53 protein-coding genes and 9 tRNA genes (1 of these 62 only partly in view) are annotated in these 54,381 nt (G+C 69.0%); 44 read left to right on the top strand and 18 right to left on the bottom strand.

The features are described from left to right. From hisG to hisIE, 8 genes are all read left to right on the top strand, one after another. A protein-coding gene (hisG, locus tag WAT24_RS15565; protein ID WP_336808815.1) for an ATP phosphoribosyltransferase crosses the window boundary here: on the top strand, positions 1-603 show its 3' portion. Its footprint begins 294 nt before the window's first position; the window shows 603 of its 897 coding nt (coding positions 295-897); its start codon lies off the left edge, out of view; the stop codon is at positions 601-603. Further along, positions 600-1,919 (top strand): histidinol dehydrogenase, encoded by a 1,320-nt coding sequence (hisD, locus tag WAT24_RS15560; protein ID WP_336808814.1) that lies wholly within the window; start codon positions 600-602, stop codon positions 1,917-1,919. Before hisG ends, hisD begins: the two co-directional genes overlap by 4 nt. After that, positions 1,916-2,974, top strand: a complete 1,059-nt coding sequence (gene hisC, locus WAT24_RS15555; protein WP_336808813.1) for a histidinol-phosphate transaminase — start codon at positions 1,916-1,918, stop codon at positions 2,972-2,974. The genes hisD and hisC overlap by 4 nt, the downstream gene beginning before the upstream one ends. A 145-nt stretch (positions 2,975-3,119) precedes the next feature. Next, entirely contained in the window at positions 3,120-4,184 is a 1,065-nt protein-coding gene (gene hisB / locus WAT24_RS15550) for a bifunctional histidinol-phosphatase/imidazoleglycerol-phosphate dehydratase HisB (protein WP_336808812.1), read from the top strand. Between the two features lie 65 nt (positions 4,185-4,249). Then, positions 4,250-4,834, top strand: a complete 585-nt coding sequence (hisH, locus tag WAT24_RS15545) for an imidazole glycerol phosphate synthase subunit HisH (RefSeq protein ID WP_336808826.1) — start codon at positions 4,250-4,252, stop codon at positions 4,832-4,834. Continuing rightward, complete coding sequence (locus WAT24_RS15540; protein WP_336808811.1) at positions 4,831-5,559, top strand: 1-(5-phosphoribosyl)-5-[(5-phosphoribosylamino)methylideneamino]imidazole-4-carboxamide isomerase; 729 nt, start codon at positions 4,831-4,833, stop codon at positions 5,557-5,559. The genes hisH and WAT24_RS15540 overlap by 4 nt, the downstream gene beginning before the upstream one ends. Positions 5,560-5,629: 70 nt before the next feature. Continuing rightward, a complete protein-coding gene (hisF, locus tag WAT24_RS15535; RefSeq protein ID WP_336808810.1) occupies positions 5,630-6,400 on the top strand; it encodes an imidazole glycerol phosphate synthase subunit HisF in 771 nt (256 codons plus the stop codon). 144 nt (positions 6,401-6,544) lie between these two features. Continuing rightward, a complete protein-coding gene (gene hisIE, locus WAT24_RS15530) occupies positions 6,545-7,168 on the top strand; it encodes a bifunctional phosphoribosyl-AMP cyclohydrolase/phosphoribosyl-ATP diphosphatase HisIE (protein WP_336808809.1) in 624 nt (207 codons plus the stop codon). Positions 7,169-7,183: 15 nt separating this feature from the next. Here the strand turns inward: hisIE and WAT24_RS15525 are convergent, their stop codons facing one another. From WAT24_RS15525 to WAT24_RS15510, 4 genes are all read right to left on the bottom strand, one after another. Next, positions 7,184-8,179 carry a C13 family peptidase gene (locus WAT24_RS15525; RefSeq protein WP_336808808.1) on the bottom strand — a complete coding sequence of 332 codons (996 nt, stop codon included), beginning with the start codon at positions 8,177-8,179 and terminating at the stop codon, positions 7,184-7,186. An 8-nt stretch (positions 8,180-8,187) separates the two neighbouring features. Then, a complete protein-coding gene (gene mtnC, locus WAT24_RS15520; RefSeq protein ID WP_336808807.1) occupies positions 8,188-8,874 on the bottom strand; it encodes an acireductone synthase in 687 nt (228 codons plus the stop codon). A gap of 159 nt (positions 8,875-9,033) precedes the next feature. Beyond that, positions 9,034-9,588: a 1,2-dihydroxy-3-keto-5-methylthiopentene dioxygenase gene (locus WAT24_RS15515; protein WP_336808806.1), complete on the bottom strand. Its 555-nt coding sequence runs from the start codon at positions 9,586-9,588 to the stop codon at positions 9,034-9,036. Further along, positions 9,585-10,229: a methylthioribulose 1-phosphate dehydratase gene (locus WAT24_RS15510; protein ID WP_336808805.1), complete on the bottom strand. Its 645-nt coding sequence runs from the start codon at positions 10,227-10,229 to the stop codon at positions 9,585-9,587. The genes WAT24_RS15515 and WAT24_RS15510 overlap by 4 nt, the downstream gene beginning before the upstream one ends. Positions 10,230-10,393: 164 nt before the next feature. Between WAT24_RS15510 and WAT24_RS15505 the strand changes: the two genes are divergently transcribed. Next, complete coding sequence (locus WAT24_RS15505) at positions 10,394-10,726, top strand: high-potential iron-sulfur protein (RefSeq protein ID WP_336808804.1); 333 nt, start codon at positions 10,394-10,396, stop codon at positions 10,724-10,726. 342 nt (positions 10,727-11,068) lie between these two features. On the opposite strand, the gene WAT24_RS15500 is transcribed toward WAT24_RS15505, so the two are convergent. Both WAT24_RS15500 and WAT24_RS15495 read right to left on the bottom strand, forming a co-directional pair. Next, complete coding sequence (locus WAT24_RS15500; protein WP_336808803.1) at positions 11,069-12,523, bottom strand: amino acid permease; 1,455 nt, start codon at positions 12,521-12,523, stop codon at positions 11,069-11,071. 73 nt (positions 12,524-12,596) lie between these two features. Next, positions 12,597-14,081: an amino acid permease gene (locus WAT24_RS15495; protein WP_336808802.1), complete on the bottom strand. Its 1,485-nt coding sequence runs from the start codon at positions 14,079-14,081 to the stop codon at positions 12,597-12,599. A gap of 162 nt (positions 14,082-14,243) precedes the next feature. Here WAT24_RS15495 and WAT24_RS15490 point away from each other — a divergent pair, with 162 nt between their 5' ends. Continuing rightward, positions 14,244-14,795: an NUDIX hydrolase gene (locus WAT24_RS15490; RefSeq protein WP_336808801.1), complete on the top strand. Its 552-nt coding sequence runs from the start codon at positions 14,244-14,246 to the stop codon at positions 14,793-14,795. Positions 14,796-14,810: 15 nt separating this feature from the next. Here WAT24_RS15490 and WAT24_RS15485 read toward each other — a convergent pair whose 3' ends face one another. The 3 genes from WAT24_RS15485 to WAT24_RS15475 all read right to left on the bottom strand — a co-directional run bounded on the left by WAT24_RS15485 (position 14,811) and on the right by WAT24_RS15475 (position 19,359). After that, on the bottom strand, positions 14,811-15,350 hold the full coding sequence (locus WAT24_RS15485) for a 3-hydroxyanthranilate 3,4-dioxygenase (protein ID WP_336808800.1): 540 nt from the start codon (positions 15,348-15,350) through the stop codon (positions 14,811-14,813). A gap of 137 nt (positions 15,351-15,487) precedes the next feature. After that, positions 15,488-17,377 (bottom strand): DNA topoisomerase IV subunit B, encoded by a 1,890-nt coding sequence (gene parE / locus WAT24_RS15480; RefSeq protein WP_336808799.1) that lies wholly within the window; start codon positions 17,375-17,377, stop codon positions 15,488-15,490. Between the two features lie 182 nt (positions 17,378-17,559). Beyond that, a complete protein-coding gene (locus tag WAT24_RS15475) occupies positions 17,560-19,359 on the bottom strand; it encodes an aminopeptidase P family protein (RefSeq protein WP_336808798.1) in 1,800 nt (599 codons plus the stop codon). A 329-nt stretch (positions 19,360-19,688) separates the two neighbouring features. On the opposite strand from WAT24_RS15475, the gene pyrG reads away from it, so the two are divergent. The 8 genes from pyrG to truD all read left to right on the top strand — a co-directional run bounded on the left by pyrG (position 19,689) and on the right by truD (position 27,682). Further along, the gene (pyrG, locus tag WAT24_RS15470; RefSeq protein WP_336808797.1) at positions 19,689-21,362 is read left to right on the top strand and encodes a CTP synthase; all 1,674 of its coding nucleotides are present in this window, start codon (positions 19,689-19,691) and stop codon (positions 21,360-21,362) included. 130 nt (positions 21,363-21,492) lie between these two features. Further along, the gene (gene kdsA, locus WAT24_RS15465) at positions 21,493-22,326 is read left to right on the top strand and encodes a 3-deoxy-8-phosphooctulonate synthase (protein ID WP_336808796.1); all 834 of its coding nucleotides are present in this window, start codon (positions 21,493-21,495) and stop codon (positions 22,324-22,326) included. Between the two features lie 122 nt (positions 22,327-22,448). After that, positions 22,449-23,747: a phosphopyruvate hydratase gene (gene eno / locus WAT24_RS15460; RefSeq protein WP_336808795.1), complete on the top strand. Its 1,299-nt coding sequence runs from the start codon at positions 22,449-22,451 to the stop codon at positions 23,745-23,747. A gap of 19 nt (positions 23,748-23,766) precedes the next feature. Next, complete coding sequence (gene ftsB, locus WAT24_RS15455) at positions 23,767-24,087, top strand: cell division protein FtsB (RefSeq protein WP_336808794.1); 321 nt, start codon at positions 23,767-23,769, stop codon at positions 24,085-24,087. Position 24,088: 1 nt separating this feature from the next. Continuing rightward, the gene (ispD, locus tag WAT24_RS15450) at positions 24,089-24,778 is read left to right on the top strand and encodes a 2-C-methyl-D-erythritol 4-phosphate cytidylyltransferase (protein WP_336808793.1); all 690 of its coding nucleotides are present in this window, start codon (positions 24,089-24,091) and stop codon (positions 24,776-24,778) included. Then, positions 24,778-25,251, top strand: a complete 474-nt coding sequence (ispF, locus tag WAT24_RS15445) for a 2-C-methyl-D-erythritol 2,4-cyclodiphosphate synthase (protein ID WP_336808792.1) — start codon at positions 24,778-24,780, stop codon at positions 25,249-25,251. Before ispD ends, ispF begins: the two co-directional genes overlap by 1 nt. Continuing rightward, positions 25,248-26,636 (top strand): magnesium transporter, encoded by a 1,389-nt coding sequence (gene mgtE / locus WAT24_RS15440; protein ID WP_336808791.1) that lies wholly within the window; start codon positions 25,248-25,250, stop codon positions 26,634-26,636. Before ispF ends, mgtE begins: the two co-directional genes overlap by 4 nt. Positions 26,637-26,644: 8 nt before the next feature. Further along, on the top strand, positions 26,645-27,682 hold the full coding sequence (gene truD, locus WAT24_RS15435) for a tRNA pseudouridine(13) synthase TruD (RefSeq protein ID WP_336808790.1): 1,038 nt from the start codon (positions 26,645-26,647) through the stop codon (positions 27,680-27,682). A 6-nt stretch (positions 27,683-27,688) separates the two neighbouring features. Here truD and WAT24_RS15430 read toward each other — a convergent pair whose 3' ends face one another. Then, complete coding sequence (locus WAT24_RS15430; protein WP_336808789.1) at positions 27,689-28,312, bottom strand: hypothetical protein; 624 nt, start codon at positions 28,310-28,312, stop codon at positions 27,689-27,691. A gap of 35 nt (positions 28,313-28,347) precedes the next feature. Next, positions 28,348-28,896, bottom strand: a complete 549-nt coding sequence (locus tag WAT24_RS15425; RefSeq protein WP_336808788.1) for a Smr/MutS family protein — start codon at positions 28,894-28,896, stop codon at positions 28,348-28,350. 170 nt (positions 28,897-29,066) lie between these two features. Between WAT24_RS15425 and surE the strand changes: the two genes are divergently transcribed. From surE to WAT24_RS15405, 4 genes are read left to right on the top strand one after another with little or no spacing between them, the layout of a single operon-like run. Next, entirely contained in the window at positions 29,067-29,846 is a 780-nt protein-coding gene (gene surE, locus WAT24_RS15420; protein ID WP_336808787.1) for a 5'/3'-nucleotidase SurE, read from the top strand. After that, positions 29,846-30,535, top strand: coding sequence for a protein-L-isoaspartate(D-aspartate) O-methyltransferase (locus WAT24_RS15415; RefSeq protein ID WP_336808786.1), 690 nt, complete (start codon positions 29,846-29,848; stop codon positions 30,533-30,535). Before surE ends, WAT24_RS15415 begins: the two co-directional genes overlap by 1 nt. Before the next feature lie 31 nt (positions 30,536-30,566). Then, the gene (locus WAT24_RS15410) at positions 30,567-31,175 is read left to right on the top strand and encodes a YqaA family protein (protein ID WP_336808785.1); all 609 of its coding nucleotides are present in this window, start codon (positions 30,567-30,569) and stop codon (positions 31,173-31,175) included. Positions 31,176-31,225: 50 nt separating this feature from the next. Then, entirely contained in the window at positions 31,226-32,098 is an 873-nt protein-coding gene (locus WAT24_RS15405; protein ID WP_425605313.1) for a peptidoglycan DD-metalloendopeptidase family protein, read from the top strand. A gap of 45 nt (positions 32,099-32,143) precedes the next feature. On the opposite strand, the gene WAT24_RS15400 is transcribed toward WAT24_RS15405, so the two are convergent. Next, a complete protein-coding gene (locus WAT24_RS15400; RefSeq protein ID WP_336808783.1) occupies positions 32,144-32,524 on the bottom strand; it encodes an Mth938-like domain-containing protein in 381 nt (126 codons plus the stop codon). Continuing rightward, positions 32,524-32,820, bottom strand: coding sequence for a ribosome assembly RNA-binding protein YhbY (gene yhbY / locus WAT24_RS15395; protein ID WP_336808782.1), 297 nt, complete (start codon positions 32,818-32,820; stop codon positions 32,524-32,526). Before yhbY ends, WAT24_RS15400 begins: the two co-directional genes overlap by 1 nt. Positions 32,821-32,899: 79 nt before the next feature. On the opposite strand from yhbY, the gene rlmE reads away from it, so the two are divergent. From rlmE to WAT24_RS15315, 16 genes are all read left to right on the top strand, one after another. Continuing rightward, positions 32,900-33,550 (top strand): 23S rRNA (uridine(2552)-2'-O)-methyltransferase RlmE, encoded by a 651-nt coding sequence (gene rlmE, locus WAT24_RS15390; protein WP_336808825.1) that lies wholly within the window; start codon positions 32,900-32,902, stop codon positions 33,548-33,550. Beyond that, positions 33,547-35,496 carry an ATP-dependent zinc metalloprotease FtsH gene (ftsH, locus tag WAT24_RS15385; protein ID WP_336808781.1) on the top strand — a complete coding sequence of 650 codons (1,950 nt, stop codon included), beginning with the start codon at positions 33,547-33,549 and terminating at the stop codon, positions 35,494-35,496. The genes rlmE and ftsH overlap by 4 nt, the downstream gene beginning before the upstream one ends. Positions 35,497-35,729: 233 nt before the next feature. Then, a tRNA-Arg gene (locus tag WAT24_RS15380) sits at positions 35,730-35,806 on the top strand. A 166-nt stretch (positions 35,807-35,972) separates the two neighbouring features. Continuing rightward, positions 35,973-36,049: transfer RNA gene (locus WAT24_RS15375), tRNA-Pro, on the top strand. 23 nt (positions 36,050-36,072) lie between these two features. Next, positions 36,073-36,149: transfer RNA gene (locus tag WAT24_RS15370), tRNA-Arg, on the top strand. Positions 36,150-36,167: 18 nt separating this feature from the next. Continuing rightward, positions 36,168-36,244: transfer RNA gene (locus WAT24_RS15365), tRNA-His, on the top strand. A gap of 15 nt (positions 36,245-36,259) precedes the next feature. Further along, positions 36,260-36,335 (top strand) — tRNA-Lys (locus tag WAT24_RS15360). Between the two features lie 333 nt (positions 36,336-36,668). Further along, positions 36,669-36,754, top strand: a tRNA-Leu gene (locus WAT24_RS15355). Positions 36,755-36,818: 64 nt separating this feature from the next. Next, the gene (gene tig / locus WAT24_RS15350) at positions 36,819-38,111 is read left to right on the top strand and encodes a trigger factor (protein WP_336808780.1); all 1,293 of its coding nucleotides are present in this window, start codon (positions 36,819-36,821) and stop codon (positions 38,109-38,111) included. A gap of 65 nt (positions 38,112-38,176) precedes the next feature. After that, the gene (gene clpP, locus WAT24_RS15345) at positions 38,177-38,806 is read left to right on the top strand and encodes an ATP-dependent Clp endopeptidase proteolytic subunit ClpP (RefSeq protein ID WP_336808779.1); all 630 of its coding nucleotides are present in this window, start codon (positions 38,177-38,179) and stop codon (positions 38,804-38,806) included. Positions 38,807-38,909: 103 nt separating this feature from the next. Further along, complete coding sequence (clpX, locus tag WAT24_RS15340) at positions 38,910-40,205, top strand: ATP-dependent Clp protease ATP-binding subunit ClpX (RefSeq protein WP_336808778.1); 1,296 nt, start codon at positions 38,910-38,912, stop codon at positions 40,203-40,205. 298 nt (positions 40,206-40,503) lie between these two features. After that, positions 40,504-42,996, top strand: coding sequence for an endopeptidase La (lon, locus tag WAT24_RS15335; RefSeq protein ID WP_336808777.1), 2,493 nt, complete (start codon positions 40,504-40,506; stop codon positions 42,994-42,996). A gap of 330 nt (positions 42,997-43,326) precedes the next feature. After that, positions 43,327-43,599 carry an HU family DNA-binding protein gene (locus tag WAT24_RS15330; RefSeq protein WP_091336270.1) on the top strand — a complete coding sequence of 91 codons (273 nt, stop codon included), beginning with the start codon at positions 43,327-43,329 and terminating at the stop codon, positions 43,597-43,599. 20 nt (positions 43,600-43,619) lie between these two features. After that, positions 43,620-43,694, top strand: a tRNA-Val gene (locus WAT24_RS15325). A gap of 7 nt (positions 43,695-43,701) precedes the next feature. After that, positions 43,702-43,778 (top strand) — tRNA-Asp (locus WAT24_RS15320). Between the two features lie 80 nt (positions 43,779-43,858). Further along, complete coding sequence (locus WAT24_RS15315; protein ID WP_336808776.1) at positions 43,859-45,763, top strand: SurA N-terminal domain-containing protein; 1,905 nt, start codon at positions 43,859-43,861, stop codon at positions 45,761-45,763. A gap of 160 nt (positions 45,764-45,923) precedes the next feature. On the opposite strand, the gene WAT24_RS15310 is transcribed toward WAT24_RS15315, so the two are convergent. The 3 genes from WAT24_RS15310 to gloB form a co-directional block, all read right to left on the bottom strand. Continuing rightward, complete coding sequence (locus WAT24_RS15310) at positions 45,924-46,706, bottom strand: enoyl-ACP reductase FabI (protein ID WP_336808775.1); 783 nt, start codon at positions 46,704-46,706, stop codon at positions 45,924-45,926. 98 nt (positions 46,707-46,804) lie between these two features. Next, positions 46,805-48,019 carry a LysM peptidoglycan-binding domain-containing protein gene (locus tag WAT24_RS15305; protein WP_336808774.1) on the bottom strand — a complete coding sequence of 405 codons (1,215 nt, stop codon included), beginning with the start codon at positions 48,017-48,019 and terminating at the stop codon, positions 46,805-46,807. Then, positions 48,016-48,777 carry a hydroxyacylglutathione hydrolase gene (gene gloB, locus WAT24_RS15300; protein WP_336808773.1) on the bottom strand — a complete coding sequence of 254 codons (762 nt, stop codon included), beginning with the start codon at positions 48,775-48,777 and terminating at the stop codon, positions 48,016-48,018. The genes WAT24_RS15305 and gloB overlap by 4 nt, the downstream gene beginning before the upstream one ends. A gap of 207 nt (positions 48,778-48,984) precedes the next feature. On the opposite strand from gloB, the gene WAT24_RS15295 reads away from it, so the two are divergent. The 3 genes from WAT24_RS15295 to dnaQ are packed head-to-tail and all read left to right on the top strand — an operon-like array spanning position 48,985 to position 50,848. Next, positions 48,985-49,659 carry a methyltransferase domain-containing protein gene (locus WAT24_RS15295; protein ID WP_336808772.1) on the top strand — a complete coding sequence of 225 codons (675 nt, stop codon included), beginning with the start codon at positions 48,985-48,987 and terminating at the stop codon, positions 49,657-49,659. Between the two features lie 14 nt (positions 49,660-49,673). After that, positions 49,674-50,117: a ribonuclease HI gene (gene rnhA, locus WAT24_RS15290; protein ID WP_336808771.1), complete on the top strand. Its 444-nt coding sequence runs from the start codon at positions 49,674-49,676 to the stop codon at positions 50,115-50,117. Further along, positions 50,114-50,848 carry a DNA polymerase III subunit epsilon gene (dnaQ, locus tag WAT24_RS15285; RefSeq protein WP_336808770.1) on the top strand — a complete coding sequence of 245 codons (735 nt, stop codon included), beginning with the start codon at positions 50,114-50,116 and terminating at the stop codon, positions 50,846-50,848. Before rnhA ends, dnaQ begins: the two co-directional genes overlap by 4 nt. 36 nt (positions 50,849-50,884) lie before the next feature. Here dnaQ and WAT24_RS15280 read toward each other — a convergent pair whose 3' ends face one another. Beyond that, on the bottom strand, positions 50,885-51,589 hold the full coding sequence (locus WAT24_RS15280; protein ID WP_336808769.1) for a PP2C family protein-serine/threonine phosphatase: 705 nt from the start codon (positions 51,587-51,589) through the stop codon (positions 50,885-50,887). A 111-nt stretch (positions 51,590-51,700) separates the two neighbouring features. On the opposite strand from WAT24_RS15280, the gene WAT24_RS15275 reads away from it, so the two are divergent. Further along, positions 51,701-51,790 (top strand) — tRNA-Ser (locus WAT24_RS15275). 154 nt (positions 51,791-51,944) lie between these two features. Beyond that, on the top strand, positions 51,945-52,508 hold the full coding sequence (locus WAT24_RS15270; protein WP_336808768.1) for a DUF6680 family protein: 564 nt from the start codon (positions 51,945-51,947) through the stop codon (positions 52,506-52,508). Positions 52,509-52,615: 107 nt separating this feature from the next. Here WAT24_RS15270 and WAT24_RS15265 read toward each other — a convergent pair whose 3' ends face one another. Further along, positions 52,616-52,789, bottom strand: coding sequence for a YodC family protein (locus WAT24_RS15265; RefSeq protein ID WP_336808767.1), 174 nt, complete (start codon positions 52,787-52,789; stop codon positions 52,616-52,618). Between the two features lie 297 nt (positions 52,790-53,086). Here WAT24_RS15265 and WAT24_RS15260 point away from each other — a divergent pair, with 297 nt between their 5' ends. Then, positions 53,087-53,317 carry a hypothetical protein gene (locus WAT24_RS15260; protein ID WP_336808766.1) on the top strand — a complete coding sequence of 77 codons (231 nt, stop codon included), beginning with the start codon at positions 53,087-53,089 and terminating at the stop codon, positions 53,315-53,317. Positions 53,318-54,381 lie beyond the last annotated feature (1,064 nt).

The raw sequence follows: 54,381 nt of genomic DNA, 5'->3' as shown, positions 1-54,381 counted from the left end.
GGCTTCGGCCGCTGCCGGCTGTCGCTGGCGGTGCCACAGGAGATGGATTACGCCGGGCCCGTCTGCATGGCCGGCAAGCGCATCGCGACTTCGTATCCGGGATTGCTCGGCCGTTGGCTGCGCGAGCGCGGCATCGATGCGGGTGTGGTGACCCTGGCCGGTTCGGTGGAGATCGCACCGCGGCTCGGTACCGCCGACGCGATCTGCGACCTGGTGCAGAGCGGTGGCACGTTGGCCGCCAACCAGCTGCGCGAGACCGACGTGCTGCTGGAAAGCGAAGCCCTGCTGGTCGGGCCGCAGGTGCTGCCGGCCGATGAGCGCGGCGACCTGGTCGGGCTGCTGCTCAAGCGCATCGACGGGGTGATCCAGGTGCGCGAGTCGCGCCTGCTGCTGCTGCAGGCCTCGCGTGGCTCGCTGGAGGCGATCACCCGCCTGCTGCCGGGCGGGCCGCAGCCCACGCTGCTGCCGCTGGCCGGCCAGCCGGACCAGGTGATGCTGCAGGCGCTGTGCGCGGGCGAGGTGAGCTGGCGCCAGCTGGAAGAGATCAAGAAGGCCGGCGCGCGCGAGATGTTCGTGCTGCCGGTGGAGAGGATGCTGGCATGAAGCGGCTGGACTGGAACCGCCTGGACGAGGCCGGCCGTGCCGAGGCGCTGGCGCGGCCGGCGCAGGCGCGCGGCGACGAACTGCGCGAGGGCGTGGCGCGGATCATCGCGGCGGTGCGCAGCCACGGCGACGATGCGCTGTACCGCTTCAGCGAGGCCTACGAGGGTCGTCGCCTGGACCGCCTCGAGGCGACGCCCACGGAGATGGACGAAGCCGAGGCCGCGCTGGATCCGGCGTTGAAGGCCGCGATCGGTGAGGCGGCTGCACGGATCGAGGCGTTCCACCGCGCATCCGCGCCGCAGCCGGTCGGCTTGGACACCGCGCCGGGCGTGCGCGTGGAGCGCGTGCTGCGGCCAGTCGCGCGGGTCGGGCTGTACGTGCCGGCCGGCAGCGCGCCGCTACCTTCCACTGCGCTGATGCTGGGCCTGCCGGCGCGCATCGCCGGCTGCGGCGAGATCGTGCTGTGCTCGCCCGCGCAGCCGGACGGGCGCTGCGACCCGGCCGTGCTGTTCGCGGCGCGGGTGGTCGGTGCACACCGAGTGTTCAAGCTGGGCGGCGCGCAGGCGATCGCCGCGATGGCCTACGGCACCGCCAGCGTGCCCCGCTGCGACAAGCTGTTCGGCCCGGGCAACGCCTGGGTCACCGAGGCCAAGCTGCAGGTATCGATCGACCCGCAGGGCGCCGCCATCGACATGCCCGCCGGCCCGTCCGAGGTGCTGGTGATCGCCGATGCGGCTGCCGACGCCTCCTTCGTCGCGGCGGACCTGCTGTCGCAGGCCGAGCACGGTCCCGATTCGCAGGTGCTGCTGGTCAGCCCGTCCGCTTCGTTGCTGGACCGGGTGGAGGCGGAGATCGCGCGCCAGTGCGGGAGCCTGCCGCGCGCGGACATCGCGCGCCAGGCGCTGGCGCGCAGCCGCCTGATCGAGGTGAGCTCGCTCGAGCAGGCGCTGGCGGTGAGCAACCGTTACGCGCCGGAGCACCTGATCCTGCAGGTGGCGGCGCCGCGGGCGCTGCTCGCCGGCGTGGAAAGCGCAGGCTCGGTGTTCCTGGGCGCCTGGACACCGGAATCGGTGGGCGATTACTCCAGCGGCAGCAACCACGTGCTGCCGACCTACGGCTACGCGCGCAGCTACAGCGGCGTGTCGGTGGTGAGCTTCCAGAAGCAGATCACCGTGCAGGAGCTCACCGCCGACGGCCTGCGGGCGATCGGCCCGTGTACCGCGACGCTGGCCGCGGCGGAGCAGCTCGAAGCGCACCGTCGCGCGGTGACGCTGCGGCTGGCCGCGCTCGAGTCGCCGGCGGAGGCGCAAGCATGAGCGTGCTGGATCTGGCGCGCGCGGAGATCCGCGCGCTGGTGCCGTATTCCTCGGCGCGCATGGAGGCCGCCGGCGGGCAGGTGCTGCTCAACGCCAACGAATCGGCCTGGGCGCCCTACGGCGACCAGGGGCTGGGTTGCCATCGCTACCCCGACCCGCAGCCGGCCGCGCTGATCCAGGCGCTGTCCGCGCTCTACGGCGTGGCGGCCGCGCAGGTGCTGGTCGGGCGCGGCAGCGACGAGGCGATCGACCTGCTCGTGCGCGCGTTCTGTCGCGCGGGCGAGGACGCGGTCCTGGTCCAGCCGCCGACCTTCGGCATGTATGCCGTCTGCGCGCGGGTGCAGGGGGCGGGACTCGTGGAGGTGCCGCTGGCCGGCGACTTCACGCTGGACGTGGATGCGGTGCTGGCGGCACTGACCCCGGCGGTGAAGCTGGTGTTCGTCTGCTCGCCCAACAACCCTGCCGGCCAGCCGGTGCCGGCAATGGCGATCCGGCGGTTGGCACGGGCGCTCGCCGGGCGCGCGCTGCTGGTGGTGGACGAGGCCTACGTGGAGTTTTCCGATGCAGGCAGCGTGGCCGGCCTGATCGACCATCACGAGAACCTCGCCGTGCTGCGAACGCTGTCCAAGGCCTGGGCCCTGGCCGGCGCGCGCGTGGGCTGCCTGCTGGCGCAGGCGGACGTCATCGCGCTGCTGCGCCGGATCATGCCTCCCTATCCGCTGCCGTCGCCCTGCGTGGCGGCGGCGCTGGCCGCGCTCTCGGCGCCGGGGCAGGCCGCCGCGCGCGAGCGGATCGCCGCCGTGTGCGCGGAACGCGAGCGCATGGGCGCGACCCTGCGCCGGCTGCCCGGCGTGCGTGACGTGCTGCCTTCGCAGGCCAACTTCCTGGCCGTCCGCTTCGACGATGCGGGCGCCGCGTACCGGCGCCTGTTCGAGGCCGGCATCGTGGTGCGCGACCTGCGCCGCTATCCGGGACTGGGCGATGCGCTGCGCATCACGCTGGGCACCCCGGCGGAGAACGACCGCGTGCTGGCGACGCTGGGGGCACGGCCATGATCGATGCATATCGCCCGGGTCCGCGGGGCCGGAGCGAGCCCGCCCGCGATGCCCTCGTTCCGACCCTGGACGCACGTCGGAAAGCGTCGCGGGCGAACTCGGCCCTGCCGTCACGGAACGGTGGCGTAGGCGTCAGGGGGCGCCCATGAGCCGCAAGCTCCTTTTCGTCGACCGTGACGGCTGCCTGATCGTGGAGCCGCCGAACGAGCAGATCGACAGCTACGCCAAGCTCGACCTGCTGCCGGGCGTGATCGGCGCACTGCAGCGCTGCGTGGCCGCCGGCTACGAGCTGGTCATGGTCACCAACCAGGATGGCCTGGGCACGCCCAGCTTCCCCGAGGAGGACTTTCGTGGTCCGCAGGCGCTGCTGCTGCGCATCCTCGCCTCGCAGGGCATCACGTTCCGCGAGGTGCTCGTCGATCGCAGCTTTCCGCACGAGGGCCTGGACACCCGCAAGCCGGGCGTCGGCCTGCTGCGCCACTACCTGGCGGACGACCGCTGGAGCCGGGCCGCGTCGGCGGTGGTCGGCGACCGCGAGAGCGACCTGCAACTGGCCGCCAACCTGGGTGTGCGCGGCTTCCGCGTCGGACCGCTCGGGCTGGCCTGGGACGAGGTCGCGCACCGGCTGCTGGATGCGCCGCGCATCGCGACCGTCGCGCGCCGTACGCGCGAGACCTCGATCGAGGTGAGCGTGGATCTGGACCGGGCGGCCGAGCCGGTGGCGCATACCGGACTGGGTTTCTTCGACCACATGCTGGAGCAGATCGGCAAGCACGGCGGCTTCGCGCTGACGCTCGCCTGCACGGGCGACACGCGGGTGGACGAACACCACACCGTGGAAGACTGCGCACTCGCGCTGGGCCAGGCACTGCGCCAGGCGCTGGGCGACAAACGCGGCATCGGCCGCTACGGCTTCACCCTGCCGATGGACGAGTCGCTCGCCAGCGCCGCGCTGGATCTTTCCGGGCGAGCGTACTTCGTGTTCGAGGGCGGCTTCCCGCGCGAGCGGGTCGGCGAACTGCCGACCGAGCTGGTACCGCACTTCTTCCGCTCGCTGTGCGAGGCGCTGGGCGCCAACCTGCACCTCTCGGTACGTGGCGACAACGCGCACCACATGGTCGAGGCCTGCTTCAAGGCGGTGGCGCGCACGCTGCGCCAGGCGGTGCGCCGCGACGGCAGCGACCTGCCCAGCACCAAGGGGGCCCTGTGAACGCGACGACCGCCGCCGTGTCCGCGGCCCTGCCGGGGGAAAGCAGGAGACCGGGCTCCCCGCCGGTGGTGCTGGTGGATGCCGGTGGCACCAACATCGGCTCGGTGCGCTACGCCCTGCAGCGGCTGGGCGTGGAGGCGCCGCTCACCGCCGACCCGCAGCTCATCCGCTCGGCCGGCAAGGTGATCCTGCCGGGAGTGGGCGCCGCCGGCCCGGCGATGGCGCGGCTGCGCGCGCTCGGCCTCGTCGAGCTGCTGCGCGGACTGATCCAGCCCGTGCTGGGCGTGTGCCTGGGCATGCAGTTGCTGTGCGCGCACTCGGAGGAGGGCGACACCGACTGCCTCGGGCTGTTCCCGGCGACGGTGCGCCGGCTGGCGCCGTCGCCCGGCCTGCGCGTGCCGCACATGGGCTGGAACCGGTTGTGCGCGGTCCGTCCGCATCCGCTGCTGCACGGGCTGGCGGACGACGCGCAGGCCTATTTCGTACACAGCTACGCGGTGCCGGTGGGCGACGACACGCTGGCCAGCGCCGAGCACGGCCAGGCGTTCTCCGCGGTGATCGGCCGCGGCAACTTCTTCGGCATGCAGTTCCACCCCGAGCGTTCCGCCGCGGTGGGCGCCCGCCTGCTGCGCAACTTCCTCTCGCTATGAACTTCGACGTCATCCCCGCCATCGACCTGCGTGGAGGCCAGGTCGTACGCCTGGCCCAGGGCGACTACGCACGCCAGACCGTCTATGCGCAGGAGCCGCTCGCGCTGGCGCATGCCTACGCCGCGGCCGGCGCACGCTGGCTGCACCTGGTCGACCTGGACGGGGCGCGCGAGGGCGGCCTGGCGAACCTCGCGGTGATCGAGGCCGTCGCCCGCAGTGGGCTCAAGATCCAGGCCGGCGGTGGCGTACGCAAGGTGGCCGACGTGCATCGCCTGTTCGATGCCGGCGTCTCGCGGGTGGTGCTGGGCAGCGTGGCGATCCGCGAGCCACAACGCGTCGCCGACTGGATCGCGCGCCACGGCGGCGAGCGCTTCACCATCGCGCTGGACACGCGCTGGTCGGAGGACCGCTGGATGCTGCCCAGCGCCGGCTGGACCCGGGCCGAGGCGCGCACGCTCGACGATCTCGCGCCCTGGTACGCGGCACACGGCGCGCGCCATCTGCTGTGCACCGACATCGACCGCGACGGCATGCTGGCCGGCTTCAACCTGGCGCTCTACCGCCACCTGGCGCAGATCGCCCCCGCCCTGGAGGTGCAGGCTTCCGGGGGCGTGCGCTCAGTGCAGGACATCCGCGCCGCACGGGAGGCCGGTGCGCGCGGGGTGATCCTCGGCCGGGCCTTGCTCGAGGGTTGCTTCACCCTGGCGGGGGCACTGGCCACATGAAGGCATGCCGATTCGTCGCGTACGCATCCCGAGCCTCGCGCGCGGGGGAGACAGCTGCCGGGGACCGTCCATGCTGAGCCGGCGCATCATCCCCTGCCTGGACGTGCGCGACGGCCAGGTGGTCAAGGGCGTGCGCTTCCGCGATCACGCGGTGGTCGGCGGCATCGTCGAGCTGGCACTGCGCTACCGCGATGCGGGCGCCGACGAGCTGGTGTTCTACGACATCACCGCGAGTCCGGAAGGCCGCGCGGTGGACCGGGCCTGGGTCGAGCGCGTGGCGAAGGTCATCGACATCCCGTTCTGCGTCGCCGGCGGTATCCGCAGCATCGAAGACGCGCGCACGGTGCTGCATGCGGGGGCGGACAAGGTCTCGATCAACTCGCCCGCGCTGGAGCGACCGGCGCTGATCGGCGAGCTGGCCGAGGCGTTCGGCGTGCAGTGCGTCGTGGTGGGCGTCGACTCGCTGCGCGATGCCGACGGCGAGTGGCGGGTACGCCAGTACACCGGCGACCCCGGCCGCACGCAGGCGCTGCCGCGACGCACGCTGGACTGGATCGTCGAGGCGCAGCACCTGGGTGCCGGCGAGATCGTGCTCAACTGCATGGGCAGCGACGGCGTACGCGGCGGCTACGACGTGGAACAGCTGGCGCAGGCGCGCGCCGTCTGCACGGTGCCGCTGGTCGCCTCCGGCGGCGCCGGGGCTGAGGCGCATTTCCTCGACGTCTTCGAGCGCGCCGACGTGGACGGTGCGCTGGCCGCGAGCGTGTTCCACTCGGGCGTCATCGAGGTGCCGGCGCTGAAGCGGTGGCTGGCCGGCCAGGGCGTGGCGGTGCGCGTCTAGCGACGCGGGGTCCACGACCATGCCGGAGCGGGCTTGCCAGACGCTTCTGCTTCGTGCGCGGGGAGAAACCGCGAGCAAGCTCCCTACTACAGAACCAAGCAGCCGGAACCAGCCGATGAGCCGGTCGACCAACGAGGTGGCGTGATGAATGAGGGGCTCGAAGGGCTCGATTTCGGCAAGGGCGGGGGCCTGGTGCCCGCCATCGTGCAGCACTGGTTGACCGGCGAAGTGCTGATGCTCGGCTACATGGATGCCGAGGCGCTGGCGGCCACGCGCGCCAGCGGCCTGGTGAGCTTCCACAGCCGCAGCAAGGGGCGGTTGTGGACCAAGGGCGAAAGCTCCGGAAACGTGCTGCATGTCAGGGCGTTGCGGGCCGACTGCGACGCGGACACGCTGCTGGTGCTGGCCGAGCCGGCCGGTCCGACCTGCCATCGTGGCACGCGCAGTTGCTTCGGCGACGGCGCGCAGCCGCCGCTCGCGTTCCTGGCCGAGCTGGATGCGCTGGTTGCACAGCGCGCGGCCGAACGCCCGGCCGGCAGCTACACGACGCGGCTGCTGGAGGGCGGCGTGCGACGCATCGCCCAGAAGGTGGGCGAGGAGGGGGTGGAAACCGCACTCGCCGCGGTGGCGCAGGACGACGAGGCCCTGCTGGGCGAAGCGGCCGACCTCGTGTTCCATCTCGCCGTGCTGCTGCGCGCGCGCGGGCTTGGTCTGGCCGACCTCGCGCAGGTGCTCGCCGGCCGGCACGCACCGGTCCAGGCAGGCTGAGCGAGGGGTACGCGCTCAGCGCGTGTCCGGACGGAACGCTACCGGCGCGCCCGGCTTCACCCCCGCGCGCCATTTCGCCAGCTGCGCGGCGATGCCGTCCCCGGCCGAGATCTGCGGCTCCGAGGGCAGCAGGCCATCCTGCTTCTCCCAGCGGGCGACCTCGCTGGAGGCCTGCCGGAACGCCTGCGTGAAATCGTCGGTGTGGTTCAGCGCATCGACCAGCCAGGCGCGTCCGAAATAGGTTGCCGCCGAATCGTTGCCGCAGCCGAACGAGCTGCGATCGCTGCGCGCGGCGGTCAGCACCAGCGTGCCGGCCCCCTGCAGCGGCGGCACGAAGCCGCCCGAATAGCAGGCGTTGACCACCACCACCTTCCACTTGAACGGACGCGCCTTGAGGATCGCGGCCAGATCCTCGGCGCCGATCTGGTCCAGCGGCAGCGGGTCCATGTCGACCAGCAGGCTGTGGTCTTCGCTGCCGTGGGTGGTGAGGTAGAGCAGCAGGATGTCCTGCCGTGGATCCATCACGCGGGCCAGGCCGTCGAGCGCGCTTTCCAGGTTGCTCCAGGTCGCCAGCGGGTGGGTGGCCAGCGTATCGGGATGGTTCTCCAGCACCAGCGCATGCGCGGTAGGCCCGAAGCGGCGGGTGAACAGGCGCGCGGCGTACTCGGCCTCGTTGTGGAAGACATCCTCGCTGCCGTCGCCGGCGAAGGCGAGCAGGTACAGGTTCGGCGTGCCGGGGACGCGCGGGCCGAGCTTGGCGAGCGCCGTGTCCAGCAGGCGCGGCTGGGCATAGAGCACTTGCTCGGGCGTGGGCGCCTGCTCCGGCCAGTCGTCCTCGGGCGCAGCCGGCGCTTCGGCGGTATCCAGCAGCGCGCTGGCCGCCGGCGCGGGTTGCACCACGGGAGCGTGTGGACTGGCGGCAGGGTGGGGCCGGGGCGACCACCCCTGTACCGCCAGCATCGTGAGCACGCCGGCGGCGAATGACAGCAGGGCGATCAGACCGGCGCGCATCGTGCGTCTCAGACCTCGATCGCGTCGAAGTCGGCGTAGGCACGATGGCGCGCCTGCGGCGGGACCGTCGCAGGCGCGCGCAGCAGCCAGCCCGTCTGCAGCCCGGCCGTCCGCGCCGCGTCCAGTTCTTCGGCGACGTCGGAAAGGAACAGGATGTGTTCCGGCCGCTCGCCGATCGCTTCGGCGATCTTCGCGTAGGACGCCGCTTCGCGCTTGGGGCCGGTTTCTGTATCGAAGTAACCGGCGAACAGCGGCGTCAGGTCGCCGGCCTCGCTGTAGCGGAAGAACAGGCGCTGGGCCTGCACCGAACCGGAGGAATACACGTACAGGTGCAGCCCGTCCGCGCGCCACGCATGCAGCCGCGCGGCCACTTCCGGATAGACGTGGGCGCGGTAGTCGCCGGCCTCGTAGCCTTCCTGCCAGATCATGCCCTGCAGGGCCTTGAGCGCGGTGGACTTGCGGTCCTGGTCGATCCAGGCGAGCAGCAGTTCGATGATCTCCTGGCGGCTCGCCTCGACGATGCCGGCCTCCTTCGCCGCCTCGTGCAGCCAGTGCTGCACTTCGGGCTGATCGACGTGCGTCTCGATGAAGGCGGGCAGGCGCTTGCGCGCGTAGGGAAACAGCACGTCCTTGACGAAGCGGATCGAGCTGGTGGTTCCCTCGATGTCGGTGACGATGGCGCGGATGATGGTCATGGGCGGCAGGTGAAGGGAGCGGCCGTCAAGCATAACGCCGGCCGCACCAGCCATGGCCGAGGCGGGTAGGAGCGAGCTTGCACGCGATGCGCCTCGTTTTCGGTATGGCACTGGAGCGAAAGGCATCGCGGACAAGCCCGCTCCTACCCGGGCCGGGGCTCAGCGCGTGGACGGCTCCATGCGCGGGAAGCGGTCGGCGATGTCGGTGCCGGTGAAATTGGCGACCCAGCCTTCCTTGTTGGTGAACAGCCGGATGGCGATGAAGTAGGGCGACTCGCTCATGTCGAACCAGTGCGGCGTGCCGTCCGGCACGCCGATGAGGTCGCCGGCCTCGCAAAGCACGTCGTAGACCTTGCCGCCGATGTGCAGCGTGAACTGTCCGCTGCCGGCGACGAAGAAGCGCACTTCGTCCTCGCTGTGGGTGTGCTCGCTGAGGAACTTCCGGCGCAGCGCGGCGCGGTCGGGGTGGTCGGGCACCAGGCTGATCACATCGACCGACTGGTAGCCCTCCTCGCGCATCAGCCGGTCGATGTCGCTGCGGTAGGCGGCGATCACTTCCTCCTGGCTGGCGCCGGGAGCGACCGGGGCGCTGGCTTCCCACTGCTCGAAGCGCACGCCGACCCGGCCGAGCTCGCGGGCGATGTCGGCCGGCGCGGTATGTACCGACAGGGGGGCGGACGGCCGGGTTTCGTCGTAGATGCGCAGGCGGCTCATGCCGACAGTCTCCTCAGGTCGAGCTCGCAGCCGAGCAGGAATTCCAGGGCTTCCAGGTGACGCCGCGCCTCGGCCATGTCGGCGCCCCACGTGTAGATGCCGTGGCCGTCGATCAGGTAGGCGTGCAGGGGCCTGCCGGCGTCCAGCCAGGCATCCACCCGCGCCACCAGCTCGGGCATGTGCTGGGTGTTGGGAAAGACCGGCACCTCGAGCACGCTGTCGTGGGTGGTGTAGCCGGTGATGGCCTTCTGCAGCTCCCAGCCTTCCAGCCGGATCAGTCCGGCCTGCGCGAACAGGCGCGAGGCGACGCTCTGCGTGCGCGAGTGGGTATGCAGCACCACCTGCGCGTGCGGCAGGCGGCGGTAGACCTGGGTGTGCAGCGCCGTCTCCGCGCTGGGCCGGGAAGGCGTGCCGACCGCGTGCCCGGCCATGTCGACCAGCATGATGTCCTCGCGGCCGAGCCGGCCCTTGTCGCGCCCGGAAATGGTGATCGCGGCCAGTTCGTCGTTCACCCGCATCGAGAAGTTGCTGCTGGTGGCCGGCGTCCAGCCCAGCGCCGCCAGCTCGCGCGCGGCCTCGGCGATCGCGTCCGCGCAAAGCGCGAAGCGGGCGGGTTCGACGGAGGAGGGGAGGTCCTGCATGGTGATTTGGACGTCCAAACGGCAGGCGACTATAGCACGCGGGCCGGGCAGCCATCGATGAATGCGAGTCGTTCTCGCAAGTCAGCTTGCATTGACGCCGTCAGCGTACCATCCGGGTAGGCCGCCGCACCCGCGGACGGCGGAAACAACGGAGGTTCGTCAAGATGACTCAAGAGAGCACATCCGAATCGCGCAGGCGATTCCTCAAGGTCGCGGTCGGCACCGCGGCGGCAGCGGCGGTCGTGGGTCTGCCGCGCGTCGGGCGCGCGGCCGACCTGCCGCACGTGTCCGAGTCCGATCCCACGGCCAAGGCGCTCGACTACGTCGAGGACGCCAGCAAGTCGAAGAATCCCAAGCACAAGCCGGGGGATGTCTGCGCCAACTGCCAGTTCTACACGGGCACGGGAACCACGGGCTACGGTCCCTGCCAGCTGTTCCCCGGCAAGTCGGTCAACGCGCAGGGCTGGTGCGTGTCGCACACGACCCGGAAGGCCTGAGTACGCAGACCCGCATCGCAGGTAACGGGGGAGGGGTGGCCGTGCGGCCGTCCTGAAAAGTGCTGCCCGGACGCGTCAGGCTGAGGAGCTGACCCGCCTGACGCGCCGGGCGGCGATCCGGGGCCCACTGCCAAGTGATCAACCCTCGGACCTAGGATGATACTCCCGTGAGGGGCCTTGCGGGCGGTCGGTAGGCGGATTTTTCTCGAAAAACTTCCGTTAAGCCGCGGAAAATCAACGACTTGACACGAAAAGTTGTGTTCGCCTGTCGGTCGGGTCCGTCATTAAAAAAGCGTAAATTCCGGCGAATTGTCGCGTTCCCCGGCGATTGGCTGACAACGCTCAGGACGCCCGCGAGTCAGCCTCGCGCAGCTGGCTGTGCCGGCGGCCGTAGCCGAAGTAGATCGCTAGGCCCAGCACCGTCCAGATCCCCAGCATCAGCCACTGGTACCAGTTCTCCCAGTAGAGCAGCGCCAGGCAGCTCAGCACGCCGAGCACGCAGGTCACCGGGGCCCACGGCACGCGGAAGGTGCGCGGCAGGTCGGGGCGGGTGTGGCGCAGGATCAGCACGCCGGCGCAGACCGCGACGAAGGCGATCAGCGTGCCCATCGATACCAGGTCGCCCAGCACGTCCAGCGGGAACACGGCGGCGAGCGCCGCGATGCCCAGGCCGGTGATCACCGTGTTGATATGGGGCGTGCGGTAGCGCGGATGGATCCGGGCGAACACCGGCGGCAGCAGGCCGTCGCGGCCCATGATCATGAAGATGCGCGGCTGCGCGATGATCATCACCAGGATCACCGAGGACAGACCGATCAGCGCACCGACCTCCACCAGCCAGCGCAGCCACTCGAGCTCCGCATGTGCCTTGACCGCGGTGACCACGGGTTCGGCGGTGGACAGCAGCTTGAACGGCAGCAGGCCCGTGATCACCGCCGCCATGCCCACGTAGAGCACGGTGCAGATGGCCAGCGAGGCGAGCGTGGCGATTGGCAGGTCGCGCTGCGGGTTCTTCGCCTCCTGCGCGGCGGTCGAGGTCGCCTCGAAGCCGATATAGGCGAAGAAGACCAGGGTGGCCGCGCGCATGATGCCCGACCAGCCGTACCGCTCCGGCGCCTCGTTGGCCGGGATGAAGGGATGCCACAGGTCCGGGTTGACGTACTTCCAGCCGGCGACGATCACGACCACGATCAGGCCGACCTTGAGCAGCACCATGGCGATGTTGGCGCCGCTCGACTCGCGGATGCCGACGTAGCAGAGCCAGGTCAGCGCCAGCACGATGGCGACGGCGGGGAGGTTGAACAGCGCCCCGGTGGCGACCAGGTGGCCGCCCTGGTAGGCCAGTGGCGCGCTGGTCAGGGCCGGCGGCAGGTGGATGCCGACGTGGTCGAGCAGGCTGACGAAGTAGCCGGTCCAGCTCACCGCCACCGCCGAGGCGGAAACCCCGTACTCGAGCACCATGTTCCAGCCGATGAACCAGGCCACCAGTTCGCCCAGCGTGGCGTAGGCGTAGGAGTACGAACTGCCGGACATCGGGATCAGCGTGGCGAACTCGGCGTAGCAGAGTGCGGTGAAGCTGCAGCAGATCGCGGCGATCACGAAGGCCAGGATCACCGCGGGGCCCGCATGCTCGGCCGCGGCCTGGCCGGTGATCACGAAGATGCCGCCGCCGATCACCGCGCCGATGCCCAGCGCCGTCAATCCCCACGGGCCCAGCGTGCGCCGCAGGGTAGGGCCGTGCCTGTCGTCGAGGTCGGCGGTGAAATCGGTCTTGCGGGCAAGCAGCTGCTTCAGCATGGGCATTCCGGACATGAAACCGGCACGGTTCGCACCGTGCCGGAAGGTTCGTTCGAGGTGCGCTACGCGGCCGTTACGCCGGCTCGGTGCCGTTGGCGAGGTGGCTCTTGCGGTAACCGTAGAGGTAGTAGACCACCAGGCCGACCGCCGCCCAGCCGAAGAACACGTACATGGTCACCTTCGACAGGTTGAGGAACAGCAGCACGCAGCCGATGACGGCCAGCGGGCAGACCACCCAGGCCATCGGCGTGCGGAACGAGCGCGGGCGGTCGGGCTGCTTGACGCGCAGGATGAGCACACCGAGCGCCACCATCATGAAGGCGAACAGCGTACCGGAGTTGGTCACGTCGGCCAGGGCGCCGACCGGGAACAGGGCGCCGAACAGCGAGACGAAGGTGCCGGTGATCAGCGTGATCACGTGCGGGGTGTGGAAGCGCGGATGGATCTTGGCCAGCGATTCCGGCAGCAGGCCGTCGCGCGCCATGGTGAAGAAGATGCGGGTCTGGCCGTAGGTCATGGTCAGGATGACCGAGGGCAGCGCGAGGCTGGCCGCGGCGCCGATGAAGTTGCCCCACCACGGGTGGTCGAGCAGGCGCACGGCGTGGGCCAGGGCCTCCTTGCTGCAAACCAGCGCCTGCGAACCCTGGCAGGCCGCGGCCATCGCCGGCGTACCCGGCTGGATCGCCGAGCCGTCCGGGCCGACCACCGGCTGCGCGCCCACGGCGCCGATCGCGCCGTAGCTCACCAGCAGGTAGTAAACGGTGCACACGCCGAGCGCGCCGAGCAGGCCGATCGGGATGTTGCGGTTCGGGTTCTTGGTTTCCTCGGCCGCCGTCGAGATCGCATCGAAGCCCACGTAGGCGAAGAAGATCGACGCCGCGGCGCCGAGCACGCCGATGCCACCCATCGGGCTGCCCCAGCCATTGGGGGTGAAGGGGTGGAAGTTCACGTCCTGGACGCGCGGCAGCGCGATCACGATGAACACGGTGAGCGCGATCACCTTGATCAGAACGAGCGCCGCATTGACCTTGGCCGACTTGCTGGTGCCGATCACCAGCAGGCCCGTGATCACCAGGCCGATCAGGCAGGCGAACAGGTTGAAGCCGCCGCCGTCCAGCGGCCCCACCCGCAGGAACATCGGCAGGCCCAGGCCGCGACTGGCCAGCAGGCCGTTGAAGTAGCCGGCCCAGCCCACGCACACGGTGCTGGCGGCGATCGTGTATTCGAGTACCAGTGCCCAGCCGACGATCCAGGCCAGCCCTTCGCCCATCACGCCGTAGGTGTAGGTGTAGGCCGAGCCGGCGACCGGCACCATCGAGGCGAGCTCGGCATAGGCGAGCGCGGCCAGGCCGCAGACGATCGCCGCGATGACGAAGGAGATCATCATGCCCGGTCCGGCCTTCTGGCCGGCCTCGGCGGTAAGCACGAAGATGCCGGTGCCGATGATGGCGCCGATGCCCAGCATGGTCAGCTGGATCGGCCCGAGCTGGCGGGTGAGGCCTTTCTTTTCTGCAGTCGCGAGAATCTGATCGAGCGGCTTGACGCGCTTAAACAGCATGACGTTCCCCATGGATAGACGGCGTGCTCCCCGACCCTTGCGTTAGCTACGCGTCGAGCCGACGTGACGGGCAACCTTAGCCGAGCGTGACTGGGGGTACAAGCGCCACAAGACAGGGGGTGGTCCACGTAGAATCGTGGTGGCTCCCCCGCCTCGACGCCGATGACGACGCTCCCCACCGAAGCACTCGATGCCGCACTGCGACAGCACGCGGACCGTTCCCTTCAGGCCGAGGAAGCCGCCAGCTTCCGCGCCTTCCTTGCGAGTGCTCCGGAGGTGTTCGAGCGCAGCCACGCGCCCGGTCACTTCACCGGTTCGGCGTGGCTGGTCAGTGCCGACGGGGAGCGCGTGCTGCTGACCCATCACCGCAAGCTCGACCGCTGGCTGCAGCTGGGCGGCCATGCCGACGGCGACCGCGATCTGGCGCGGGTAGCCTTGCGGGAGGCCGAGGAGGAATCCGGCCTGCGCGGCCTGGTGGTCGAGCCCGACATTTTCGACCTGGACCGCCACCTCATTCCCGCGCGCGCCACCGAGCCGGCGCACTGGCACTATGACGTGCGCTACGTGGTGCGTGCGACGGGCAGCGAAGCCTTTGCGCTCGGCGAGGAATCGCTGGCGCTGGCCTGGCGGCCGATCCGGGAGATCGCCGCGGACGCGGAGGCCGACCTGTCCCTGCGCCGCATGGCGCAGCGGTGGCTGGTGCGGGCCGGGTAGGGCAGGAGTCCGCTCCTACGGGAGTGAAGCCGTTTCGGCATAGCGCGCGGGCGCCGGGTTGAGGTGCCCGCAGGCATCGCAAGTGCGTGCCTCGCGCGAGCGGTAGAAGCGTTCGAACACCGGCGGGAAGTCCTGCTCGATGCTCTGCAGCGTGAAGTACTCCTCGTACAGCTTGTGGTTGCAGCGCTCGCAGAACCACAGCAGGCCGTCCTGCTCGCCGGCAAGACGCTTGCGCTCGATCACCAGGCCCACCGAGTCGGGCATGCGTTGCGGCGAGTGCGGCACGCGCGGGGGCAGATAGAACAACTCACCGGCGCGGATCGGGATGTCGCGCGCCACGCCCTCGTCCTGCACCTTGAGCACCATCTCGCCCTGGAGCTGGTAGAAGAACTCCGGGCCTTCCTCGTAGTGGTAGTCGGTGCGCGCGTTCGGGCCGCCGACGATCATCACGATGAAGTCGCCGTCCACGATGCACTTGTTGCCGACCGGCGGCTTGAGCAGGTGCCGGTGCTCGTCGATCCAGCGTTGCAGGTTGATGGGCGGGAGCAGGGGCATGGGCATCTCGCTTTTCGTCCCCTCCCCACTGGGAGAGGACCGGGGTGAGGGGCGGACTGGCGTCGAGGCAGATGCAATCTACCGCAAGAAGGGCCCCTCACTCCAAACCTCGCCCCGCGTGGAGAGGGAGCCAGGCGTCACACCTCCAGCGTCGCCAGGTCGCCCTTTTCCTCCAGCCAGCTCTTGCGGTCGCCGGCGCGCTTCTTGGCGAGCAGCAGGTCCATCAGCTTGGCGGTGGCTTCGTTGTCGTCGACCGTGAGCTGCACCAGGCGACGGGTATCCGGGTGGATGGTGGACTCGCGCAGCTGCGCCGGGTTCATCTCGCCCAGGCCCTTGAAGCGGGTAACGGTGACCGCGCCCTTCATCTTCTCGCGCTCGACCTTCTGCAGCATGGACTGCTTCTCGGCCTCGTCCAGGCAGTAGAAGACCTGCTTGCCCACGTCCACGCGGAACAGCGGCGGCATCGCCACGAACACGTGGCCCTCGCGCACCAGCGCCGGGAAGTGGCGCAGGAACAGCGCCGAGAGCAGGGTGGCGATATGCAGGCCGTCGGAGTCGGCGTCGGCCAGGATGATGATCTTGCCGTAGCGCAGGCCGGACAGGTCGTCCTTGCCGGGGTCGCAGCCGATTGCCACGGCGAGGTTGTGCACCTCCTCCGAAGCAAGTACCGAGGTGGATTCCACCTCCCAGGTGTTCAGGATCTTGCCGCGCAGCGGCAGGATCGCCTGGAACTCCTTGTCGCGTGCCTGCTTGGCGCTGCCGCCGGCCGAGTCGCCCTCGACCAGGAACAGCTCGGTGCGGGTGAGGTCGGTCGCGGTGCAGTCGGCCAGCTTGCCGGGCAGGGCGGGACCCTGGGTGATCTTCTTGCGCACCACCTGCTTGGCCGCCTTCAGGCGCGCGCTGGCGCGCTCAATGGCGAGCTGGGCGATCTTCTCGCCGAGGTCCACGTGCTGGTTGAGCCACAGGCTGAAGGCGTCGTGCACCACGTTTTCGCACAGCGCCGCCGCGTTGCGCGAGGACAGGCGCTCCTTGGTCTGGCCGGCGAACTGCGGGTCCTGCAGCTTGGCCGAGAGCACGAAGGCCAGGCGCTCCCATACGTCCTCGGGCGCCAGCTTGACGCCGCGCGGCAGCAGGTTGCGGATGTCGCAGAACTCGCGGATGGCGTTGGTCAGGCCCGAGCGCAGGCCGTTGACGTGAGTGCCTCCCTGCGCGGTGGGGATCAGGTTGACGTAGCTTTCCTGCACCAGTTCGCCCTCGGGCACCCAGGTGAGCGCCACGTCCAGGCCCTCGGTCTCGCGCTGCACGTGGTGCACGAACAGCTCGGCCGGAATCGCCTCGGCACCGTCCAGCTCGCCGCGCAGGTAGTCGCGCAGGCCGTCCTCGTAGTGCCACTCGCTGGTCTCGCCGCCGGCCTGGTCGATCAGCTTCACGCTCAGGCCCGCGCACAGCACCGCCTTGGCGCGCAGCAGGTGCTTGAGCTTGGGCACGGAAATCTTCGGCGAGTCGAAGTACTTCGGGTCGGCCCAGAAACGCACGGTGGTGCCGGTTTTCTTCTTCGGCACCGAGCCGATGACCTCCAGCTCGCTGACGCGGTCGCCGTGCTCGAAGGCCATGCGGTATTCGTTGCCGTCGCGGCGGATGGTCACTTCCACCCGCTGCGACAGCGCATTGACCACCGATACGCCCACGCCGTGCAGGCCGCCGGAGAAGTTGTAGTTCTTGCCGCTGAACTTGCCCCCCGCGTGCAGGCGGGTGAGGATCAGCTCCACGCCCGGCACGCCTTCCTCCGGGTGGATGTCCACCGGCATGCCGCGGCCGTCGTCGGTTACCTCCACCGAGCCGTCGGCATGCAGCACCACCTCGATGGACTTCGCGTGGCCGGCCAGCGCCTCGTCCACCGAGTTGTCGATCACTTCCTGCGCCAGATGGTTGGGGCGCGAGGTGTCCGTGTACATGCCGGGGCGGCGTTTGACGGGATCGAGGCCGGAGAGGACTTCGATGTCGGCGGCGTTGTAGCGACTGCTCATGCGTGGGATCGATCGGAAACGGAAGCGCCGCAGCATGGCGAGAGCCGGGCGCGCTGGTCAAGCATGCCGCGGCTGTCACCTGATGGAGGAGCGAGCGTGCTCGCGATGGTCTCGGCTTTAACGGCGGTGGGGCGCCAAACGCAAAGGCATCGCGAGCAAGCTCGCGGCTACAGGAGGCAGGGCTAGAGCGGGGTGCAGTGGCGCTCGAGCCAGGCCAGGTCGGCCGCCTCGAGCAGGGGCGCCAGCGCCGCGCGCACGGTGGCGTGGTAGTCGTCCAGCCAGGCGCGCTCTTCGGGGTTGAGCAGGCCCGGTTCCAGCGCGCGGCGGTCGAACGGGCACAGCGTCAGCGTCTCGAAGGCGTAGAACTCGCCGAATTCGGTCTGGTCCGCCTGCACCACCACCGCCAGGTTCTCGTGGCGGATGCCGTGGCGCGCCGGCTTGTACAGGCCCGGCTCGATCGAGGTGATCATGCCCGGCTCCAGCGGCACCAGCCCGCCGCCGGTGACCGGCGGGCGGATCGAATGCGGGCCCTCGTGCACGTTGAGGAAGTAGCCCACGCCGTGGCCGGTGCCGTGGCCGTAGTCCAGGCCGCAGGCCCACAGCGGCGCGCGCGCCAGCGCGTCGAGCTGCGGGCCGCTGGCACCCTTGGGAAAGCGGGCGCGCGAGAGGGCGATCAGCCCCTTCATGACCAGCGTGGCATCGCGGCGCTGCTCGGCGGTGGTCTCGCCCAGCGCCAGCACGCGGGTGATGTCGGTGGTGCCGCCCAGGTACTGGCCGCCGGAGTCGACCAGCAGCAGGCCCTTGCGCTGCAACGTGCTGTGCGCCTCGGGCGTGGCGCGGTAGTGCGGCAGGGCGCCGTTGGCCTGGTAGCCGGCGATGGTGGCGAAGCTCTCGCCGACGAAGCCGGGCTGGGCCGAGCGCTCCTCGCGCAGCAGGGCGTCGACGTCGAGCTCGGTCTGGTGCATGCCGGCGGCCAGGCGCTCCTCCAGCCGGCGGAAGGCGCGCACCAGCGCGGCGCCGTCGCGGCGCATCACCTCCCGGATGTGTTCCAGCTCCGGCTCGCTCTTGCGCGCCTTGGCGGCGGTCGAGGGGTTGGCGGCCTCCAGGCGCGTGGCGTCCGCGCCGATGGCGTCGGCCACTGCGCACACCACGCGGGCGGGGTCCAGCAGCAGGCGGGCGTCTGCGCCCAGTTCGCCCAGCGCGTCGGTGACCGTGGCGTAGTCGGCGATGCGCACGCCGTCGGCGGACAGGGCGACGACCAGCGCGTCCGAGAGCTTGCCACGGTCGACGAAGAGCGTCGCTCGGTCCTCGCTCTCGACCAGCAGATGCGCCAGGAACACCGGATTGCATTCCACGTCGCTGCCGCGCAGGTTGCTCAGCCAGGCGATGTCGTCCAGGCTGGACACCAGATGATGGGTGGCCTGCTGGCGGCGTAGCGCGGCACGCAGGCGCTCGAGCTTTTCCGCGCGCGTGGCGCCCGGGTAGCCGGCCGGGTGCTCGAACACCGGCGCCCTGGGCAGGGGCGGTCGGTCGGTCCAGACCTCGCCCGGCAGGTCCAGGTCGGTGCGCACGCGCGCGCCGGCCTCGCTCAGCAGGCGCTCGATCTGCCGGCGGGCGGCAACGGAGAGGCTGTCGCCCGCCACCGCCAGCACCTCGCCGTCGCCCAGGTGCTGCTGCAGCCATTGCAGGTGCTCGGGCGCGTGCGAAACCTTCTGCTTCTTCAGCGCGATGCCGCTGCCGGCCAGTTGTTGCTCGGCCTGGGCGAAGTAGCGCGAGTCCGTCCACAGGCCGGCGTCGGTCGCGGTCACCACCAGCGTGCCGGCCGAGCCGGTGAAGCCGGACAGCCACTCGCGCGCCGCCCAGTGCGCGGGCAGGTATTCGGACAGGTGCGGATCGGCGGTGGGGACCAGGCAGGCGGCGACGCCGTGGCGCTGCATGGCCTGGCGCAGGGCGGCCAGGCGGGAGGGGATGGGGTTGCTCATGCGCCCATGCTAGCGCCTTCGCCCGCAACCGTTCCCGCCGAGCGTGGGCGCGCAGAGCCGGAGTCGGTTGCCGACGCGGCGGCCGTGGGGGAACCCTGCGACTTCGGCGCTTCGCGCCTACGCTCAGGCGAACGGCGTGGGACAGGGGCGACGTCGAGCCCCGTGTCCCCGGAGGCCGAGGGCAGGTGGCGGCCCCCGGACCTGCCGGACCCTTGCCTCGGCCCCCTTTCCCGAGGCGGACGGGCTCGAGCGTGAACCGACGCCGCGGAATCTCTCGCCGCCGGCCCCGTCACCCGCTAAAATGCCGATTTCCAGCACGGCTGCATTCCATGACCCCCCTGATTTTCGTCACCGGCGGTGTGGTGTCCTCCCTCGGCAAGGGCATCGCGGCGGCGTCGCTTGCGTCCATCCTCGAGGCGCGCGGTCTCTCGGTCACCATGATGAAGCTCGATCCCTACATCAACGTGGATCCGGGCACCATGAGTCCCTTCCAGCACGGCGAGGTCTACGTCACCGACGACGGCGCCGAGACCGACCTGGACCTGGGCCACTACGAGCGCTTCGTCCACACGCGGCTGACCGGCAAGAACTCGATCACCACCGGCAAGATCTACGAGAGCGTGATCCGCAAGGAGCGCCGCGGCGACTACCTGGGCGCCACCGTGCAGGTGATCCCGCACATCACCGACGAGATCAAGCACACCATCCACGAGGCCACCCGTGGCTTCGACGTGGCGCTGGTGGAGATCGGCGGCACGGTGGGCGACATCGAGTCGCTGCCGTTCCTGGAGGCGATCCGCCAGCTGCGCATCGAGCACGGCCCGGAGAAGTGCCTGTTCATGCACCTGACCCTGGTGCCCTTCATCAAGGCCGCCGGCGAGATCAAGACCAAGCCGACCCAGCACTCGGTCAAGGAGATGCGCTCGATCGGCATCCAGCCGGACATCCTGCTGTGCCGCTGCGAGGAGCCGCTGCCCGAGGGCGAGCGCCGCAAGATCGCGCTGTTCACCAACGTCCCGGAGAACGCGGTGATCAGCGCGGTGGACGTGGACGTCATCTACAAGACGCCGTTGTGGCTGCACAGCCAGGGGCTGGACGAGATCGTGGTGCGGCGCCTGGGGCTGGACGCCCGCCCGGCGGACCTCTCCAGCTGGCGCCGCACGGTGGAGGCGGTGGAGCACCCCAAGGACGAGGTCACCATCGCCATCGTCGGCAAGTACGTGGAGCACAAGGACGCCTACAAGTCGCTCGGCGAGGCGCTGCGCCACGGCGGGATCAAGCAGCAGACCCGCGTCAACCTGGAATGGATCGACTCCGAGCAGGTCGAGGCCGAGGGCGCGCAGAAGGTGTTGGGCGGCGTGGACGCCATCCTGGTGCCGGGCGGCTTCGGCAAGCGCGGCTTCGAGGGCAAGGTGCTGGCGGCCAGGTACGCCCGCGAGCACGGCGTGCCGTACTTCGGCATCTGCTACGGCATGCACGCGGCGGTGGTCGACTTCGCCCGCCACGTCGCCGGCCTGGCCGATGCCGATTCCAGCGAGAACGACCGCAACACCACCCACCCGGTGATCGCGCTGATCACCGAGTGGACCACCGCCGCGGGCGAGGTCGAGCAGCGCAGCGAGCATTCGGACCTGGGCGGCACCATGCGCCTGGGCGCGCAGGAATGCCGCCTGAAGACCGGCACGCTGGCGCGCGAGCTCTACGGTCACGAGGTCGTGCGCGAACGTCACCGCCACCGCTACGAGTTCAACAATCTGTACCGCCAGGCGTTCGAGGACCTGGGCCTGGTGATCTCGGGCAAGTCGATGGACGACCTGCTGGTGGAGATCATCGAGCTGCCGCGGCAGAAGCACCCCTGGTTCCTGGCCTGCCAGGCGCACCCCGAGTTCACCTCGACCCCGCGCGACGGCCATCCGCTGTTTACCGGTTTCGTCGAGGCGGCGCGCGAATTCAAGGCGGTGCGCGAGGGCGAGAAGCTGGCGGGGGCGCAGGCGCGGGCATGAGCCGGCGCGTGGCGACGCCCCCGGCCCCCAAGCCCGCGGATGCGGGATTCCACCACGCTTGCGGCCCGCAGGCCGGCCCTGCCGAGCGGGGCCGCGCGTCCCGCGCTGGCACGTAGCAACGGGAAACACCATGAATCTTTGCGGTTTCGAAATCGGCCTGGACCAGCCCCTGTTCCTCATCGCGGGCCCCTGCGTGGTGGAGTCCGAGCAGCTGCAGCTGGACACCGCCGGCAAGCTCAAGGAGATCACCGGCCGGCTGGGCGTGAACTTCATCTTCAAGTCGAGCTTCGACAAGGCCAACCGATCCTCCGGCCAGAGCTTCCGCGGCCCCGGCCTGGAGGAGGGTCTGCGCATCCTCGGCGAGGTCAGGCGCCAGATCGGGGTGCCGGTGCTCACCGACGTGCACGAGTACACGCCGATGGACGAGGTGGCCGCGGTCGTGGACGTGCTGCAGACGCCGGCCTTCCTGTGCCGCCAGACCGACTTCATCCAGAATGTCGCGCGTGCCGGCAAGCCGGTGAACATCAAGAAAGGTCAGTTCCTGGCGCCGTGGGACATGAAGCACGTGGTGGCCAAGGCCAAGGCCGTGGGCAACGAGGCGATCATGGTCTGCGAACGCGGGGCCAGTTTCGGTTACAACAACCTGGTCTCGGACATGCGCAGCCTGAGCGTGATGCGCGAAACCGGCTGCCCGGTGGTGTTCGACGCGACCCATTCGGTGCAGTTGCCGGGCGGCCAGGGCGCGAGCTCCGGCGGCCAGCGCGAGTTCGTGCCGGTGCTGGCGCGCGCGGCGGTCGCCGTCGGCGTGTCCGGCCTGTTCGCCGAGACGCACCCGGACCCGAGCAAGGCGCTCTCCGACGGCCCGAACGCATGGCCGCTGGGCAAGATGGAGGCGCTGCTGGAGACCCTCATGGAGCTGGACGCGGCGACCAAGCGGCACGGCTTCCTCGAACAGACCCTGTAGGAGCGGGCTCGCCCGCGATGCCTTTCGCTCCCATGCCACGCCGGAGCTGAGAGCATCGCAAGCAAGCGTGCTCCTGCGGGACAAGCAACGACATTGACGCCACCCTGACAGAACGGACCACCATGACCACGACGATCACCCGCATCCACGCCCGTGAAATCCTCGACTCGCGCGGCAACCCCACGCTGGAAGCCGAAGTGACCCTGGCCGGCGGCGCGTTCGGCCGGGCCGCGGTGCCCAGCGGCGCCTCGACCGGCTCGCGCGAGGCGGTGGAGCTGCGCGACGGCGACAAGGCGCGCTACGGCGGCAAGGGCGTGACCAAGGCGGTCGCCAACGTCAACGGCGCGATCGCCGAGGCGCTGATGGGCTTCGACGCCGCCGACCAGAAGGGCCTGGACGGCAAGCTGATCGCGCTGGACGGCACCCCGAACAAGGGCAAGCTCGGCGCCAACGCGCTGCTGGGCGTGTCAATGGCCGCGGCGCACGCGGTGGCGGCCTCGCGCGGCGAGCCGCTGTGGAAGTACCTCGCGCACGGCAAGCCGGGCAGCCTGCCGGTGCCGATGATGAACATCGTCAACGGCGGCGCGCATGCCGACAACAACGTCGACGTGCAGGAGTTCATGATCCTGCCGGTCGGCGTACCGAACTTCGCCGAGGCGCTGCGCGCCGGCGCGGAGATCTTCCACGCCCTCAAGAGCGTGCTCAAGGGCAAGGGCCTCAGCACGGCCGTCGGCGACGAGGGCGGCTTCGCCCCGAACCTGCGTTCGAACATCGAGGCGCTGGATACCATCCTGGAAGCGGTGAACAAGGCCGGCTACAAGGTCGGCAGCGAGATCCTGCTGGGGCTGGACGTGGCCAGCTCGGAGTTCTTCAAGAACGGCAAGTACGACCTCGAAGGCGAAGGCAAGGCCTATAGCCCCGAGCAGTTCGTCGACCTGCTGGCCGGCTGGGCCAAGGACTACCCGATCGTCACCATCGAGGACGGCATGGCCGAGGGCGACTGGGACGGCTGGAAGCTGCTCACCGAGCGCCTGGGCCAGAGCGTGCAGCTGGTGGGCGACGACCTGTTCGTCACCAACCCGTCGATCTTCCGCGAGGGCATCGAGAAGCACATCGCCAACGCCATCCTGATCAAGGTCAACCAGATCGGCACCCTGTCCGAGACGCTGGAAGCCATCGCCATGGCCGGCGCGGCCAGGTATGCGGCGGTGGTCTCGCACCGCTCGGGCGAGACCGAGGACACCACCATCTCGGACATCGCCGTGGCGACCACCGCGACGCAGATCAAGACCGGCTCGCTGTGCCGTACCGATCGCGTGGCCAAGTACAACCAGCTGCTGCGCATCGAGGAGCAGCTGGGCAGCGCCGCCCGCTACGCCGGCCGCGACGCGTTTCCCAACCTCGCCCGCCTGCCGAGCTGAGGCGGAGTACGCATCGCCCATGCTGCGCTGGATCGCCCTGGTCCTGCTCGTGATCCTGATCGGCCTGCAGCTCAAGCTGTGGACCGGCAGCGGCGGCATGCGCGAGGTACACACCCTGCGCGCCGCGGTGGCCAGGCAGAACGCCGACAACGACCGGCTGCGCCAGCGCAACCAGGCCCTGGCCGCCGACGTCAGCGACCTCAAGCATGGCGAACAGGCGGTGGAAGCGCGCGCGCGTGCGGAGCTGGGCCTGATCAAGCCCGGCGAGACGTTCTACCAGGTGGTCGAACAACCCGCCGGTGCGGCCAGCGCACCGCCGGCCGGCGACGGCGGGCACTGACGTGGCGCCGTTGTGGTGCGTGGTACCGGCCGCCGGGCGCGGCACCCGGGTCGGCGGCGACTGTCCCAAGCAATACCTGCCGCTGGCCGGGCGGGCCTTGATCCTGCACACCCTGGAGCGGCTGGCGGCGCACCCGCGCATCGCCGGCCTGCTGGTCGCTCTGGCGGCTGACGACGCGCGCTGGCCGGGCCTGGAATCACTGCACGGCAAGCCCGTGCTGACCACGCTCGGCGGCGGCGAGCGGGCCGATTCGGTGCTCGCCGGCCTGCGCGCGCTGCCGGCCGGCGTGGGGACGGACGATTTCGTGCTGGTCCACGACGCGGCGCGCCCCTGCGTACGCGTGGCCGACGTCGACCGCCTCATCGAGGTGGCATCGGCGGCGGATGGCGGCCTGCTCGGCGCGCCGCTGCGCGATACCCTGAAGCGCGCCGACGACCGCGGCCGCAGTCGCGTCACCGAGCCGCGCGAGCAGCGCTGGCGCGCCTTCACGCCGCAGATGTTCCGTCGCGGGCAGCTTGTAGCGGCACTCGAGGCGGCCTGCCGCGAGGGCATCGTGGTCAGCGACGAGGCGATGGCGATGGAGCGGGCCGGGCACGCGCCGTTGCTGGTCGAGGGCGCGGAGGACAACATCAAGGTGACCACGGCGGCGGATTTCGCGCTCGCCGAGTTCCTGCTAGCGAGGACCCAGTGATGCGCATAGGCCAGGGCTTCGATGTGCACGCGTTCGGCGAGGGCGACGTCGTCGTGCTGGGCGGCGTGCGCATCCCGCACCATCGCGGCGTGGTCGCGCACTCCGACGGGGACGTCGTGATCCATGCGCTGTGCGACGCGATCTTCGGCGCCCTGGCTCTGGGCGACATCGGCCGGCACTTTCCGCCATCGGACGGACGCTGGCGCGGGGCCGACAGCCGGCAGTTCCTGCGCCACGCCGCGCTGCTGATGGCGCAGCACGGCCATGCGCTCGGCAACGCGGACGTCACCGTGATCGGCGAGTCGCCCAGGGTCGGCCCGCACGCCGAGGCGATGCGCGCGAACCTGGCCGCGGACCTCGGCTGCGACATCGGCCGTGTCAGCATCAAGGCCACCACCACCGAGCGGCTCGGCTTCACCGGTCGCGGCGAGGGCATCGCGGCGCAGGCCTGCGTGCTGCTGGAGCGCGCGTGAGCGAGGCCGAGACCCGCGGCGCCAGCCACCGGCTGCACGAACAGCTGGAGGCGATCACCGAACTGCTCGCCCGGCTGGCCGAGGCGCCGGCACCGCTGGAGCAGGCCGAGCTGCAGCAGCTGCTCGATGCGCTGCACCCGGCGGACATCGCTTTCGTGCTCGAGGCCTTGCCGCTGGACCAGCGCCTGGCCGTCTGGCAACGGGTCAAGGCCGAGCGCGACGGCGAGATCCTGCTGGAGGTGTCCGACGCGGTCCGCGAATCGCTGATCGCGGACATGGACCAGGGCGAGATCCTCGCGGCGGTCGAGCCGCTGGATGCGGACGAGCTGGCCGACCTGGTCGAAGACCTGCCGACCGAGGTGCTGCCCGAGCTGATGGCCAGCCTCGATGCGCAGCAGCGCGAGCGGGTGCAGTCGGCGCTGTCCTGGGAGGACGACCAGGTCGGTGCGCTGATGGACTTCGAGATGGTCACGATCCGCGAGGACGTGAGCCTGGAAACCGTGCTGCGCTACCTGCGCCGCTTCGACGAGCTGCCCGCGCAGACCGACAAGCTGTTCGTGATCAACCAGGACAACGTGCTCACCGGCGTGCTGCCGCTGCACTGGCTGCTGCTCAATCCGCCGGAGAAGATGGTGAGCGAGGTGATGGCGCCGGACGTCAACACCTTCCATCCGGCCGACGACGCCTACGAGGTGGCGCAGGCGTTCGAGCGCTACGACCTGGTGACCGCGCCGGTGGTGGACGATGCCGGCCGGCTGATCGGCCGCATCACGGTCGACGCCATGGTCGACGTGATCCGCGAGGAGAGCGAAAGCGAAGCGCTCAGCCGCGTCGGCCTGCGCGAGGAGGAGGACATCTTCGCCCCGGTCTGGGCGTCCTTGCGCAACCGCTGGTCGTGGCTGGCGATCAACCTGGTCACTGCCTTCGTCGCCTCGCGCGTGATCGGCCTGTTCGAGGGGTCGATCCAGCGGCTGGTCGCGCTGGCCACGCTGATGCCCATCGTGGCGGGCATCGGCGGCAACTCCGGCAACCAGACCATCACCATGATCGTGCGCGCGCTGGCGTTGAACCAGATCACGCCCGACAGCGCCAGGCGGCTGTGGCGCAAGGAACTTGCCGTGTCGCTGTTCAACGGGCTGATCTGGGGCGGGGTGATCGGGATCGTCGCCTGGATGCTCTACGGCAATGTGGCGCTGGGCCTGGTGATGACCGCCGCGATGACGCTCAACCTGCTGCTGGCCGCCTTCGCCGGGGTGGGCATTCCGATGCTGATGATGAAGTTCGGACGCGACCCGGCGCTCGGTTCCAGCGTCATGATTACCGCCATGACCGACAGCGGCGGCTTCTTCATCTTCCTCGGCCTGGCCACGCTGTTCCTGATGTAGGTCTGTCAATGCACGAACTTCCCCATGCCCATGGCGGGCCCCCGCTGACCGCCCGCCTGCGCGCGGTTCCCGAGGACTTCCAGGTCGAGGAGATCCTCGGTTACGAGGCCGACGGCCACGGCGAGCACGCCTTGCTGTGGGTGGAGAAGCGCGGCGCCACTACCGACTGGGTGGCGCGCGAGCTGGCGCGTTTCGCCGGCGTGCCGCCGGTCGCCGTCGGTTACGCCGGACTGAAGGACCGCCACGCGGTCACGCGGCAGGCTTTCACCGTGCAGCTGGCCGGCAAGCCGGACCCGGACTGGTCGGTCTTCCCGCACCCGGAGGTGAAGGTGCTGGCCGCCACCCGGCACGGCCGCAAGCTCAAGCGCGGCGCGCTGCGCGGCAACCGGTTCGTGCTGGTGCTGCGCGAGGCGGCCGGCGATCGCGCGGCGGCGGAGCGCGTGCTCGAGGCGACCCGCGCGCGCGGCGTACCCAACTACTTCGGGGAGCAGCGTTTCGGCCGCGAAGGCGGCAACCTGGCCCAGGCTCGGGCGATGTTCGCCGGTCGCAGGGTGGACCGCGACACGCGCGGCTTCCTGCTTTCGGCGGCACGCTCGCACCTGTTCAACGGCGTGCTGGCCGCCCGGGTGGAACGGGGCGCGTGGGACACGCCGCTGGACGGCGAGGTCTGGTCGCTGGCCGGCTCGCGCTCGTGGTTCGGCCCCGAGCCGTTCGGCGCCACGCTCGCCGAACGGCTCGCGCAAGGCGACATCCATCCGTCCGGTCCGCTGTGGGGCGAGGGCGAGCCGCCGACGACCGGCGCGGCGGGCGCGCTCGAGCGCGAGGTCGCCACCCGCGACGGCGATCTCGCCCAAGGCCTGGCAGCCGCCCGCCTGGAGCAGGAACGCCGCCCCCTGCGCCTGCTGCCACGGCACCTGCGCTGGCGCTGGCTTGCCGACGACGCGCTGGAGCTGAACTTCGAGCTGCCCGCCGGCGCCTATGCCACGGTCGTGGTTCGGGAGCTGGCGCAGACACCCGCGGAGCGTGGCGACCGCCCACCGCGCTGAAGCGAGCTACTTCGGGGCCGGAGCGAGTCGCTGCACCACCTTGCCGTGCTCGTCCAGGAACAGCAGGCTGGGATCGCCCTCGGCGGGCACCTGGAACAGGAGGCGCTTGCGTCCGGCGCCGTCCATCAGAGCCAGTGTGGCGGCGCCATCGTCGCCGCGTCCCAGCCAGATGCGCCGGTGCCCGGGCGCGTTTTCCGGGCTGTCCGACACCACCAGTCCGGCCATGCGGTCCTCGTGGTCGTCGACGCCCAGCAACTGGACGACCTGGTTGGCGTCGTAGCGGTCGAACGAGAGGCTGCCGCCGGAGTCCACGACCTCGCCGCGGGCATCGCGGTGGCCGCCGAAGATCAGGCCGCCGTTCTCCGAGCCTTCGTCGTTGTAGAACAGCATGCCGGCCTGAGGCCGGTCGAAAGCCTGCTCCTTGCCGCGCACGATGATGCCGGGCAGGCGCGCGTGGTCCGAGATGACCATGCGCAAGGTACCGTCCGGCTCGACCACGTCGATACGCTGGACCCGCAGCGTGTCGAGGCTGCCGCTGCGGGTGGCGAAGCCGCACAGCACGGTGACCGCGAACACGGCAGTGAGGACCCCTGCGTAGATGGCAAGGAAGCGTTGGCCGAGTGGACGCATGATTTTCCCCTTGGGTTGATGGGTGGAGCGTGCGATCAGGCGTGCCGCAGCAGCACGACCACGGCGCCGGTGCCGCCCTGGGCGGGGCGTGCCGAGGCGAACGCCACCACGTCGTCGCGCCGGCGAAGCAGGCGGTCGGTGAGCACCTTGAGCACGGGGCCGGCGGCCTTCGAGCGCAGGCCCTTGCCGTGCACGATGCGCACGCAGCGCAGGCCGTGCTGGCGGGCTTCGGCAAGGAAACTGCCGATGCTGGCCTGCGCGGCGGCCGCGTTCATGTGGTGCAGGTCCAGCTCGTCCTGGATGCTGAACTGCCCGCGCTTGAGCTGGCGCAGCAGGCGCGGCGGGTAGCCGTCGCGCAGGTAGCTCAGCTCCTCGCCGATTTCCATGAGTGCCGGGTCGAACGCCAGCTCCAGCAGCTCGCCCGGCACGGCGGCCTCGTCCGCCTCGAGCATGTGCGCGCGGGGTGCCGGGCGCGGCGCGGGAGGCGGCGGCACGTCGGCGCGGAGCTCGCGCACCGGGCCGATGGCGTCGCGGAACAGGCGGATGTCGTCCTCGTCGGGCTGGACGGGCGGGCGGCGCTTCATGGGGGACATGCTAACAAGTGCGCCTGCGGGCGCCAGAGTTCCCGCCGGACGGTGCGGCGCGCGCGGTTTCGCGGTCGTTGCGGCTGAAACGCTTCGTCCGGTCCGGTAGACTCGCCTGGATCGGAGCGCGGCCTCGGGGGCGTGCTCGCGTACCTCTTCGACGGAACACCATGCGAGTCCTGGTAAGCAACGACGACGGCGTGGATGCCCCCGGCATCCGCGTATTGGCCGAATGCCTCGGCGCGGTGGGGCAGGTGACGGTGGTGGCGCCCGACCGCGACCGCTCCGGCGCCAGCAATTCACTCACCCTGGATGCGCCCATCCGCGCCACGAAGATGAGCGACGGCTGGTACCGGGTAGCCGGCACCCCGACCGACTGCGTGCACCTGGCACTGGCGGGCCTGCTCGACGACGAGCCCGACATCGTGGTTTCCGGAATCAACAACTCGTCCAACCTCGGCGACGACGTGATCTATTCCGGTACGGTGTCGGCCGCGATGGAGGGGCGCTTCCTCGGCCTGCCGGCCATCGCCGTGTCGCTGGCCAGCAGCGACCACAAGGGAGAGCACTACGGCTCGGCGGCGCAGGCCGTGCTGCTGCTGATGAAACGGTTGCTGGTCGACCCGCTGCCGGCCGATACCATCCTCAACGTCAACGTGCCCGACCGGCCCTGGCACGAGATCAAGGGCTTCGAGGTCACCCGCCTGGGCAAGCGCCACCGTTCCGCGCCGTGCATCGCGCAGACCGACCCGCGCGGCCGCCCGATCTGGTGGATCGGCCCGGCCGGCGGCGCCGAGGACGACGGCCCGGGTACCGACTTCGACGCGGTGCGTCGCGGCTACGTGTCGGTGACCCCGATCCACGTGGATCTCACCCGCTACCAGGCGCTGGAGAAGATCAGCGGCTGGATGCAGGCAATGACCGACGCGATGGACGAGAAGGCCGCCTGATGAACATCCATCCGCTGCCGCCGTCGGCCTTCAAGGGCGAGGGGATGACCTCGCAGCGGGCGCGCGACCGCCTGGCCGCCGGCCTCAAGGAGAGCGGCATCCGCGACCCGCGCGTGATCGAGGTGATCCGCAACACGCCGCGCCATCATTTCATCGACCAGGCGCTGCACTCGCGCGCCTACGAGAACACCGCGCTGCCGATCGGCCACGGGCAGACCATCTCGCAGCCGTGGGTGGTCGCGCGCATGACCGAGGCGCTGCTGGAACACTTCGGCGGAGGCGCGCCGCAGAGGGTGCTGGAGATCGGCACCGGCTCGGGCTACCAGGCCGTGGTGCTGGCGGCGCTGGTCGGGCAGGTGTTCACCGTCGAGCGCATCGAGGAACTGCTGCGCCAGGCGCGGCGGCGCTTCCGCCAGCTCGGCCTGACCAACGTGCGTTCGCGCCACGACGACGGCAAGCTCGGCTGGCCGGACGAGGCGCCGTTCGACGCCATCATCCTCACCGCGGCGGGCGACGCGGTGCCCAGCCAGGTCCTGGAGCAGCTCGCGCCGGATGGCGTGCTGGTGGCGCCGGTCGGCTCGCCCAGCAGCCAGACGCTGCTGCGCATCCGCGGCGACGGGCAGGGCGGCTTCGTCCAGGAAGAACTCGGCGCGGTGAGCTTCGTGCCGCTGCTCGGTGGCATCGGCTGATGCCACCCTCCCAGCGAGAAGGAACCCCCTGATGCGTCTGTTCGGCACGCTCTACGCGCGCGCGCTCACCTGGGCACGCGATCCGCGGGCGGTGTACTACCTGTGTGGCCTGAGCTTCGTCGAGGCCTTCATCTTCCCGATCATGCCCGAGGTGATGCTCGCCCCGATGATGCTGGGCAAGCGGCACCGGGCGTTCTTCTTCGCCAACGTCAGCCTGCTGTTCTCGCTGCTCGGCTCGCTGGTCGGCTATGCGCTGGGCCACTGGGCGTTCCAGGCGCTGCAGCCGCTGCTCGCCTCGCTGCACCTGCTCGCGCCGATCGAGCAGGGCGTGGCCAGCCTGCGCGCGCAGATGAACCAGCACTGGCTGGGCCTGCTGCTGGTGCTGGCGCTGGCTGCGTTGCAGCCGGTGGTGCCGATGAAGTTCGTCACCTGGGCGTCGGGCATCGTCGGCGTGCCGGTGGTCCCGTTCCTGGTCTGCATGGCGGTGGGGCGCGGCAAGCGGGTATGGCTGCTGGCGCTGCTCATCCGGCTGTTCGGCGAGCGGGCGGAGCGGTTGCTGCACCGGCACATCGAGCGGATCGGCTGGGCCGCGGTGGTGATCCTGGCCCTGCTGGTGGCGTGGTGGATCTGGCTGCGGTGAGCGCGGATACGCGGGGGCGCGCATTCGTGAAATCCGCGTGTGGGCTGGGTATGCTGGGCGGCATGAACGGAAGGATGCGTCTCCCGGCGGCATGCATGGCCGCGCTGCTTCTTGCCGCCTGCGGACCGACGCGCCGCACGGTGGTGGTCCAGCCGAGCAACCGCTCCTACCCGGCCCAGGCGCACGCGTCCGCGCCGGACGCGCGCGGAACCTACCGCGTGGTGCGCGGCGACACCCTGTACTCGATCGCGTTCCGGCATGGTCTGGATTTCCGTGCGCTGGCCGCGTGGAACCGCATCGCGCCGCCTTACACGATCTGGCCCGGCCAGCAGCTGCGCCTAACGCCGCCGGCGCACGGCGCCGTCGCTGCGGGCCCCCGGCCTGTGCACCGCGTGCCCGCGGCGCCGGTGTTCAAGCCGGTGCCGGCGCCCTCGGACGCGGCGCCCGCGCCCTCCGCCACGGTGCCGGTCGCCGGCGCGAGCGTGCCGGCGCCGCCCGCGCCCCCGGCCGCGTCTCCGGCGGCGGTGCCGCGCGGGGCCACGCGCTCGGCCGGCGGGGTGGAATGGCGCTGGCCGGCCGACGGCACCCTGATCAAGCGCTTCCAGAGTGGCGACGCGATTCCCGGCATCGAACTGGCCGGCAAGGCCGGCGATCCGGTGCGCGCGGCGGCGGACGGCGTGGTGGTCTACAGCGGCAACGGCCTGGTGGGCTACGGCGAGCTCATCATCATCAAGCACAACGACGACTTCCTGTCCGCCTACGGCCACAATCGCAAGCGCCTGGTGAAGGAAGGCCAGCGGGTCAGCGCCGGGCAGCTGATCGCCGAGATGGGGTCCACCGGCGCATCGCGCGACGAGCTGCAGTTCCAGATCCGCCGCGACGGCAATCCGGTCGATCCGCTGGATTACCTGCCGCGGCGCTGAGGTATGCACGGCCGCCGTGACCGCGGCGTACGGGGCAGGATGGCGTCAACCGGCCGGAGGAAGGATGAAGGCGGCGACCACCCGGCGCCCCTCGCCGGCCAGCAGGTCGTAGGTGCGCGCGGCGGCGGCGTTGTCCATCACCTCGATGCCGATCCCGCGGCGCAGGAAGCCGGCCAGGAACGCCGCCGCGGGAAACTGCTGGCGCGCGCCGGTGCCCAGCAGCACCACTTCCGGCTGCAGCGCGCGGACCGCTTCACCGGCATCCTCGTCGAGCGCGGCGACGTCGGCGACCGGCCAGTCCTCGACCATCCGGTCCGGAGCCAGCACGAAGCTCGAGGCGATCTCGCGGTCGACCACCGTGATCGACCGCTCGCCCACGCGGCGGACGAACAGGTAGCCCTCGGGGCGGTCGAGCGAGAGGTCCATCAGCGCGGCAGGGCGAGCTTGGGCTCGTCCTCGTTGCGGCGGAACAGGGTGACGGTGTGGCCGATCTGCTGCACGCTCTCGGCGCCGGTACCCTCGCTGAGATAGGTGATCTGCGCCTCGCGCTGTTCCCTGTCGCCGCCGGACAGCTTCACCTTCACCAGCTCGTGGCGGTCGAGCGCCAGGTCCAGTTCCTTCACCACCGCCGGCGTGGCGCCCTTGGCGCCGAGCAGGATCACCGGGTGCAGGTCGTGGGCGAGACTGCGCAGGTAGCGGCGCTGGGACGGGGAGAGGGGCATGCGCAAGGAGTCCGGATTCGCGGTAGGGCGGGCGCAAAGGGTATCATGCAGGCCGTTCCTCCCCGACGCCGTGGCCCGCATGTCCCGCAGCAAGAGCAGTTCCCGCTGGCTACGGGAACACTTCGATGACGTCTACGTGAAGAAGGCCCAGGCCGAGGGCTTGCGCTCGCGGGCGGTCTTCAAGCTGGAGGAGCTGATCGAGCGCGACCGCCTGCTCAAGCCGGGCATGCGCGTGGTGGACCTGGGCGCGGCGCCCGGCGGCTGGTCGCAGCTGGTCCGCCAGCGGCTGGGCGACAGCGGCACCGTGATCGCGCTGGACATCCTGCCGATGCAGGGCATCGCCGGCGTCGATTTCATCCAGGGCGACTTTCGCGAGGAGGCCGTGCTGCGGGAGCTGGAAGCCCGCCTGGACGGACAGAGCGTCGATCTTGTGCTCTCCGACATGGCCCCCAATATGAGTGGTGTGGCCCTGGCCGACCAGATCCGTGCCATGGACCTGGCCGAACTGGCCCTGGATTTCTCCCGGCAGTGGCTCCGGCCGGGGGGCGCGTTCCTGATCAAGCTGTTCCAGGGGGCCGGGTTCGACGACTATCTACGCAACTTGCGCGCGCAGTTTGCGCGCGTAACCATGCGTAAACCCAAGGCCTCGCGCGCGCGTTCGCGTGAGGTGTATGCGCTTGCCACGGGGCGGAAACCCGGCGGCAGGCAAACGGACGAGAACCGCGCATGAACGAAATGGCGAAAAACCTGTTGCTCTGGCTGATCATCGCGGTGGTGCTGCTGACCGTCTTCCAGAGCTTCAATCCGCACAGCGGCTCCTCCTCCGACCTGCCGTACTCGAGCTTCGTGCAGAGCGTGGAGAGCGGCAACGTGGCCAGCGCCACGATCAGTGCCGACAACCCGGCCACCATCACCGGCAAGCTGAAGGACGGCAGTTCCTTCCGCACCGTCGCGCCCGTGCTCGGCTTTTCCACCAACGGGGTGGTCAAGCAGATGCAGGACAAGAACGTGGTGGTGACCCAGGAGCCGTCCAACAACGGCTTCTCGCTGCTGGGCCTGCTGGTCAACTGGCTGCCGATCATCCTGATCGTGGGCGTGTTCATCTGGTTCATGCGCCAGATGCAGGCCGGCGCGGGCGGGCGCGGGGCGATGAGCTTCGGCCGCTCGCGCGCCAAGCTGCAGGGCGAGGATCAGGTCAAGGTCAATTTCAGCGACGTCGCCGGTTGCGACGAGGCGAAGGAGGAAGTCGGCGAGCTGGTCGAGTTCCTGCGCGACCCGGGCAAGTTCCAGAAGCTCGGCGGCAAGATCCCGCGCGGCGTGTTGATGGTGGGCCCGCCGGGTACCGGCAAGACGCTGCTGGCCAAGGCCATCGCCGGCGAAGCCAAGGTGCCGTTCTTCTCGATCTCCGGCTCGGACTTCGTGGAGATGTTCGTGGGCGTCGGCGCCAGCCGCGTGCGCGACATGTTCGAGCAGGCCAAGAAGCACGCGCCCTGCATCATCTTCATCGACGAGATCGACGCGGTCGGCCGCCATCGCGGCGCCGGCCTGGGCGGCGGTCACGACGAGCGCGAGCAGACCCTCAACCAGTTGCTGGTCGAGATGGACGGCTTCGAGGGCACCGAGGGCATTATCGTCATCGCCGCCACCAACCGGCCCGACGTGCTGGACCCGGCGCTGCTGCGCCCCGGCCGTTTCGACCGCCAGGTGGTGGTGGGCCTGCCGGATGTGAAGGGCCGGGAGCAGATCCTCAAGGTGCACCTGCGCAAGGTGCCCACCGCCAGCGATGTCGATCCGATGGTGATCGCGCGCGGCACGCCCGGCTTCTCCGGCGCGGACCTCGCCAACCTGGTCAACGAGGCGGCGCTGTTCGCCGCGCGCGAGAACGCGCGCGAGGTGCGCATGAGCCACATGGACAAGGCGCGCGACAAGATCCTGATGGGCACCGAGCGCCGCTCGATGGCGATGAGCGAGGAGGAGAAGAAGCTCACCGCCTACCACGAGGCCGGCCACGCCATCGTCGGCCGCCTGGTGCCGGAGCACGACCCGGTCTACAAGGTCACCATCATCCCGCGCGGTCGCGCGCTGGGCGTGACCATGTATCTGCCGGAGGCCGACAAGTACTCGATCAACCGTGTGGCCATCCAGTCGCAGCTGTGCTCGCTGTACGGCGGGCGCGTGGCCGAGGAGCTCATTTTCGGCGCCGACAAGGTGACCACGGGCGCGTCCAACGACATCGAGCGCGCGACCAAGATGGCGCGCAACATGGTCACCAAGTGGGGCCTGTCCGACGAGCTGGGACCGGTCACCTACGGCGAGGACGAGGACGAGGTCTTCCTGGGCCGCTCGGTGACGCAGCACAAGAACGTCTCCAACGAGACGGCACGCCGCATCGACGAGGTGGTGCGCGAGATCCTCGACCGCGCCTACGCGCGCAGCAAGCAGTTGCTGACGGAGAACATCGACAAGCTGCACGTCATGGCGGAGGCGCTGCTGCAGTACGAGACGATCGATGCGCGCCAGATCGACGACATCATGGCCGGGCGCAAGCCCGGCGAGCCGGCCGACTGGTCCAAGCCGTCCGGCGGATCGATGCCGCCGAACCTGCCGCCGCGAGGCGACGCGGGGTCGCCCAAGCTGGGCGATCCGGCCACGCAGAGCCGCATGCCGGGCCGCTGAGCGTGCTGCGCGGAGCCGGTGCGCCGAGCGCGCGTCGGCTTCCCTTCGTTTGGACGTCCAAACGGGCTTTGCCGCGTCGCGCGTGGGGCGTGCGGCTCCGGTGCCCGCAGCGGACAGGCGAAAAAATTTTGAAAAAGGTGTTGACGCAATCGCGCCGGATCGGAATAATTCCGCTTCTTGCTTCGGCAAGCCACCGTCTCGGCGGCGGCACCAGGGCAAACCAGTTTCACCGCGCGCCCGTAGCTCAGTTGGATAGAGTACCAGGCTACGAACTTGGTGGTCGGGAGTTCGAATCTCTCCGGGCGCGCCACTTATCCACGCAAGCCATGATGTTCGCAGCATGACTTGTCCGCGGCGTCTCGGCGCTGGCGGGGCCGGAAAGGACGTCCGGTGCGCTGATATGGATTGACGAGGTGAGGCGTCGCCCGTAGCATTCGAGGGCTTCGGTACGCGAAAAGCGTTCGACGGGTTTGCTACGGGGTATAGCTCAGTCTGGTAGAGCGCCAGCTTTGGGAGCTGGATGTCGGGGGTTCGAATCCCTCTGCCCCGACCAGCAGGCGTTATGCTTCTAGACATGCGCCTGTAGCTCAACCGGATAGAGCATCGGCCTTCTAAGCCGACGGTTGCAGGTTCGATTCCTGTCGGGCGCGCCAGCTTCCTTTGGATCAATGGTGGGCGTAGCTCAGTTGGTTAGAGTACCGGATTGTGATTCCGGTTGTCGTGGGTTCGAATCCCATCGCCCACCCCATTAAAATCGAGAAACGGGCCGTTAGCTCAGCTGGTAGAGCAGTTGACTCTTAATCAATTGGTCGTAGGTTCGAATCCTACACGGCCCACCAATAAAGGACAGGCGCTTGGGAGACCGGGCGCCTGTTTTCTTTTGCCCCTCCTTCTTCGTCGCCGGAGCGACGGGAAGGGCGGGCCCGTCGAGGCGTTCTCGATGGCTCCAGACGCGTCGGCCTCTCGCGCCAACCCTTCTCCCTTTGGGGGAGAAGAGGCGAGGGTCGCCCTGGCGGCCGGCTTCGTCGTTCAAGGACCGGCGTGCTTGTGCTGGCCGGCCACGCAACCGTAAAATGCCTTGCTTTGGCGCAAGGGAATCATCGACTTAGCAGGGGCGGGGCGCCTGGGCCGAATTCCGTTCGGAATCCGCCGCTTCCGCCCGTGCAGGCGATGCGAAAGTGGCGGAACTGGTAGACGCACCAGATTTAGGTTCTGGCGGGTAATCCCCGTGAGGGTTCGAGTCCCTCCTTTCGCACCAATCCCTTCGGTTTATTGCAAGGCCGGCCGCACGCCGGCCCATCACAGAGTCACCAGGAGTCGTCATGCAGTTTTCGGTTGAGAACGTCGGCAAGCTCGAGCGCAAGCTCACGGTGCGATTCCCGGCGGAGCGGTTCGAGTCGCAGGTCAGCGCGCGTATCGCCGAGATGGGCCGCACGGTCCGCCTGAAGGGCTTCCGCCCGGGCAAGGTCCCGGCCGCCGTGATCCAGCAGCGCTTCGGTTCGCAGGTGCGCGGCGAGGTCCTGTCCGACCTGATCGGCAGCACCCTGCGCGAGGCCTTCGAGAAGGAGAATCTGCGTCCGGTCGCCAACCCCTCGATCGACACCACCGGCAAGCCGGAGAATGGCGAGATCGCCTACACCGCGACGTTCGAGGTGATGCCGGAGTTCCCCGAGATCGACGTCGCCGCGCTGGAGATCACCCGCCCGGTCTCCGAGGTCACCGACGCCGACATCGAGAAGATGATCGAGACGCTGCGCCAGCAGCGCCGCAGCTTCGACCCGGTCGAGCGCGCCTCGGCCGAGGGCGACTTCGTGATGTTCGAGTACGCCGCCACCACCGGCGACTACCGGTTCCCGGCCGAAGGCCGGGAGCGCGCCGGCAGCGTGCTCGGCTCGGGCGCGCTGTTCAAGGCGCTGGACGAGGCGCTCACCGGCCGCAAGGCGGGCGACGCGTTCGACAGCGAGATCGCCTTCCCGGAGGACTTCGGCAACCCGCAGCTGGCCGGCAAGACCGCCCAGGTCAGCTTAACCATCGTCAAGGTGCAGGAGCCGAAGCTGCCCGAGGTGAACGAGGAGTTCGCCAAGCTGTTCGGCATCGCCGACGGCAACCTGGACACCTTCCGCAAGGAAGTGCGCGCCAACCTCGAGCGCGAGCTCAAGGCCACCCTGATGGCCCGCCTGAAGGCCGAGGTGGCCGAGAAGCTGGCCGACGCGCACGCCGACCTGGACGTGCCGAACCTGATGGTGCAGGCCGAGGCGCGCAACCTGGCGGCCGGCAGCGTGCCGCGTGGCCAGCAGCCGCCGCCGCAGCTGATCGAGGCGGCCGTGCCGATGGCACGCAAGCGCGTGATCGCCGGCCTGCTGATGGGCGAGATCGCGCGCAAGCAGGAAATCAGGATCGACCGCAAGCGCGTGGCCGAGCAGCTGGCCGCGATCGCCTCCACCTACGAGGAGCCGGAGAAGGTCGTTGAACTCTACAACAACGACCCCCAATTGATGTCTGGGCTGCAGAACCGCGTGATGGAAGACCAGGTCGCCGAGTGGGTGGCCGAGCACGCCAAGACCACCGAGCAGAGGCTGGGCTTCGACGAGGTGATGCGCCCGGCCGGCGCCTGAGCGACACTGCCAGGCACCATTACCAGGCCCGCCCGACGGCGGGCCTTACCGGAGACAAAGCACGCATGGCCATGGCCCCGATCCAGAACCTGAACCTGGTGCCGATCGTCGTCGAGCAGACCGCTCGCGGCGAACGTTCCTACGACATCTACTCGCGCCTGCTGAAGGAGCGGGTGATCTTCCTGGTCGGCGAAGTCAACGACCAGGTCGCCAACGTGCTGATCGCGCAGATGCTGTTCCTGGAGTCGGAGAACCCGGACAAGGACATCCACCTGTACATCAACAGCCCGGGTGGCGCCGTCACCGCCGGACTGGCGATCTACGACACCATGCAATACATCAAGCCGGACGTCAGCACGATGTGCATCGGCCAGGCCTGCAGCGCCGGCTCGCTGCTGCTGATGGCGGGCGCGAAGGGCAAGCGCTTCTCGCTGCCCAACTCGCGCATCATGATCCACCAGCCTTCCGGCGGCGCGCAGGGCCAGGCCACCGACATCGAGATCCAGGCGCGCGAGATCCTCTACATCCGCCAGCGCCTGAACCAGCTCTACGTCGACCACACCGGCCAGCCGCTGGAGAAGATCGAGCGCGACATGGAGCGCGACCGCTTCATGAACCCGGTCGAAGCCAAGGAGTACGGCCTGATCGACCAGGTGCTCGACCGCCGGGGCGCCGAGACGGTCAAGTCGGCCTGATTCCGGCCGATCCATCGCCAGGAGACACGCTCCGCGTCGGCCCAGGCAGGCGCGGAGCCGTGTGCTATTCTGGCGCCGCAACCGAAACACAGCAGGACCTGATATGAGCGACGAGCGGCAAGGCCGTTCCAACGACAGCGGCAAGATTCTCTACTGCTCCTTCTGCGGCAAGAGCCAGCATGAGGTGCGCAAGCTGATCGCGGGTCCCTCCGTGTTCATCTGCGACGAGTGTGTGGAGCTCTGCAACGACATCATCCGCGAGGAACTGGAGGAGAAGGCCGCCTCCGGGCGCAGCCACCTGCCCAAGCCGCGCGAGATCATGGAGACCCTCGACCAGTACGTGGTCGGCCAGACCCGCGCCAAGAAGGCGTTGGCGGTGGCCGTGTACAACCACTACAAGCGCATGGAGTCGCGCCAGAAGAGCGACGAGGTGGAGCTGGGCAAGTCCAACATCCTCCTGATCGGCCCGACCGGTTCGGGCAAGACGCTGCTGGCCGAGACGCTGGCGCGCCTGCTCAACGTGCCGTTCACCATCGCCGACGCCACCACGCTGACCGAAGCGGGCTACGTGGGCGAGGACGTCGAGAACATCATCCAGAAGCTGCTGCAGAAGTGCGACTACGACGTCGACAAGGCGCAGTCGGGCATCGTGTACATCGACGAGATCGACAAGATCTCGCGCAAGAGCGAGAACCCGTCGATCACCCGCGACGTGTCGGGCGAGGGCGTGCAGCAGGCGCTGCTCAAGCTCATCGAGGGCACGCTGGCCTCGGTGCCGCCGCAGGGTGGGCGCAAGCATCCGCAGCAGGAATTCCTGCAGGTGGACACCAAGAACATCCTGTTCATCTGCGGTGGCGCGTTCGCCGGCCTCGAGAAGGTCATCCAGCAGCGCTCGGAGACCACCGGCATCGGCTTCTCGGCCGAGGTGCGCTCGAAGGAGCGCACCGAGAACCTGGGCAAGGTACTGGCCGAGGTCGAGCCCTCCGACCTGGTGAAGTTCGGCCTGATCCCGGAGTTCGTCGGCCGTCTGCCCGTGGTCGCGACGCTGGACGAACTGGACGAGCCGGCGCTGGTGAAGATCCTCACCGAGCCGAAGAACGCCGTGACCAAGCAGTTCCGCCGCCTGTTCGAGATGGAAGGCGTGGAGCTGGAGTTCCGCCCGGAGGCGCTGCAGGCGATCGCCAAGAAGGCGCTCAAGCGCAAGACCGGCGCGCGCGGCCTGCGCACCATCCTGGAGCAGGTGCTGCTGGACACCATGTACGAGCTGCCCTCGCTGGAGCACGTCAGCAAGGTGGTGGTCGACGACGCGGTGATCGAAGGCCAGGCCGAGCCCTACCTGATCTACCGCGGCAACCTGCAGCAGCAGCGGGTGGCGGGCGAGGGCGGCGGCGCGGCCTGAAGCTGACGCGCAGCGTCAACAAGCAGCGGCCCCGGCAATTGCCGGGGCCGTTTGCTTTTTGACGGCAAGCAGACAGGCGTCTGCCTGTCGTGAAGAAAAAAGTGCGCAGTCCATCGCGCGCCAGGAGATCGTTTCCAGGGCTCCCCGGAGCCTGGCTTGAAACCTGCAGGATGCCCGATGAGCTGCCGTCAGGGGCGGGTTTTCGACTTGACTGCGGCGTGGCCCGACTCCACTTGACCTGTCAGAAGCTCTGGCGCAGTGTCGGGGTAACCCTTACAAACCCTCGGGACCTTTTTCGATGGCAAAACACGCCTCCGTTTCCGCCGCCGGCGCCACGCTCGACGCACTGCCCGTGCTGCCGTTGCGTGACGTGGTGGTCTATCCCCATATGGTCATTCCCCTGTTCGTCGGCCGCGACAAGTCGATGCGCGCGCTGGAGCGGGCGATGGAGGGCGAGCGGCAGATCCTGCTGGTCGCGCAGAAGAGTCCCGACATCGACGACCCGGGCGCGAAGGACCTGCACGACGTGGGCACCCTCGCCGGCGTGCTGCAGCTGCTGAAGCTGCCAGACGGCACCGTCAAGGTGCTGGTCGAGGGACAGGCCCGCGTGTCCATCGAGGAATACCGCAATGACGCCGGCATGCTGATGGCGCGCTCGCGGGTGATCGAGCCGGTCTATTCCACCAAGGAGCGCGAGCTGGACGTGATCTCGCGCACGCTGGTGTCGCTGTTCGAGCAACTGGTGAAGCAGAGCCGCAAGCTGCCGCCCGAGGTGCTCGCCACGCTCTCGGGTATCGACGACCCCTCGCGCCTGGCCGATTCGATCGCCGCGCACCTTTCCGTGCGCATGGCGGACAAGCAGAAGGTGCTGGAGACCGCGGACGTCGGACAGCGGCTCGAACTGCTGATCGGCCTGGTCGACGGCGAGATGGATCTGCAGCAGGTGGAGAAGCGCATCCGCGGCCGCGTCAAGTCGCAGATGGAAAAGAGCCAGCGCGAGTACTACCTCAACGAGCAGATGAAGGCGATCCAGAAGGAGCTGGGCGAGGGCGAGGAAGGCGCCAACGAGATCGAGGAACTGCAGAGGAAGATCGAGGAGGCCGGCATGCCCAAGCCGGTGCTCGCCAAGGCCAAGCAGGAGTTCTCCAAGCTCAAGCAGATGTCGCCGATGTCGGCCGAGGCCACGGTGGTGCGCAACTACCTGGACTGGCTGATCGGCGTGCCGTGGAAGAAGAAGACCAAGGTGCGCAAGGATCTGGCCGTGGCGCAGGAGGTGCTCGACGCGGATCACTTCGGCCTGGAGAAGGTCAAGGACCGCATCCTCGAGTACCTCGCCGTGCAGCAGCGCGTGAACACCATGAAAGGCCCGATCCTTTGCCTGGTCGGCCCGCCCGGCGTGGGCAAGACCTCGCTCGGCCAGTCGATCGCCAAGGCCACCAACCGCAAGTTCGTCCGCATGAGCCTCGGTGGCGTGCGCGACGAGGCCGAGATCCGCGGCCACCGGCGCACCTACATCGGTTCGATGCCGGGCCGCATCGTGCAGAACCTCAACAAGGTCGGCACGCGCAATCCGCTGTTCGTGCTGGACGAGATCGACAAGATGTCGATGGACTTCCGCGGTGACCCCTCCTCGGCGCTGCTGGAGGTGCTCGATCCCGAGCAGAACCACACTTTCAACGACCACTACCTGGAGGTCGATCTCGACCTGTCCGAGGTGATGTGGATCGCGACCGCCAACTCGCTCAACATTCCCGGTCCGCTGCTGGACCGCATGGAAGTCATCCGCGTCCCCGGCTACACCGAGGACGAGAAGCTGGCGATCGCCCAGCGCTACCTGCTGCCCAAGCAGCTCAAGGCCAACGGCCTGCAGCTCGAGGAGCTGAGCGTCGAGTCGGAAGCGGTGCGCGACATCGTGCGCTACTACACGCGCGAGTCGGGCGTGCGCAACCTGGAGCGCGAGATCGCCAAGATCTGCCGCAAGGTGGTCAAGGAGCTCGCCCTGGGCGAGGTCAAGCAGGCCAAGGCCAAGGCGGCCGCGAAGACCGCCAAGGCCAAGAAGAAGGCGCAGGTGGTGGTGACGCCGGAGAACATCGAGCACTACCTGGGCGTGCGCCGCTTCGATTTCGGGCGCAAGGAGCAGGAGAACGAGGTGGGCCTGGTCACCGGCCTGGCGTGGACCTCGGTCGGCGGCGATCTGCTCAGCATCGAAGCCTCGGTGGTGCAGGGCAAGGGTCGGCTGGTGCATACCGGCCAGCTGGGCGACGTCATGAAGGAGTCGATCCAGGCGGCGATGTCCGTGGTGCGCTCGCGCGCCGAGCGGCTGGGTATCGATCCGGACTTCTACCAGAACCTCGACGTGCACATTCACGTGCCGGAGGGCGCCACGCCCAAGGACGGTCCCAGCGCGGGTATCGCCATGTGCACGGCGCTGGTGTCGGTGCTGACCAAGGTGCCGGTGCGTTCCGAAGTCGCGATGACCGGCGAGATCACCCTGCGTGGCCGCGTGCTGCCGATCGGCGGGCTCAAGGAGAAGCTGCTCGCCGCACACCGCGGCGGCATCACCACGGTGATCATCCCCGAGGAGAACAAGAAGGATCTGGCGGACATTCCGGCCAACGTCACGTCCTCGCTGGACATCCACGCGGTGCGCTGGATCGACGAGGTCCTGGACATCGCGCTGGAACATCCGCTGCGACCGATCCAGTCCGCGACCGAAACCACCAGCGAGGAGCACGCGCCGGTCGACGCGGTCGTCGAGGAAACGGCTGAAAACCGCACCCGCGCGCACTGAAACGCAAGGGTTTTTTCTGACGGGGCCGCCCTTTCGGGCGGCCCTTTTTCGTCTTCACGCGAGGGCCCGGGCGGGTGCCTGTGCGCTACCTTCTGCGGGCCGGTTTGGCAAGTGGTTTTCGCTGGGGTCGATCGGCCGGAAGCCTTGGTATTGCTTGTATTGCGGATCGCGGTGAGGCACTGGTATAAAGGCGGCACCGCAGTCAAAGCGCCGTGCATTTGGCGTCGCGATGCGGGGTTGCGGGGGGCGCCGGTCATGCCATTTCATGGCAGGTGTTTTCTCGTCCCAGACCGATCACGCGGGCAGCAAACCGTTTAAGGGAGTGTCTCAATGAATAAAACCGATCTGATCAATGCCATTGCCGAAAAGGCCGAGCTCACCAAGGCCGATGCCGGCCGTGCCATTGAAGCCTTCTTCGAAACCGTGCAGAAGGCGCTGAAGAAGGGTGACGACGTCTCGGTGGTCGGCTTCGGCACCTTCACGGTGCGCAAGCGCGCTGCCCGTACCGGTCGCAACCCGCGCACCAACGAGACGATCAAGATCAAGGCCTCGAAGGTCCCGGCGTTCAAGGCTGGCAAGACGCTCAAGGATGCCCTAAACTGAGCGGCTCTTCGCTCGGTTTCGGGTGCTTAGCTCAGCGGTAGAGCGTCGCCCTTACAAGGCGAGGGTCGTAGGTTCGATCCCTACAGCACCCACCAGAATCGCGGAGTGGTAGTTCAGTCGGTTAGAATGCTGGCCTGTCACGCCGGAGGTCGCGGGTTCGAGTCCCGTCCACTCCGCCAGTAATTCCAAGGGCGCCCGCGTGGCGCCCTTGTCGTTTATGCTTCGGCCTTTCGTCGGCCGACGAATCGCGGGAATCCATATGCTGCAGGCGTTGAGAAACAGGATGCACGGCTGGCCGTCCGTGGTCGTGCTGGGCGTGGCGGTGTTCGCCATGTCCTTCTTCGGCATCGAGGGCTATTTCACCTCGCGCACCGAGACCTTCGTGGCCAAGGTCGGCAAGCAGGAGATCAGCCAGCAGGATTTCCAGAATCGCCTCAACGAGCTGCGCCAGCAGGGCAGCGCTCAACTCGGCGACCAGTTCGATCCTTCCGTCTACGAGCAGCCGGCGATGAAGGAGCGGGTGCTGCAGGCGATGATCGACCAGCAGTTGCTGCTGAAGGCGAACGACGATCTGGGCATGCGCGTGCCCGATGCCGCGGTGCGCGACACCATCGCCTCGATTCCCGCGTTCCAGGTGAACGGCCAGTTCGATGCCGCAACCTACCGCGCGGTGCTCGCGGCCCAGGGCAAGTCGCCCGCGATGTTCGAACAGGAAGTGCGTTCCTCGCTGGCGATCCGCCTGCTGCCGGACGCCATTTCCGGCAGCACCGTCGTCACCGATGCCGAAGTGGACAACTTCCTGAAGCTGCGCCTGCAGCGGCGCGACATCCGCTACGCCATGCTGCCGCGGCCGGCGCTCACCGACAGCAACGTCACCGACGCGCAGATCCAGGCCTACTACAAGCAGCATCAGGCGGACTTCATGGCGCCCGAGCAGGTCGCCGTGCAGTACATCGAGGTCAACGCGGCCGACCTGAAGCCGGACGCGCCGCCGAGTGACGAGGACCTGCGCAAGCGCTACGAGGACGAGAAGCAGCGCTTCGTGCAGCCGGAACAGCGCCTGGTCTCGCACATCCTGGTCAACGTGCCCAAGAACGCCACGCCTGACCAGCAGAAGGCCGCGCTCGCCAAGGCGCAGAAGCTCGCCGCCGAGGCCACGCCGCAGAACTTCGCCAAGCTGGCCGAGCAGAATTCGGACGACCTCGGCTCCAGGCGCCAAGGCGGCGACCTGGGCTGGCTGGAGAAGGGCGTCACCAACAAGGCCTTCGACGACGCCCTGTTCTCGCTGCAGAAGGGGCAGATCTCCCAGCCGGTGCTGTCGGACGAGGGCTACCACGTCCTGTGGCTGCGCGACGTGCGCAGCGGCCAGGCCAAGCCCTTCGAGGAAGTGCGCGGCCAGCTCGAGCAGGAGGCGGTCGCTGCCGAACGCGAGCACAAGTACAACGAGGTGGCCGGCAAGCTGGCCGACCAGGCCTACCAGAACCCCAGCTCGCTGGAGCCCGCGGCGCAGGCGCTGGGCCTGCAGATCAAGCGCACCGGGCTGTTCACGCGCGACGGCGGCAGCGGAATCGCGGCCGACCCGAAGGTGGTGAAGGCGGCGTTCTCCGACGACGTGCTGGTACAGGGCAACAATTCCAGCCTGATCGAGCTCGGCAACGACCATTCCGTGGTGCTCCACGTGGACAAGCACGTGCCCGCCGCGGTGCGCCCGCTGGCCGAGGTGAAGGACACCATCCGCAAGGACATCCTCGACGAGCGTGTCGCCGCCGCCGCCAAGCAGCGCGCTGACGGCCTGCTGGCCCGCCTGCGCAAGGGCGAGTCCATGGACGCGGTGGCGGCATCCGTCGGCGTCGCCGTGCAGAGCCAGAAGGAAGCCCTGCGCGTGCAAGAGGGGCTGCCCGAGCAGGTGCGCGACGAGGCGTTCCTGCTGCCGCACCCGCAGGACGGCAAGCCGCAGTTCGCCGCCGTCGCGCTGCCGGACGGCGCCTATGCGCTGCTGGCGGTGGACAAGGTGCAGGACGGCGACCTTTCCAAGGTCACGCCCGAGCAGCGCAAGGTGCTGCGCCAGAGCATGATCGCGGCCTACGGCAACGTGGCCACCGAGGGCTTCATCGACGCGCTCAAGGCGCGCACCGAGATCAAGGTCGCCAAGGACAGGATGTAAGGCCTGGCAGCACTCGTGTAGGAGCGCGCTTGCTCGCGACGCCTTTGGGCGTCGAACCGGGGCATCGCGAGCAAGCCCGCTCCTACAACTCGCGGGCGGAATGGCGGGCAAAGAAAAGGCGGCCACGCGGCCGCCTTTTTTCGTACCCGAAGCGAGCGGGTCAGATTCCGGTCATGCCCAGGATGTTGTAGCCGGCGTCGACGTAGGTGATCTCGCCGGTCACGCCCGAGGCCAGGTCGGAGCACAGGAAGGCGCCGACGTTGCCGACCTCGTCGATCGTCACGCTGCGGCGCAGCGGTGCGTTCTCCTCGACATGGTCGAGCATCTTGCGGAAGTTGGCGATGCCCGCGGCGGCCAGCGTCTTGATCGGGCCGGCCGAGATCGCGTTCACGCGGGTGCCTTCCGGGCCCAGGTTGAAGGCCAGGTAGCGCACGTTCGCTTCCAGGCTGGCCTTGGCCAGGCCCATCACGTTGTAGTTGTTGAGCGCGCGCTCGGCGCCCAGGTAGCTGAGCGTGAGGATGGCGCCGCCGCGGTTGGCCATCATCGGCCGCGCCGCCTTGGCCAGAGCGGCCAGGCTGTAGCTGGAGATGTCGTGCGCGATGATGAAGTTCTCGCGGGTGAGGTTGTCCAGATACTGCCCCTGCAGCGCCTCGCGCGGGGCGAAGCCCACCGAGTGGACGAGAATGTCGAAGCCGTCCCAGTGCTTGCCGAGCTCGGCGAACAGCTGGTCGATCTGGGCGTCCTCGGCGACGTCGCAGGGCAGCACGATGTTGGAACCGAACGCATTGGCGGCCTCGTCGACGCGATCCTTCAACCGCTCGTTCTGGTAGGTGAAGGCCAGTTGCGCGCCCTCGCGGTGCATCGCGTTGGCAATGCCCCAGGCGATCGACCGCTGGCTGGCGATGCCGACGATCAGGGCACGCTTGCCGTGCAGGAATCCCATGCGTCCTCCAAAAGGTTGATGGCGCGCCCGTGGCGCAACTGCGGGAGTTTAGCAGGCACGCAAGGCTGCGGACCCCATACGTGCGAGCATGGTGGGGCTCAGTCCGGTGCGCCCACGGCGAGCTTCTGGCCGGCGTGGATGGCGTCGCCGCGCAGGTGGTTCCATTGCTTCAGTTCGGCCACGCGCACGTGGTAGCGGCGGGCGATGCGGGAGAGCGTGTCGCCGGCGCGGACCACGTAGGTGGGAGGGTCCGCGCGCGTGGCCGGCGCATCGGCGTCGTTCGGTCCCGGCGGGTCGCTCCTGGCACCGACGCCAGCGGCATCGCCGTCGCGGCTGCCCGGCGCCTGCGCCAGCAGCCCGGCGCGCAGCTGCTCGGCGTAGCGGCGCGGCAGCAGCAACTGCCCGCCGCCCTTGCTTGCGTCGACCACGCCGTTGCGGTAACCGGCATTGAGGTTGGCGAGCGTCGCCAGGGGCATCCCGGCCTGTCGCGCGGCCTTGGCCAGCGTCAGGCGCCGGCCGACCGCAACGGCGACCAGGTGCTGTTCGTCGTCCAGCGTCGGAAGCGTCACGCCGAAGCGCTCGGGCTCGCGCACCACGCAGGCGATCGCCAGCAGCTTGACCAGGTGCTGGCGGGTGCCTGCGCGCACCGGCAATTCGGGCACCGCCGGCTCCGGTGGCGGCGCGCCCACGCGGGCGAGCAGGCGATCGAGCCCGAAGCGGCCCCCGTTGTAGGCGTAGTCGGCCAGTCGCCAATCCTGGAACCAGTCGTGGTAATGGCGCAGCAGGGTCATCACTGCGTCCGTCGATACCGTCAGGTCCAGCCGCCCGTCGTAGGCGCGCCCGACCTGCAGTTTCATGCGGCGCGCGGTGCTGGGCACGATCTGCCACATCCCTGCCGGACGGTTCCCGCGTGGAGGCACCGGCGTGAAATGGCTTTCCACCCAGGGCAGCAACGCGAATTCACCGGGCACGCCGTGGCGCGCGGCACTCTCCTCCACGTAGACCAGCCGCGGCAGGACTGCACGCATCTGCGATTCGAAGCGTCGCGGCGAGCGGGTGTAGCGTTTCGCCCAGGCCTCGACCGCCGGATCGGCCGCGCAGGCGGGCAGGGCGAAGCTGTCGCGCAGGCGCGCCCACACGTCCGGCGCCGCGGACACCGCCGCTTGCTCGGGCGCGTTGGTGACGGCGGGTGCGCGGGTGGCGGGTGCCTCGGCCCCGGCCGGTGGCTGGCCGTTCCGCGGAACGGGGGTAGTGGCGCAGGCGGCAAGCAGCAGCGACAGGGCGATCGACAAAGGGCGGAGCGGCTGTTTCATCCGCGGAAGGCGTCCTTGGCGGCGCGCAGGGCAGCGAAGCGCTCGAGCCGGTTGCCGGCGGCTTGCCGCTGGCCCCAGGCGACGAGCCCATCGCTGTCCACGCGCAGGAACGGGTTGCAGGCGCGCTCGCTGGCAAGCGGCACGGGCACGGTGGGGCGGCCGGTCGCGCGCATCGCCGCGGCTTCGGCGCAACGGGCGGCCAGCGCCGTGTTGGCCGGATCGACCTGGCGGGCAAAACGGCCATTCGCCTCGGTGTATTCGTGACCGCAGCAGACCAGCAGGTCGCCCGGCAGCGCCGCCAGGCGGTCGAGCGAGGCGAGCATCTGCGCGGGTGTGCCCTCGAAAAGCCGGCCGCAGCCCAGGCTGAACAGCGTGTCGCCGCACAACAGCACGCCTTCGCCCGCGTAGGCGACGTGGCTGCGGGTGTGTCCAGGAACCGCCAGCACGTCGAAGCGTGCTTCGGGGGCATCCAGCGAGACGATGTCGCCGTCCTCGACGCGGTGGTCCACCCCGTGGATGCGCTCGTCGTCCGGCGCGAAGACGAAGGCGCCGTGGCGGGCGCGCAGCGCCGCCGCGCCCGCGACGTGGTCGGGATGGTGGTGGGTCAGCAGGATCGCCCGCAAGCGCAGCGCGCGTTGTGCGAGCGCTGCATCGACCGGGGCGGCGTCGCCGGGGTCGACGACGATCGCCTGGCCTTGCCCGTCGTGCATCAGCCAGATGTAGTTGTCGGCGAGCGCCGGTAACGGTACGACGTGCAAGAACGGTCTCCGCAGCCTTTCGTATCGACTGGCGCAGGCATCCGGCTTGCGCGAACGCTGGGACTATAAGTGGGCCGGGTGGAGGGCTCGTTAGTGGGTCGTTAAATGTGTGACTCGCGTTCAGAGACAGGGCCCGTTGCGCGAACGGTGGCGCGTTCGCGGCTTCCAGCCATTACACTTGGCCCTTGCAGTGGAACGGGCCGCGACATGGCACAGCGCGACGACATCTATGCCAGCACGCCCCTGCGCGGCCTGTTCGCCGCCGAGGCTCACGCGCTCGCACCCGAGCTGCAGCGCTGCGCCGGCGCCTATGCCCTGCAGATCTCGCCGGCGACCAGCGCACCGCCGGCGTCGCCGCTGCTGGACCGCTGGGTCCACCTGTACATGGACGAGCACCGCGGCATGGGCGACCTGCATGCGCGCGTCGACGAGCCGTTGCCGTTTCTCGACGACGCCTTCGGGCTGGTGTTGCTGAGCCACGCGCTGGAAGTGGCACCGAACCCGCAGGCCCTGCTGCTCGAGGCGGCGCGCGTGCTGGCGCCCGGCGGCCTGCTCGCATTGACCGGCATGCACCCCGCCAGCGGCTGGCTGCCCTGGCTGTTGTGGCGTCGGCGCCGCAAGGTCACCCTGGAGTCCCCGCTGCGGGTGGGGCACTGGCTGCGTGGCACCGAGCTGAGCGTCGAGCGTGTTCGGCGGGTAGGGCCGCTGTGGCCCAGCTCGGCCGTGGTGCCGCATCACGGTGGCCCGCTGGGCGGTGGCTATCTGTTGGTCGCGCGCAAGCGCCGCGAGGCGGCCGTGCCGATCCGGCTGCGGCCGCGCGCCATCGCGCCGGCGCCGGTCGCCGGTCTGGCCCCGGGCGCGCGCCGCAACGCCGCCGCCTGACCTGGCGAGGAACGATGATCGAAGTCGAAGCGTTTACCGACGGCGCCTGCCTCGGCAATCCCGGGCCCGGCGGCTGGGCCGCGCTGTTGCGCGCCAAGGGCGTCGAGCGGCTGTTCGCCGGCGGCGAGCCGGCCACCACCAACAACCGCATGGAACTGATGGCCGCGATCAGCGCCCTGGAGGCGCTGACGCGTCCCTGCAAGGTGGTGCTCACGACGGACTCGCGCTACGTCATGCAGGGCATCGAGCAGTGGCTCCCGCGCTGGGTCGCCAACGGATGGCGCACCTCCGACAAGAAGCCGGTGAAGAACCAGGATTTGTGGGAGCGGCTCGCAGCAGCCAAGGCGCCGCACCAGGTACGCTGGCAATGGGTGCGCGGTCACAATGGCCACGTGGAGAACGAGCGCGTCGACGAAGCGGCGCGCGAGCAGGCCGAGCATTACAGGGGCAGGGCATGAGACAGATCGTTCTGGACACCGAGACCACCGGTCTCGAAGTCCGGCAGGGGCATCGGCTGATCGAAATCGCCTGCGTCGAGCTGGTCGAGCGGCGCCCGACCGGCCGGCACTGGCAGACCTACCTCAACCCGGAGCGCGCGATCGACGAGGGCGCCCGTCAGGTCACCGGTATCGAGGACGAGTTCCTGCTCGACAAGCCCCGTTTCGCCGAGGTGGCGGACGAATTCCTCGCCTTCATCGATGGCGCCGAGCTGATCATCCACAACGCCAGCTTCGACGTCGGCTTCCTCGACGCCGAGCTTGCGCGCGTTGGCGTGCACCTGGGTTGCATCGCGGACCGTTGCCGCGTGATCGATACGCTGGCCATGGCGCGCGAGCGCTTTCCCGGCCAGCGCAACAGCCTCGACGCGCTGTGCAAGCGCCTGGGCGTGGACAACTCCGCGCGCGACCTGCACGGCGGCCTGATCGACGCGCAGTTGCTGGCCGACGTCTACCTTGCCATGACCTCCGGCCAGGTGGCGCTCGACCTCGCCTTCGAGAACGCGGCCGAGGAGACCGGTACTGCCGTGCTGGCGCCCGTCGCCCTGCTGCGTCGTCCGCGCGTACGGCGCGCCGATGCGACCGAGCTGGTCGCGCACGAGCGACGGCTGGATGCGCTGGACAAGGCGGCCCAGGGCGGCAGCGTGTGGCGCCGGCTGGAACAGGACCAGGCGGCGCTGGCGGAGGCCTGAGCACGGCCGGGTACGTGCGCCGCGCGACCGGTGCCTTCAGCGGACGCGCGCCAGGATCACGGTGATGTTGTCGTCGGCGGCGCCGTCGAGCGCCGCCAGCAGGAGCTGGTCGACGCACTCCTGCGCCGCCAGCTCCTCGCGCGCGACGATGCGCGCGATCGCCGCGTCGGGAAGCGCCTCGGTCAGACCGTCGCTGCACAGCACGAAGGCGACTCCGGTTTCGGCGGTGCCCCGGGCCATGCCGATGTGCAGTTGGTCGATCGCGGTGACGCCCAACGCCTGGGTCAGCACGTTGCGCTGCGGATGGCGGCTGGCCACGGCGGGGTCGAGCTGCCCCGCCTCGACCAGTTCCTGCACCAGCGAGTGGTCATGGCTGACCTGGCGCAAGGTTCCTCGTTGCCAGAGATAGATGCGGCTGTCGCCCACCCAGGCCACCTCGTAGCGCTCGCCGACGAGCCGCAGCGCGGCGACGGTGGTGCCCATGGGCAAGGCGTCCGACGCGCCGCCCGATCGCGCGAGCAGCCGTTCGCCCGCGCCGCGCACCGCCTCGACCAGCCCCCGTCCGCAGGCGACCTGGTCGACGATGGTGTCACGCACCAGCGCCGAGGCAACCTCGCCGTGCTGGTGCCCGCCCATGCCATCGGCCACCAGGAACAGCCCCAGCACCGGATCGGCGTAGTAGGTGTCCTCGTTGCGCGTGCGGCGCAGGCCGACGTGGGTGCCGTGTCCGAACTCGATCATGGGGTGCCAGCTGGAGGTATCCGGAGCAGCATGCCGCACGCCCCTCCAGTTGTCACGGTATCCGCGTCCGCGTATGATTGCCGGCTCGCGCGGACCACCGCGCGCCCCTTCGGAGAGGTGGCAGAGTGGTCGAATGTACCTGACTCGAAATCAGGCGTACGTGTAAGCGTACCGTGGGTTCGAATCCCACCCTCTCCGCCAATTAAGTCAACGACTTACAGCAACCCGGCCTCGCGCCGGGTTTGTTGTTTTTTGGGGCACCGGGTCACCTTGGGGTCACCCGCGATTCCGTATTCCCTTTTGGCCTGCCCGGGGGTTTGGTGCAAGCTCCGTGCATCGAAAGAAGGGGGTAGATATGAACGTCGATACTTGGGCGGTCGTAGTGGCCACTGCAGTCGGGCCGATCGCCGCCGTGGCCATCTCTCTCAATATGGAAAACAGGAAGGCCGCGAAGCTGAGAAAGCATTGGCTCTATTCCACGCTCATGGGACTACGTGGTGCGACGCTGAATCCCGAGCACGTACGCGCGCTCAATGTGGTGCAGGTCGAATTCCACGACCGCGCCCGCGTCATTGCTGCATGGAGGAAGTTTCTCGATCACTTGGACACCAGTTCCACGATCGAAACGGAGGTCGCTTGGAACACGAAGCACCGGGATCTGCTCAACGACTTGCTTGTGCAGATGGCGAAGGCGCTTGGGATTAAGGCTGAGGCGATCGACATTTCGCGCGGTGGCTACTATCCAACCGGCTGGGGCCTCCGAGACGCTCGCGAGGAACAGATTCTCCAGGCAAAGGCTAACGTCGCGCGGTACTTGCTCAGCGACGAGTGCATTGATTTCTTACGGCGATTGGCGGACGCCGATCACCGCGCGCGCATCAATGCGGAATTGGCCAAGGAACGTGCGCCCACGGCGTGACTGAGGCCGCATACGGTTGATACGTGACACTCGAAACGACGCCTGCCGCGGACTTTGCATCCCCTTCCCGGCGGCAACGTTCCGTCGTCGCCGGGAAGGCACCGGTCTTACACAGACTTAAGAGCTTCCACCACGAACGTTTCTTCCACCGGCTTGTTCTCGTTGAACCAAACGCACCGAACGCTATGGCCGTGCGAGTGGCTTGGGTAGTCGGCGATGATGGTCATGAGCGGCCCGCCGCTCTTCAGTTGCACAACGTCGCCCTTCTTGAAGTCACTCATTCCCTGCTCCTTGTTCGCCACGATTGGCACCCATAAGTTTAGCCAAGGTGGCGCGTTCGCCACTGTCCTTTTCAGGCAAACGGCGCAGCCATGCGGTTTGCCAGCGATTCCGGGGTCGTGTTCTGAATTGTGGATGCGCGTGTTTAGCTGAACGGTCGGTCTAGCAGCGAAGCGCCCTAGACTTTTGATGCCCCTCCCACGTCTAGCGGTCGAGCGCGGCAGGTTCGCAACTCCTCTGCGCCGAGCGAGCAGCGGGTGTAGGCTTGTATAAACCAGGCTCAACAGGGGAGCAAAACCATGGTCGGTATGCTGCAAATCATCACCTACATGCTCGCGTTCTATCTCGTGCTGAAAGGGTTTGAGATCCTGCAGATTGGGGTGGCGTCCAACAGGCCGCAGCGTGGAGGAATGATCGTGTTCGGCGGCCTGGTGCTTTGCGCTTGCGTAGTTGCAGCGATCGCCTTTGTCGGGATGCAAGAGAACATGGCGTCCTCGGTATCGGATGGCATGCACGGCCTTGGGGGCTGACAGCCATGTCTCGGGTTTTAGATCTTCAGCCATGGCTACAACGGCGTAAGCGAAAGGCCGTTGCAAACTCGGCTATGGGTTTTATTGGTTGCGCCGTCGTGTTTTGGGTCCCTTACCAGCTGGAGGATCATCCGCTCCTAGCCAGTGCAGCAATTGAGGCGGCAAGCGTTGCCCCATGGGCATACGGTCTTTTTGCCGTGTGGGCGCTGGTCTGGATCGGCGTATTTGGAAGTCTGTATAGCTTCCCTGACTGGTGGACCAAGCGCTGGGCCCAAGAGCAGAACGGCTAGCACACGCGGCCTGTCCCGCCAAGGCAGATACGGCTGGTGTAGGCTGCCGAAATACCACGCTCAACGGGGGAGCCATGAAAGGGAGATTGGCATCAGGCTGGACGCGGCTATGGATTGCGGTCTCTGTCCTGTGGATCGTCCCAGTTCTCATACTCGGCGGTGTTGTGCTCCACGACGTACGCAGCACCGCCGACATGATGGCATCCGAACTCACATGGGCATGCAAGGACTATTCGACCAGCCCAGAGACGGATCTCCTTGCGCTCTATGGGCAAGCCAGGCTAATCAAGGCCTATAAGGAGCGCGGAGGGGACACCCCGGAGCACCGCAAAATCGTCCAAGACTGCGGCAAAGCGCTAACCAAGGACTATGGACTAGAGCGTCGGCACCAGCTCGCCCAGACAGTCGTCGGCTTTAGCATCGGAGCCCTCCTACCTCCCATCGTTCTATTAGCCCTCGGCTATCTGGTCGCCTGGGTTATTCGTGGCTTCCGGCATGCAGGCGCATAGCGCAAAGAAAAGCCCCGCCGAAGCGGGGCTCTACTCAGCCGGGGAAGTGGTTGAGCGCCCAATCAAGCAGGTGATTGAGCAGTACCCGGAGGATGGCAGCGGCCCCCTACGCCGATAGCCATTTCAGGGCCGGTCGGGGAGACCAGTGTTCTTTGGGCCGCTACTTCCGACGTCCCCCCGCTTTGAGTAGCGGGACGGTTTAGAGTCCGGGGTCACTTTAACTGCTTGGCATAGGCGGAGGGTGTCAGCCCGCCCAACACCTTCT

It is taken from the genome of Fulvimonas yonginensis (assembly GCF_037137055.1).
GTDB classification, from domain to species: Bacteria; Pseudomonadota; Gammaproteobacteria; order Xanthomonadales; family Rhodanobacteraceae; genus Frateuria_A; species Frateuria_A yonginensis.
This window is presented reverse-complemented; position numbering and strand designations above follow the sequence as displayed.

Bases quoted from the DNA above. Each gene is read 5' to 3' on its own strand.
- hisD (WP_336808814.1), top strand. From the start codon at position 600: ATGAAGCGGCTGGACTGGAACCGCCTGGACGAGGCCGGCCGTGCCGAG.
- hisC (WP_336808813.1), top strand. From the start codon at position 1,916: ATGAGCGTGCTGGATCTGGCGCGCGCGGAGATCCGCGCGCTGGTGCCG.
- hisB (WP_336808812.1), top strand. From the start codon at position 3,120: ATGAGCCGCAAGCTCCTTTTCGTCGACCGTGACGGCTGCCTGATCGTG.
- WAT24_RS15540 (WP_336808811.1), top strand. From the start codon at position 4,831: ATGAACTTCGACGTCATCCCCGCCATCGACCTGCGTGGAGGCCAGGTC.
- hisF (WP_336808810.1), top strand. From the start codon at position 5,630: ATGCTGAGCCGGCGCATCATCCCCTGCCTGGACGTGCGCGACGGCCAG.
- hisIE (WP_336808809.1), top strand. From the start codon at position 6,545: ATGAATGAGGGGCTCGAAGGGCTCGATTTCGGCAAGGGCGGGGGCCTG.
- WAT24_RS15525 (WP_336808808.1), bottom strand. From the start codon at position 8,179: ATGCGCGCCGGTCTGATCGCCCTGCTGTCATTCGCCGCCGGCGTGCTC.
- mtnC (WP_336808807.1), bottom strand. From the start codon at position 8,874: ATGACCATCATCCGCGCCATCGTCACCGACATCGAGGGAACCACCAGC.
- WAT24_RS15515 (WP_336808806.1), bottom strand. From the start codon at position 9,588: ATGAGCCGCCTGCGCATCTACGACGAAACCCGGCCGTCCGCCCCCCTG.
- WAT24_RS15510 (WP_336808805.1), bottom strand. From the start codon at position 10,229: ATGCAGGACCTCCCCTCCTCCGTCGAACCCGCCCGCTTCGCGCTTTGC.
- WAT24_RS15505 (WP_336808804.1), top strand. From the start codon at position 10,394: ATGACTCAAGAGAGCACATCCGAATCGCGCAGGCGATTCCTCAAGGTC.
- WAT24_RS15500 (WP_336808803.1), bottom strand. From the start codon at position 12,523: ATGCTGAAGCAGCTGCTTGCCCGCAAGACCGATTTCACCGCCGACCTC.
- WAT24_RS15495 (WP_336808802.1), bottom strand. From the start codon at position 14,081: ATGCTGTTTAAGCGCGTCAAGCCGCTCGATCAGATTCTCGCGACTGCA.
- WAT24_RS15490 (WP_336808801.1), top strand. From the start codon at position 14,244: ATGACGACGCTCCCCACCGAAGCACTCGATGCCGCACTGCGACAGCAC.
- WAT24_RS15485 (WP_336808800.1), bottom strand. From the start codon at position 15,350: ATGCCCCTGCTCCCGCCCATCAACCTGCAACGCTGGATCGACGAGCAC.
- parE (WP_336808799.1), bottom strand. From the start codon at position 17,377: ATGAGCAGTCGCTACAACGCCGCCGACATCGAAGTCCTCTCCGGCCTC.
- WAT24_RS15475 (WP_336808798.1), bottom strand. From the start codon at position 19,359: ATGAGCAACCCCATCCCCTCCCGCCTGGCCGCCCTGCGCCAGGCCATG.
- pyrG (WP_336808797.1), top strand. From the start codon at position 19,689: ATGACCCCCCTGATTTTCGTCACCGGCGGTGTGGTGTCCTCCCTCGGC.
- kdsA (WP_336808796.1), top strand. From the start codon at position 21,493: ATGAATCTTTGCGGTTTCGAAATCGGCCTGGACCAGCCCCTGTTCCTC.
- eno (WP_336808795.1), top strand. From the start codon at position 22,449: ATGACCACGACGATCACCCGCATCCACGCCCGTGAAATCCTCGACTCG.
- ftsB (WP_336808794.1), top strand. From the start codon at position 23,767: ATGCTGCGCTGGATCGCCCTGGTCCTGCTCGTGATCCTGATCGGCCTG.
- ispF (WP_336808792.1), top strand. From the start codon at position 24,778: ATGCGCATAGGCCAGGGCTTCGATGTGCACGCGTTCGGCGAGGGCGAC.
- truD (WP_336808790.1), top strand. From the start codon at position 26,645: ATGCACGAACTTCCCCATGCCCATGGCGGGCCCCCGCTGACCGCCCGC.
- WAT24_RS15430 (WP_336808789.1), bottom strand. From the start codon at position 28,312: ATGCGTCCACTCGGCCAACGCTTCCTTGCCATCTACGCAGGGGTCCTC.
- WAT24_RS15425 (WP_336808788.1), bottom strand. From the start codon at position 28,896: ATGAAGCGCCGCCCGCCCGTCCAGCCCGACGAGGACGACATCCGCCTG.
- surE (WP_336808787.1), top strand. From the start codon at position 29,067: ATGCGAGTCCTGGTAAGCAACGACGACGGCGTGGATGCCCCCGGCATC.
- WAT24_RS15415 (WP_336808786.1), top strand. From the start codon at position 29,846: ATGAACATCCATCCGCTGCCGCCGTCGGCCTTCAAGGGCGAGGGGATG.
- WAT24_RS15410 (WP_336808785.1), top strand. From the start codon at position 30,567: ATGCGTCTGTTCGGCACGCTCTACGCGCGCGCGCTCACCTGGGCACGC.
- WAT24_RS15405 (WP_425605313.1), top strand. From the start codon at position 31,226: ATGCTGGGCGGCATGAACGGAAGGATGCGTCTCCCGGCGGCATGCATG.
- WAT24_RS15400 (WP_336808783.1), bottom strand. From the start codon at position 32,524: ATGGACCTCTCGCTCGACCGCCCCGAGGGCTACCTGTTCGTCCGCCGC.
- yhbY (WP_336808782.1), bottom strand. From the start codon at position 32,820: ATGCCCCTCTCCCCGTCCCAGCGCCGCTACCTGCGCAGTCTCGCCCAC.
- rlmE (WP_336808825.1), top strand. From the start codon at position 32,900: ATGTCCCGCAGCAAGAGCAGTTCCCGCTGGCTACGGGAACACTTCGAT.
- ftsH (WP_336808781.1), top strand. From the start codon at position 33,547: ATGAACGAAATGGCGAAAAACCTGTTGCTCTGGCTGATCATCGCGGTG.
- tig (WP_336808780.1), top strand. From the start codon at position 36,819: ATGCAGTTTTCGGTTGAGAACGTCGGCAAGCTCGAGCGCAAGCTCACG.
- clpP (WP_336808779.1), top strand. From the start codon at position 38,177: ATGGCCATGGCCCCGATCCAGAACCTGAACCTGGTGCCGATCGTCGTC.
- clpX (WP_336808778.1), top strand. From the start codon at position 38,910: ATGAGCGACGAGCGGCAAGGCCGTTCCAACGACAGCGGCAAGATTCTC.
- lon (WP_336808777.1), top strand. From the start codon at position 40,504: ATGGCAAAACACGCCTCCGTTTCCGCCGCCGGCGCCACGCTCGACGCA.
- WAT24_RS15330 (WP_091336270.1), top strand. From the start codon at position 43,327: ATGAATAAAACCGATCTGATCAATGCCATTGCCGAAAAGGCCGAGCTC.
- WAT24_RS15315 (WP_336808776.1), top strand. From the start codon at position 43,859: ATGCTGCAGGCGTTGAGAAACAGGATGCACGGCTGGCCGTCCGTGGTC.
- WAT24_RS15310 (WP_336808775.1), bottom strand. From the start codon at position 46,706: ATGGGATTCCTGCACGGCAAGCGTGCCCTGATCGTCGGCATCGCCAGC.
- WAT24_RS15305 (WP_336808774.1), bottom strand. From the start codon at position 48,019: ATGAAACAGCCGCTCCGCCCTTTGTCGATCGCCCTGTCGCTGCTGCTT.
- WAT24_RS15295 (WP_336808772.1), top strand. From the start codon at position 48,985: ATGGCACAGCGCGACGACATCTATGCCAGCACGCCCCTGCGCGGCCTG.
- rnhA (WP_336808771.1), top strand. From the start codon at position 49,674: ATGATCGAAGTCGAAGCGTTTACCGACGGCGCCTGCCTCGGCAATCCC.
- dnaQ (WP_336808770.1), top strand. From the start codon at position 50,114: ATGAGACAGATCGTTCTGGACACCGAGACCACCGGTCTCGAAGTCCGG.
- WAT24_RS15280 (WP_336808769.1), bottom strand. From the start codon at position 51,589: ATGATCGAGTTCGGACACGGCACCCACGTCGGCCTGCGCCGCACGCGC.
- WAT24_RS15270 (WP_336808768.1), top strand. From the start codon at position 51,945: ATGAACGTCGATACTTGGGCGGTCGTAGTGGCCACTGCAGTCGGGCCG.
- WAT24_RS15265 (WP_336808767.1), bottom strand. From the start codon at position 52,789: ATGAGTGACTTCAAGAAGGGCGACGTTGTGCAACTGAAGAGCGGCGGG.
- WAT24_RS15260 (WP_336808766.1), top strand. From the start codon at position 53,087: ATGGTCGGTATGCTGCAAATCATCACCTACATGCTCGCGTTCTATCTC.